The 46,320-nt window shown below is 71.0% G+C and carries 36 protein-coding genes and 2 pseudogenes; 17 read left to right on the top strand and 21 right to left on the bottom strand.

Annotated elements, in window-relative coordinates; genetic code table 11:
- Positions 1-11 precede the first annotated feature (11 nt).
- Positions 12-1,403, bottom strand: a complete 1,392-nt coding sequence (locus ABZY57_RS16580) for an MFS transporter (protein WP_356512439.1) — start codon at positions 1,401-1,403, stop codon at positions 12-14.
- A 167-nt stretch (positions 1,404-1,570) separates the two neighbouring features.
- Positions 1,571-2,008: a hypothetical protein gene (locus ABZY57_RS16575; RefSeq protein ID WP_356512437.1), complete on the bottom strand. Its 438-nt coding sequence runs from the start codon at positions 2,006-2,008 to the stop codon at positions 1,571-1,573.
- A gap of 488 nt (positions 2,009-2,496) precedes the next feature.
- Between ABZY57_RS16575 and ABZY57_RS16570 the strand changes: the two genes are divergently transcribed.
- The 5 genes from ABZY57_RS16570 (at position 2,497) to ABZY57_RS16550 (ending at position 13,321) form a co-directional block, all read left to right on the top strand.
- Positions 2,497-3,534, top strand: coding sequence for a lyase (locus ABZY57_RS16570; protein ID WP_356512435.1), 1,038 nt, complete (start codon positions 2,497-2,499; stop codon positions 3,532-3,534).
- A 14-nt stretch (positions 3,535-3,548) separates the two neighbouring features.
- Positions 3,549-4,952, top strand: a complete 1,404-nt coding sequence (locus ABZY57_RS16565) for a cytochrome P450 (protein WP_356512434.1) — start codon at positions 3,549-3,551, stop codon at positions 4,950-4,952.
- Positions 4,953-5,021: 69 nt separating this feature from the next.
- Positions 5,022-7,922 carry an AAA family ATPase gene (locus ABZY57_RS16560; RefSeq protein WP_356512432.1) on the top strand — a complete coding sequence of 967 codons (2,901 nt, stop codon included), beginning with the start codon at positions 5,022-5,024 and terminating at the stop codon, positions 7,920-7,922.
- Between the two features lie 583 nt (positions 7,923-8,505).
- On the top strand, positions 8,506-10,689 hold the full coding sequence (locus ABZY57_RS16555; protein WP_356512443.1) for an RICIN domain-containing protein: 2,184 nt from the start codon (positions 8,506-8,508) through the stop codon (positions 10,687-10,689).
- Positions 10,690-11,248: 559 nt separating this feature from the next.
- Positions 11,249-13,321: a SpoIIE family protein phosphatase gene (locus ABZY57_RS16550; protein WP_356512431.1), complete on the top strand. Its 2,073-nt coding sequence runs from the start codon at positions 11,249-11,251 to the stop codon at positions 13,319-13,321.
- A 50-nt stretch (positions 13,322-13,371) separates the two neighbouring features.
- Here ABZY57_RS16550 and ABZY57_RS16545 read toward each other — a convergent pair whose 3' ends face one another.
- Complete coding sequence (locus ABZY57_RS16545; RefSeq protein ID WP_356512429.1) at positions 13,372-13,908, bottom strand: histidine phosphatase family protein; 537 nt, start codon at positions 13,906-13,908, stop codon at positions 13,372-13,374.
- A 270-nt stretch (positions 13,909-14,178) separates the two neighbouring features.
- On the opposite strand from ABZY57_RS16545, the gene ABZY57_RS16540 reads away from it, so the two are divergent.
- Positions 14,179-14,382 (top strand): cold-shock protein, encoded by a 204-nt coding sequence (locus ABZY57_RS16540; protein WP_114041062.1) that lies wholly within the window; start codon positions 14,179-14,181, stop codon positions 14,380-14,382.
- A gap of 301 nt (positions 14,383-14,683) precedes the next feature.
- Positions 14,684-16,768 (top strand): SpoIIE family protein phosphatase, encoded by a 2,085-nt coding sequence (locus tag ABZY57_RS16535; protein ID WP_356512428.1) that lies wholly within the window; start codon positions 14,684-14,686, stop codon positions 16,766-16,768.
- A gap of 48 nt (positions 16,769-16,816) precedes the next feature.
- Here ABZY57_RS16535 and ABZY57_RS16530 read toward each other — a convergent pair whose 3' ends face one another.
- A complete protein-coding gene (locus tag ABZY57_RS16530; protein WP_356512426.1) occupies positions 16,817-18,319 on the bottom strand; it encodes a carboxylesterase family protein in 1,503 nt (500 codons plus the stop codon).
- Positions 18,320-18,349: 30 nt separating this feature from the next.
- Between ABZY57_RS16530 and ABZY57_RS16525 the strand changes: the two genes are divergently transcribed.
- A complete protein-coding gene (locus ABZY57_RS16525; RefSeq protein ID WP_356512424.1) occupies positions 18,350-18,682 on the top strand; it encodes a hypothetical protein in 333 nt (110 codons plus the stop codon).
- A 115-nt stretch (positions 18,683-18,797) separates the two neighbouring features.
- On the opposite strand, the gene ABZY57_RS16520 is transcribed toward ABZY57_RS16525, so the two are convergent.
- The 3 genes from ABZY57_RS16520 to ABZY57_RS16510 are packed head-to-tail and all read right to left on the bottom strand — an operon-like array spanning position 18,798 to position 21,862.
- Positions 18,798-20,078 carry a HAMP domain-containing sensor histidine kinase gene (locus tag ABZY57_RS16520; protein ID WP_356512422.1) on the bottom strand — a complete coding sequence of 427 codons (1,281 nt, stop codon included), beginning with the start codon at positions 20,076-20,078 and terminating at the stop codon, positions 18,798-18,800.
- Between the two features lie 17 nt (positions 20,079-20,095).
- The gene (gene cseB, locus ABZY57_RS16515; RefSeq protein WP_356512420.1) at positions 20,096-20,884 is read right to left on the bottom strand and encodes a two-component system response regulator CseB; all 789 of its coding nucleotides are present in this window, start codon (positions 20,882-20,884) and stop codon (positions 20,096-20,098) included.
- A 39-nt stretch (positions 20,885-20,923) separates the two neighbouring features.
- A complete protein-coding gene (locus tag ABZY57_RS16510) occupies positions 20,924-21,862 on the bottom strand; it encodes an endonuclease/exonuclease/phosphatase family protein (protein ID WP_356512441.1) in 939 nt (312 codons plus the stop codon).
- A gap of 364 nt (positions 21,863-22,226) precedes the next feature.
- Here ABZY57_RS16510 and ABZY57_RS16505 point away from each other — a divergent pair, with 364 nt between their 5' ends.
- From ABZY57_RS16505 to ABZY57_RS16495, 3 genes are all read left to right on the top strand, one after another.
- Positions 22,227-23,570 (top strand): hypothetical protein, encoded by a 1,344-nt coding sequence (locus ABZY57_RS16505; protein ID WP_356512418.1) that lies wholly within the window; start codon positions 22,227-22,229, stop codon positions 23,568-23,570.
- Between the two features lie 242 nt (positions 23,571-23,812).
- Positions 23,813-27,517, top strand: coding sequence for a S8 family serine peptidase (locus ABZY57_RS16500; RefSeq protein WP_356512417.1), 3,705 nt, complete (start codon positions 23,813-23,815; stop codon positions 27,515-27,517).
- Between the two features lie 137 nt (positions 27,518-27,654).
- The gene (locus tag ABZY57_RS16495) at positions 27,655-28,647 is read left to right on the top strand and encodes a helix-turn-helix domain-containing protein (RefSeq protein WP_356512415.1); all 993 of its coding nucleotides are present in this window, start codon (positions 27,655-27,657) and stop codon (positions 28,645-28,647) included.
- 58 nt (positions 28,648-28,705) lie between these two features.
- On the opposite strand, the gene ABZY57_RS16490 is transcribed toward ABZY57_RS16495, so the two are convergent.
- On the bottom strand, positions 28,706-29,092 hold the full coding sequence (locus ABZY57_RS16490) for a VOC family protein (protein ID WP_356512413.1): 387 nt from the start codon (positions 29,090-29,092) through the stop codon (positions 28,706-28,708).
- 344 nt (positions 29,093-29,436) lie between these two features.
- Here ABZY57_RS16490 and ABZY57_RS16485 point away from each other — a divergent pair, with 344 nt between their 5' ends.
- Positions 29,437-29,940: a flavodoxin domain-containing protein gene (locus ABZY57_RS16485; protein ID WP_356512411.1), complete on the top strand. Its 504-nt coding sequence runs from the start codon at positions 29,437-29,439 to the stop codon at positions 29,938-29,940.
- Positions 29,941-30,022: 82 nt separating this feature from the next.
- On the opposite strand, the gene ABZY57_RS16480 is transcribed toward ABZY57_RS16485, so the two are convergent.
- Entirely contained in the window at positions 30,023-31,015 is a 993-nt protein-coding gene (locus tag ABZY57_RS16480) for a nitroreductase family protein (RefSeq protein WP_356512409.1), read from the bottom strand.
- A gap of 176 nt (positions 31,016-31,191) precedes the next feature.
- Positions 31,192-31,572 carry a CBS domain-containing protein gene (locus tag ABZY57_RS16475; protein WP_356512407.1) on the bottom strand — a complete coding sequence of 127 codons (381 nt, stop codon included), beginning with the start codon at positions 31,570-31,572 and terminating at the stop codon, positions 31,192-31,194.
- A 474-nt stretch (positions 31,573-32,046) separates the two neighbouring features.
- On the opposite strand from ABZY57_RS16475, the gene ABZY57_RS16470 reads away from it, so the two are divergent.
- The 3 genes and pseudogenes from ABZY57_RS16470 to ABZY57_RS16460 form a co-directional block, all read left to right on the top strand.
- Positions 32,047-32,952 carry a universal stress protein gene (locus ABZY57_RS16470; protein WP_356512405.1) on the top strand — a complete coding sequence of 302 codons (906 nt, stop codon included), beginning with the start codon at positions 32,047-32,049 and terminating at the stop codon, positions 32,950-32,952.
- Entirely contained in the window at positions 32,949-33,608 is a 660-nt protein-coding gene (locus tag ABZY57_RS16465) for a universal stress protein (RefSeq protein WP_356512403.1), read from the top strand. The genes ABZY57_RS16470 and ABZY57_RS16465 overlap by 4 nt, the downstream gene beginning before the upstream one ends.
- Positions 33,609-33,648: 40 nt before the next feature.
- Positions 33,649-33,870: pseudogene (locus tag ABZY57_RS16460) on the top strand (GNAT family N-acetyltransferase); the annotation flags it as partial.
- Between the two features lie 220 nt (positions 33,871-34,090).
- Here ABZY57_RS16460 and ABZY57_RS16455 read toward each other — a convergent pair.
- From ABZY57_RS16455 to ABZY57_RS16415, 9 genes and pseudogenes are all read right to left on the bottom strand, one after another.
- Positions 34,091-35,014: a universal stress protein gene (locus ABZY57_RS16455; RefSeq protein ID WP_356512401.1), complete on the bottom strand. Its 924-nt coding sequence runs from the start codon at positions 35,012-35,014 to the stop codon at positions 34,091-34,093.
- Positions 35,015-35,221: 207 nt separating this feature from the next.
- The gene (locus ABZY57_RS16450; protein ID WP_356512399.1) at positions 35,222-36,781 is read right to left on the bottom strand and encodes a YfcC family protein; all 1,560 of its coding nucleotides are present in this window, start codon (positions 36,779-36,781) and stop codon (positions 35,222-35,224) included.
- Positions 36,778-37,731 (bottom strand): carbamate kinase, encoded by a 954-nt coding sequence (locus ABZY57_RS16445; RefSeq protein ID WP_356512397.1) that lies wholly within the window; start codon positions 37,729-37,731, stop codon positions 36,778-36,780. Before ABZY57_RS16445 ends, ABZY57_RS16450 begins: the two co-directional genes overlap by 4 nt.
- 31 nt (positions 37,732-37,762) lie before the next feature.
- Positions 37,763-38,764, bottom strand: coding sequence for an ornithine carbamoyltransferase (gene argF, locus ABZY57_RS16440; protein ID WP_356512395.1), 1,002 nt, complete (start codon positions 38,762-38,764; stop codon positions 37,763-37,765).
- Between the two features lie 54 nt (positions 38,765-38,818).
- On the bottom strand, positions 38,819-40,042 hold the full coding sequence (locus tag ABZY57_RS16435) for an arginine deiminase (protein WP_356512393.1): 1,224 nt from the start codon (positions 40,040-40,042) through the stop codon (positions 38,819-38,821).
- Positions 40,043-40,301: 259 nt separating this feature from the next.
- A complete protein-coding gene (locus tag ABZY57_RS16430) occupies positions 40,302-41,180 on the bottom strand; it encodes a universal stress protein (protein WP_356512391.1) in 879 nt (292 codons plus the stop codon).
- A 148-nt stretch (positions 41,181-41,328) separates the two neighbouring features.
- On the bottom strand, positions 41,329-41,583 hold the full coding sequence (locus ABZY57_RS16425; RefSeq protein WP_356512389.1) for an oleate hydratase: 255 nt from the start codon (positions 41,581-41,583) through the stop codon (positions 41,329-41,331).
- Between the two features lie 82 nt (positions 41,584-41,665).
- Positions 41,666-41,779: pseudogene (locus tag ABZY57_RS16420) on the bottom strand (oleate hydratase); the annotation flags it as partial.
- 138 nt (positions 41,780-41,917) lie between these two features.
- The gene (locus ABZY57_RS16415) at positions 41,918-42,118 is read right to left on the bottom strand and encodes a hypothetical protein (RefSeq protein ID WP_356512387.1); all 201 of its coding nucleotides are present in this window, start codon (positions 42,116-42,118) and stop codon (positions 41,918-41,920) included.
- Between the two features lie 318 nt (positions 42,119-42,436).
- On the opposite strand from ABZY57_RS16415, the gene ABZY57_RS16410 reads away from it, so the two are divergent.
- Positions 42,437-43,057, top strand: a complete 621-nt coding sequence (locus tag ABZY57_RS16410) for a hypothetical protein (protein WP_356512385.1) — start codon at positions 42,437-42,439, stop codon at positions 43,055-43,057.
- A 119-nt stretch (positions 43,058-43,176) separates the two neighbouring features.
- On the opposite strand, the gene ABZY57_RS16405 is transcribed toward ABZY57_RS16410, so the two are convergent.
- Both ABZY57_RS16405 and ABZY57_RS16400 read right to left on the bottom strand, forming a co-directional pair.
- A complete protein-coding gene (locus ABZY57_RS16405) occupies positions 43,177-43,932 on the bottom strand; it encodes a universal stress protein (protein WP_356512383.1) in 756 nt (251 codons plus the stop codon).
- 186 nt (positions 43,933-44,118) lie between these two features.
- On the bottom strand, positions 44,119-44,985 hold the full coding sequence (locus ABZY57_RS16400) for a universal stress protein (protein ID WP_356512381.1): 867 nt from the start codon (positions 44,983-44,985) through the stop codon (positions 44,119-44,121).
- Between the two features lie 428 nt (positions 44,986-45,413).
- Here ABZY57_RS16400 and ABZY57_RS16395 point away from each other — a divergent pair, with 428 nt between their 5' ends.
- On the top strand, positions 45,414-46,289 hold the full coding sequence (locus ABZY57_RS16395; protein WP_356512379.1) for a universal stress protein: 876 nt from the start codon (positions 45,414-45,416) through the stop codon (positions 46,287-46,289).
- Positions 46,290-46,320: the final 31 nt, after the last annotated feature.

Raw genomic sequence — 46,320 nt, 5'->3', positions numbered from 1 at the left:
GGCGGGCCGGCTCAGCCGTGGTCGGAGACCGCGGTGGCGTACCCGCTCCCCGCGGACACCCCTGCCGGCGCCGCCGTGCCCGCCTTCGGGACGGACAGGTCGCGGCCCCGGGTCTCGCGGGCGAAGAAGACGGTGAGGGTGGTGACGAGGGCGGCCCCGCACAGGTAGACGGAGACCGGTACGGAGGAGTCGTAGTCCTTCAGGAGTTCGACGGCGATGATCGGGGCCAGGGCCCCCGCGATGATCGAGGCGAGCTGGGAGCCCATCGAGGCGCCCGAGTAGCGGACCCGGGTGTCGAACATCTCCGAGATGAAAGCGGCCTGCGGCCCGTACATGGCCCCGTGCAGCAGCAGTCCGGCGGTGACGGCGAGGGTGATGACGGTGAACGACTCGGAGTCCACCAGCGCGAAGAACGCGAACGCCCACACCGCCATGCCGACCGAACCGATCAGCGTCACCGGCCGGCGCCCGATCCGGTCCGAGAGCGCGCCCCAGGCGGGGATGGTGAGGAAGTGCACGGCCGAGCCGATCAGGAGGGCGTTGAGCGCGGTGGTCTTGGGGAGCCCGAGGTGGGTGGTGACGTAGACGAGGAGGAAGGAGGTGAGGACGTAGTACGAGATGTTCTCGCCGAAGCGGGTTCCGATGGCGACCAGCACCTGCCGCCAGTCCTTGCGGAACACCTGGACGACGGGTGCCTTCTCCTCCTCGCCCCGGCCCGAGGCGGCCGCCTCGGCCTGCGCCGCGAGGAAGACGGGCGACTCGGACACCGAGAGGCGGATCCACAGCCCGACCATCACGAGGACACCGGAGAGCAGGAAGGGGATGCGCCAGCCCCAGGCGAGGAACGTCGCGTCCGACTGCACGCCGGCGAGCAGCGCCAGCACGCCGGTGGCCAGCAGGTTCCCTCCGGGCGCCCCGGACTGCGGCCACGAGGCCCAGAACCCGCGGTGCTCCGCCCCGCCGTGCTCGGACACGATCAGCACGGCCCCGCCCCACTCACCGCCCAGCGCGAACCCCTGCACGAGGCGCAGCGCGGTCAGCAGGATCGGTGCCCAGACCCCGATGTTCGCGTGGGTGGGCAGCAGCCCCATCGCGAAGGTCGCCCCGCCCATCATCAGCAGACTCAGCACGAGCAGCTTCTTGCGCCCGACCTTGTCGCCGAAGTGCCCGAAGACCACTCCGCCCAGCGGCCGGGCGAGGAAACCGATGGCGTAGGTGAGGAAGGCGATCAGGGTGCCCGTGAGCGGATCCGCCGTGGGGAAGAACAGCTTGTTGAAGACCAGGGCGGCGGCGGTCCCGTAGAGGAAGAAGTCGTACCACTCGATGGTGGTCCCGATGAGGCTCGCGGCGACGATCCGTCTGATGCCGGAGGGAGCCTTCGGGGCGGTTGCGGGGGAGACCATGTGCACCACTTCCAGGGGTCTGCGGGGACGTCGGGTGTGGCCACAACGTAGAAGTCCGCAGGTCAACGGCATATGTGGCCGGTCATCACAATCAGCCCCCGCAGGGTGTGTCCAGCCACCACACGGCCACTCCCGCCTGCCGCAGGCCCTCTCCTCCGGCGGTCCCGTCAGGGAGCCGGGGAGTCGGTCGCGCGGGCGATGCCGTCCAGGCGGTCGTCGATCCACGCGTGTCGCGCCGCGTCGCGAGCGGCCGGGGGTGCGCCGGGGTGGCGGTGACGGGTGCGGACGTTCTCCACGACCGCCCAGCCCTTGCCGCCGTCGAGGGTCCTGAACTCGACCAGGTGGTGGTCGAGGTGTCCAGTGATCATCACTGCCATGAGGGACAGGTACTCTCCCCGGAGGTCGGGGGTGAGGTCGGGGGTGAGGTCGCCCTCCTGCGGCCCTCCCAGGAGGACCTGCTGTTCCTCGGCCAGGAGCCTGCAAGTGGTCTGGACGGCTCGGACGAGTGCCTCGAACTGCTCCCCACCCAACCGCGTCCGTAAGAACTCCAGATGGGAGCCGAGGACGTCGGCCTCCTGGCCGCCTCCCGACCCACTCGGATCCACCTGCGCTCCAGGCCCTCCGGGGTCCGGCGGATGGTTCTCGGTCATGCTTCCGCCCTTCCCCCAACGCCCGGCGCCCTGCGCCCTGCGCAGTGTAGGCAGAGGCCCGCGCTCCGACGGCGCTCTTCGGCCACCCGGCCGGCCCCGGCTGGCTTGTCTGCGGTGCCCCTGACCTCAGGCGCCCCGAACGCAATCGACTATGCCAATTGCACATTCAAAAGGAATGCGATTTCGGCAATTCCGGGATGGATTACCTGCGTTCACTCTCCCAACGTTGACAGCGTGCTGCGTCTTGGGGGTAAATGAGTTCACAGGTGGCCTGATGTGGTCGTAGGTAGGCTGGATCAAGCCACTCCGTGACCGGTTCATTCCGCCCGTCACCTGGTGTGGCCGTGGCGATGTCGCAGGAGAGGGGCGTGTGGGTCGCGGGTGTACAGCGTGGTCGTGTAGTGAGCGGGTGTTGACGAATCCGATTCTTCCGTGGGGGATCAATGGCCCAGCTCAGTTCTTTTACCGTCCCCGATTTCCACCTGCCGTTCGGAAACTCCAAGCATCCCGGGGCCGCCCGGGCGAACACCGAGGCGACCTCGTGGGTGTTGCAACACGAGCTCGTGACCGCCGCGGCCGAGCAGTTCTCGGGCATCGGCGTGGGCCACCTGGCCGGCCGGGTGAGTGGTGACGTCCCCTACGAGCGGGTCCTCCTGCTCGCCGAGTGGATGGCCTGGTCGTTCGTCCTGGACGACCAGCACGACCACCTCATCAGAGCGGGAGAAGTCGCGGCTTGGCGGCCCGTCACCGATGCGATCACCGGCTATCTGCGAACGGGGCGGATCGAGAGCTCGGCAGCGGGCCGAAATCCGTTGGTGACGGGATTCGTCGACCTGTGCGACCGGATCCTGGCCGGCATGTCCGAGAGGACTGCGGCCCGCTACCGCACCCATGTCCCCCTCATGCTGCACTCCTTGGACCAGGAAGCGGGCAACCGCGCCGCCGCGAATGGCCCGGGGGTCCAGGAGTACGTCCTCATGCGCCGCCACAGCTCCCAGATCCTTCCGATGATGGACATGGTGGAGGCCGGGCTCGGGATCGACCTCCCGCAGAACGTCCACGACCTCCCGGAGTTCCAGGCTCTCGTCGCGAGCGTGCTCGACGTCATCTCATGGGGCAACGACGTGTTCTCCCTGCCGAAGGAGCACGCCTGTGGGGACACCAACAACCTCGTCTCCCTCATCTCCTTCTGGGAGAGGTGCTCCCTCCCCGACGCCGTCCAGGCGGTCGAGGCGCGCATCCAGGAGCGCATAGAGCAGTATCTGACCGAAGAAAAACGTCTGATTCAGGCCGTCCACGCGCTCCCCGGGAGGGAACCGTCGCTGGTCGACGCGGTCACCCGCTGCGTGCGCAGTTACGAGGACTGGATGATCGGCGCCGACCTGTGGCAGCGTTACGAGTGCACGCGGTACAGCGACGAACGGTTCGCGGCCGGACTGGAGTCTGCGTACACCCGCCCGGATCTTGTCTCCGCGGCGTGACGGAAAGTCAGCTCATGGCATCTGAAGCGCATTCCGGTCCCGAGGTCCATGCTCCGGTCGCCCCAGGACGGTTACCGCTCCTGGGCCACGCGCTGCAACTGTGGCGCCGGCCGATCGCGTTCCTGGAGTCGCTCCGGGAACACGGCGACATCGTACGGCTCGACATCGGCACCTGGCCCGTCCACGTGCTGACGAGCCCGGAGCACGTCCACTCCGTACTGGTCCAGCAGGCGCAGCAGTTCGGCCGGGGAAGGATCTTCGACAGGCTCCGCCCGGTGTTCGGCAACGGGATCGTGACCACCGACGGCGACTTCCATCGCAAGCAGCGCCGGATGATGCAACCCGCCTTCCACCGCAACCACATCGCCGAGTACGCCGAGGTGATGTGCCGGCAGGCGGAGGTGATGACCGCGTCGTGGACGGCCGGCCGTGAGATCTCCATGGTCACGGAGGCGCGCGGGTACGCGATGTCTTCGGTCGCAGAGATGATCTTCTCGGGGGACCTGAGCCGGCCCGCCGTCGACGAGGTGCACCGCTCGCTGCCCATCGTCCTGGAGGGCATGCTCGTGCGGGCGGTCATGCCCAAGTCGCTGGACCGGCTGCCCATTCCGTACAACCGGCGGTTCGACGGCGCAGCCGCCCGGCTGCGCCGGGTCATCGACGAGGTGATCGAGCAGTACCGCGCCGAGGGGCAGGCCGAGCGCGGCGACCGCCACGACCTGCTCTCCTTGCTGCTGGCGGGCGTGGACTCCGAGACGGGCTCGACGATGGATGCCGAGCAGGTGCGGGACGAGGTCATCGCCATCATGCTCGCCGGCACCGAGACCTCTGCGACCACCCTGTCCTGGATCTTCCACGAGATCGGCCGGCACCCCGAGGTGGAGGCGCGCGTCCACGCCGAAGTCGACTCAGTGGTGGGGTCGCGGCCCGTACGTCCCGAAGACATACCCGCGCTGACCTACACGCACGACGTCTTCCAGGAAGCCCTGCGCCTGCATTCCCCCTTGCTCTTCACCCGCAGGGCCCTGGCCCCCCTCACCCTCGGCGGAATCTCGATCCCGGCCGGCGCGGAACTGGCCTACAGTCCGTACGCGTTGCACCGGGACCCCGTGCTCTTCCCCGACCCCGGCGTCTTCGACCCGGACCGCTGGCAGAAGGGGGCGAAGGAGCGCTCCCGTACTCACAGTTACGTCCCGTTCGGGGCCGGTCAGCACAAGTGCATCGGCGATTCCTTCGCCGTGGCGGAGATCCTGACCGCAGTGGCGACCGTCGCCTCGCGATGGCACCTGAAGCCCGCCCCGGGCATCACCGTGCGCGAACTTCCCGCAGGGATCCCGCAGCCCAGCGAACTGCCGATGATTCCCGTGGCGCGAAAGGTACAGCACTCTTCTCATACGAGTGATGAGATACCGCAATAGTGTGCTGAAAGAGCATCAACTCATCCTCGGGCCCGTACACTCTGGCGCACGTGCTGGAGGGGGCAAGGGATGTCGCAGGTCACGGAACCGAGAAACTGGAACACTCAGCCCCTGCTGGAGCGGGAGGCGGAAGTCCTCGCGATCCAACGCGCGGTGGACGTACTCTGCGGCCTCTCGGGCACTGGCTCGGCCCATCGCAGCGGGGGCGTCCTGACCTTCGCCGGATCGGCCGGCATAGGCAAGACCACCCTGCTGAACGAGGCCCGCCGCCACGCCGCTTCCCGCTCCTGCACCGTGCTCTTCGCGCGCGGCGGCGAGCAGGAGCGGCAGGTCCCGTTCCACGTGATGCGCCAGCTCATCCAGCCGGCCCTCGCCGCCATGAGCGAGGACGAACGGCGCGACGCGCTCGGCAACTGGTACGGCATCATCGCCCCCGCGCTCGGGCTGACCGCCGCCCCGAAGGGTCCGACGGGGCCCGACCCGCAAGGCGTGCGCGACGGACTCGACTGGGTGGTCACGCATCTAGCGGTACGCAACGCCCCCGTCGTGCTGATCGTCGACGACACGCACTGGGCGGACGCGGAATCCCTGAGCTGGCTCACCTCCTTCGCGGCGCGTGCCGAGGAACTGGCCATGCTGATCATGGTGGCCTGCCGGCCCGACGAGATCCCCGCCGACGCCGGCGCGCTGCGCGCTCTCATGGGACGCCAGGGGGCGCGCCCGCACGAGCTGGCTCCCCTGACCACGAGCGCCGTCGCGCGCATCGTGCGCGACGCCCTCGGTGAGAACGCGGACAACGTGTTCTGCCGCGAATGCTGGGCCATCACCGGCGGAAACCCCTTCGAGGTGGTCGAGCTGGTCATGAAGGGCCGCGACCGGGGGTTGAAGCCGTACCAGGGCAACATCCCCCAACTGCGCGACCTTGCTTCCGCGGTCAAGGGCAGCGGCCTGATCGACCGGCTCGAACAGCTCGGCCCGTCCACCGTCCGGCTCGCGTGGGCCGCCGCCGTGCTCGGCACCGCGGTCCCCCTCGGCATCGTCGGTGGCGTCGCCGCCCTCGGTGAGGCGCAGGCAGCCGAGGCCATCGATCAGCTGCGGGCCGCACGCATCCTGACCGTCCTCACGGGCGTACGGCGCAAGGAAGTCGTGGAGTTCTTCCACCCGCTCATCGCCACCGCCGTGTACCGCTCGATTCCGCCCGGTGTGCGCGTAGCCATGCACGGGATGGCCGCCCAGGCCGTGATCGACGACGGGCAGGGTTCCGCGGCCGCCGCCCGCCACCTGCTGGAGATGCACCCCGAGGGCGACCCGTGGGTCGTACAGCAGCTGCGCCAGGCCGCGCGCGAGAGTTTCTCCGCGGGCGCTCCCGATGCCGCGCGCCGCTACCTGGCGCGTGCCCTGCGCGAGCCCCCGGAGGTGGAGGACCGCGCCGAGGTCCTGTTCGAACTCGGATCCGCCAACCTCCTGCACGAGCCCGCGACGACGATCAACCAGCTCAGGGCCGCGCTGGAGGAGCCCAAGACCGACCAGGCCCTGCGCGAGGCGATCACGTACCGGCTCGCCCAGGCGCTCGGCCACACGGGTCAGCTGGGTCTGGCGGCAGGGCTCCTCGCGGACGAGGCCCGGCGTGCCACGAGCTCCCGTACGCGGCTGCGCATGCAGGCTGAACAGTTCAAATGGAACGCTGGCCGGTTCGACGAGGAGAACTCGCCCGCCCGCTCCCGGCTCCTCGCCCAGTTCGCCAAGCGGCTCACCGGCCGGGGTCTGCCCGAGCGGCACATCCTCGGTCTGCGGGCCTGGGACGCCGCGATGCGCGGCGAGCCCGCCTCCACCGCCCTGGAGTACGCGGAACAGGCGCTTGACGGGGGCATGAGCTGGACCGACCAGGACTTCGGCTTCGAGGTGCCCGCCGTCCTCGCGGTCACGCTCATGTACTGCGACCAGCCCGGCCGGGCCGAGGACCTCTTCAACACCGCGATCATCGAGTTCGAGGGGAAGGGCTGGCGCGGCGCGCACCTGTCGTTCGTCTACACCCTGCTCGGCTACGTCCGCTACCGGCGCGGGCAGCTCGCCGAGGCCGAGGACTTCGTACGCAACGGCCTGCAGATCGCCGACCGCGTCGGCACCGGGATCCCGGCGCAGTGGTACGCGATCGGTACCCTCATCGAGACCCTGCTCGCCCGGGGGAACACCGCCGAGGCCCAGCGCATCGCCAAGGCCTACAAGCTGGCGGACGGCTTCCCCCAGGCCGTGGTCTATCCCGATCCGCAGGCCGTCTGGGGCAAACTGCTCCTGGCCCAGGGCAGGATCGAGGAGGCGGAGCACCACCTCACCGCAGCCGGCCGGCGCCTGGATCTGCGCGGAACGCGCAATCCCTCGTGGAGCCCCTGGCAGCTGGACCTGGCGCTCGCGCAGGCAACGCACGCGCCCGAGCAGGCACGGGCCACGGCGGCCGAAGCGGTCGCACGGGCCCGCGCGTTCGGGACGTCGAGCGTGATCGGACACGCCCTGCGCGTCGCGGCCGCGGCCACGGACCCGTCCCAGGCGGCGGGCCTGCTGCAGGAGGCGGTGGAGCACCTCGAACAGTCTCCGGCCGCCTGCGAACTCGCGCACGCGCTCATCGATCACGGGATGGTCCTGCACGCCATCGGCGATCCGCACCATGCGGCACAACAGACCTACCGAGGAATGGAGTTGGCCGCCGACTGCGGCGCCGACGGGCTCGTGAGCCGGGCCAGGACCCAGCTGGCCTCGGCAGGTCTGCGGCCTCGCCGTCTGCACACCTCGGAGCAGGACACCTTGACCGTCGCCGAGCTCACGGCTGCCCGCCACGCCTCGGCGGGGATGGACAACAGGGCGATCGCCGCGGCGATGCACACCAACGCCCAAGCGGTGTCCGAGCTGTTGTCCGCGGTCTTCACGAAACTGGGCACCGACCGGCTCGGACTGCACCGGGCGCTCGGAGCCTGATCGCACGGCCGGCCCGGAGGTGAGCCCGGGCCGGCGTCGGTGTCCCCGGTGCGGACCGACGGCCGTCCGCACGTGAACCCCGTGCTCACCGCCTGGCGCGACGGGGTGCACGACGGGGTCAACACTCGTGCACGGTGGGGGATCACGGCGACCACCGCCGGGGGATCCGAAGCGAAGGGCGGTGTGGTCCAGACCAAACCCTTGACAGGGTTTTCGTTCACTACTTAAATCACGTTGTGATGAAAGGGCCTACGGGGTTCGACCCCTCACTCCCGATCCCTGTCGGCGCAGCAGCCGTCCAGGTTCTCATGCGTCCGAGTTGTCATATGCATGCCATAGGGCGGCAGGGCGACCTTGCCTACCGCCACACCGGCATCTCCTCGATGAACGGCATCAGCGACAGGACTTCACCCGGGTCCTCGCCCGGTACGACGGCTCACCCCTCGCCCCTCGCCCCTCCCGTCCCTGCCCATCCCCCCACTCATGCCGTACAGCCGGCACAGGAGACATCGTGCTCATCTCCCCGCGCACACCCGGAGCGGTTCGCCACGGCGCACGCCGGGCCCGCGTCGCACGGCCCTGGTTGGCGGCCTTCGTGGTCGTCGCCTCGGCCGCCTCGGTCCTCACAGTCCTTCATCCCAGCCAGGCCGCCACCCCGAACGCTTCCGCGAAGGCGGTCGCCGACCTGCCGACAGGCTGGTCCACCGTCGTCAATGCCGGCAGCGGCAAGTGCGTGGACGCGCGGTCGGCCGCGACCGCGAACGGCACGGCGGTGCAGCAGTACTCCTGCAACAACAGCGCCGCGCAGCAGTGGAGCTTCACGCCGACCAGCGACGGCTTCGTGCGGATCGGCAACCGCAATGCGAGCACCCAGGTCGTCGACGTGAGCGAGACCTCCTCGGCCGACAACGCCGCCGTGCACCTCTGGGCGTACGGCGGCGGCAACAACCAGCAGTGGCAGGCCGTGGACGAGGGCGGCGGCGCGTATCACTTCGTCAACCGCCACAGCGGCAAATGCCTGGACGTCCCGGCCGCCTCGACGGCCGACAGCGTGCAGCTCGTGCAGTACACCTGCAACGGCACGGCGGCCCAGCGCTTCCAGGTGGCGCCCGTGAACACCGCGCCCGGCGATGTCGACCTCGGCCCGAACGTGGTCGTCTTCGACCCGTCCATGCCGTCGTCCACCATCCAGAGCCGGCTGAACTCCATCTTCCAGCAGCAGGAGACCAACCAGTTCGGCTCCCAGCGCTACGCCGTGATGTTCAAGCCGGGTACGTACAGCAACGACGTCAACGTCGGCTTCTACACCCAGGTCCTCGGCCTCGGCCAGTCGCCCAACTCGGTGACGATCAACGGCGCCGTGCACGTGGAGGCGGACTGGTTCCCGCCGCAGAACGCCACCCAGAACTTCTGGCGCGGCGCAGAGAACCTGTCGGTGAACCCGACCGGCGGCACCGACCGGTGGGCGGTCTCGCAGGCGTCCGGGTACCGGCGCATGCACGTCCGCGGCAACCTCGAGCTGAGCGACGGCGGCTGGGCCAGCGGCGGATTCATGGCCGACAGCAAGATCGACGGCCAGGTCCGGTCCGGCACCCAGCAGCAGTGGCTGACCCGCAACTCCCAGCTCGGCAGCTGGACCGGTTCCAACTGGAACATGGTGTTCGTCGGCAGCCAGGGCGTGCCGGGCAACACCTTCCCCAATCCGCCGTACACCACGGTGAACCAGACGCCGACGGTCCGCGAGAAGCCCTTCCTTTACGTGGACGGCGCGGGCGCGTACAAGGTGTTCGTACCGTCCCTGCGCACCAGCTCCACGGGCACCAGCTGGGCGAACGGGAACGCCGCGGGCAGCTCGCTCGGCATGGACCAGTTCTACGTCGTCAAGGCCGGAGCAACGGCCGCACAGATCAACGCCGCACTGGCCGAGGGAAAGAACCTGTTGGTCACCCCCGGTGTCCACCACCTCAGCCAGACCTTGAAGGTGACCCGCCCCGACACCGTCGTCCTCGGTCTCGGCCTCGCCACTTTCATTCCTGATAACGGTGTCACGGCCATGACGGTCGCCGATGTCGACGGCGTGAAGGTCGCAGGTGTCCTCTTCGACGCCGGAACCACCAACTCGCAGACCCTGATGGAGGTCGGCCCGGCCGGCGCCGCCGCGAGCCACGCGGCGAACCCCACCTCTCTGCACGACGTCTACTTCCGGGTCGGTGGCGCCGCGGTCGGCAAGGCGACGACCAGCCTGGTGGTCAACAGTGATCACGTCATCGGTGACCACATGTGGATCTGGCGCGGCGATCACGGCAACGGCATCGGCTGGAACAGCAACACGGCGGAGACGGGGCTCGTCGTCAACGGCGACAACGTCACCATGTACGGCCTGTTCGTCGAGCACTACCAGAAGCACCAGACCATCTGGAACGGCAACGGCGGGCGGACGTACTTCTATCAGAACGAGATGCCGTACGACCCGCCGAACCAGGCAGCCTGGATGAACGGCTCCACCCAGGGCTACTCGGCGTACAAGGTCGCGAACTCGGTCACCAGCCACCAGGCCTACGGGCTCGGCAGCTACTGCTACTTCAACGTCAACCCGAGCGTGACCGCAGAGCGTGCCTTCGAGGCCCCCGACAACCCGAACGTGCGCTTCCAGAACATGGTGACCGTCTCGCTCGGTGGCACCGGGACGATCCGGCACGTCATCAACGATCGGGGCGGACCCTCCAACGCGGCCTCCAACGTGGCCAACCTGGTGAGCTACCCGTAAGGCGGCCCGCAGCACGCCTGCTGATCCTGTTGGCCTTGGCGCTGGGGCTGGCCGTCCCGCCCCACGCCGGGCTCAAGGCCTCCGCCGCACCCCCAGGCCACGGCCTTCAAGGTGATCGCCTTCCGTCCCACCGACTGCGGGTACACCCGGATCGCGATCCGGGGCGACGCGGGCCGACGACGGGGGCGGATTCCGGCGTCCCCCCAGGATCGGGGGTGTACGAGGGGTGGTCGCGCAGGGTGCGGTCCGTCGCGGGGGCCAGGCCCATGCCGGCAAGCCTCTCGGAGTGACTGCGGCGGGTGCAGTGTGCGTCCGTCAAGGCAGGAACCCTGCCCCCGCACGGCACGCGGGCCAAGGAGGTCCTGATCATCGGTGCCCGTGGAAGAGGTGCCGCGTGCTCCGGAGTGTGCCCGTCCCCATCCCCGGGAGGCGGTGTCATGGCGATCGGGCGGACGATGGATACGAAGGACCCGGTTCCCGGAGGGCCCGCCTGAGCGGCTCGGGGCCTGACGGCGACCGCGGACGCAAGGGAGACTGCGGCGTTGGGTACAGGTGTCAGATGAACGAGCGCGTCCCGGTCGACGAGCTGATCAGCAGCGCCGCGCAGGCTGCCGGCGGATGGCTGGGTGCACTGCCGGTCGCGCTGGTGGCCACCAGCGCGGACGGAACGATCGTGCGCTGGAACCAGGTCGCGCAGGAATTGCTCGGCTACGCCCCTCCGCAGATGCTGGGGCGCAACATCGCGGACCTTCTGCATCCAGGATCCGATCGCAGTCTGGGCCGCTCGCTCTGGGAAGCCGCGGCCGCCGGTCGGGGCGTGATGGGCACGGTGACCGCCTGGCACCGCGACGGGCACCCGCTGGAGCTGGAGATCTGGGCCTCTCCGGTGTCCGACCGCCGGCACGAAGTGGCCACGGTGCTGGTCTTCGCCGCCGATGCCCACGCGGCACGGCGCATCCGGGGGGCGTCGGCGGTATGGGACGGCTTGTTCGCCCGCTCCCCGGTCGGCATCGCGATTCTCGACTCGCAGCTGCGGTTCCTCCAGGTCAACGCCGCGCTCGAAGCCATGAACGGTCTGCCCGAATCGGCACACGTGGGCCGTCGCCTGGCGCAGATCCTCCCGGAGGTGAACGCCCGCGAGATGGAGGAGGCCATGCTGCAGGTGCTGGAGACCGGGCGGCCCGTCCTCGACCGTCGCCGTGTCGGACGGACGCCGGCGGAACCGGACCATGACCGCGTGTGGTCGTGCTCCTACGTACGGGTGGAGGATCCCGCCGGCATGCCGATCGGCGTCATCGCCTCGCTCGTCGACATCACCGAGCAGCAGCGCGACCACGTCGAAGCCGAAGCCGGACGGCGCCGGCTCGCCCTGCTCAGCGAGGCCAGCATCCGGGTCGGCTCCAGCCTCGACCTGGAGCGCACCGCGCAGGAACTCGCCGATCTCGCCGTCCCGCGCCTCGCCGACGCCGTCACCGTGGACGTCCTGGACGCGCTGGCGCGCGGGGACGAGCCCGGCATGGGGCTGACCGGCGGGGCCGCCCTGCGGCGCCTCGGCAAGGCCCCGCTGGCCGGATCCAAGGTGACCGACATCCTCGCCCCCCTCGGCAGGACGCTCGTCTTCCCCGTCACCGCCCCTTACACGCAGGCTCTCACGTCCCGGCAGCCCTTCCTGATCGCCCGTCTCGACGAACAGGCCGTCGCCCCCGCCGCCCGGCACTCGGCCAAGCCCGCCCAACTCGTCGCGGTGGGCGTGCACTCATTGGTCATGGCACCCCTGGTGGCCCGGGAGACGGTGCTCGGCGTCGCCACCTTCTACCGCACCCGCCCGGTAGGACCCTTCGGCTCCGAAGACGTCACCCTCGCCGGTGAACTCGCTGCCCGCGCCGCGCTCAGCATCGACAACGCCCTGCTCTACCACCGGGAGCACGATACGGCGGTCGTCCTCCAGCGCAGCATGCTTCCCCAGCACATCAGCCCGCCGCCACGCATCGCGGTCAGTCACCGCTACCTCCCCGCGAGCGACGTCAACGAGATCGGCGGGGACTGGTACGACGTCCTGACCTTGGCCGGCGGCAAGGCGGCCCTGCTCATCGGCGACGTCATGGGGCACGGCATCGCCGCCGCCGCGGTCATGGGCCGACTGTCCGCCTCCGTGCGGGCCCTCGCACGCCTGGACCTTTCGCCCGTACGGCTGCTGCACCAGCTCGAAGCCGTCCTCGGCGATCTCGCCGAGCCGATGCTCGCCACCTTCCTGTACGTCGTCTGCGACCCGGCCACCGGACACTGCACTGTCACCCGGGCCGGACACCCGCCGCCCGCACTCGTGCTCCCCGACGGCACGGTCCGGCTCCTGGACACCCCGCCCGGTGTCCCTCTGGGGGTCGGGGGCATCGACTTCACCCCGATCGAGATCAGCGTGCCTCCCGGCAGCCTTCTCGTGCTCTACACCGACGGACTGATCGAAGCCCGGGGCCGCGACCTCGACGAACGGCTCGCCGAGCTGACGCAGCTGCTCGCGGATCCGCAGCGACAGCTGGACCACCTGTGCGACTCGCTGATCACCCACCTCGTCCCGGCGGCGGCCGACGACGACGTCGCACTCCTGATCGCCCGCATCGGCGGGCTGCCGTGAGCAGCTGTCGGGCTTCCGTGGCCCCCGGGCGCGAGCGCCCGTGGCGTACGTCAGCGGGCGGCGCCCCGGGGGACGGCGAAGTCGGTCAGCCGGGCCGAGCCCGGGGCGAGCTCCTGCCAGGAACCTGGGCAGGTGAGCACCGCGATCGCGGACGTCGGGAACTTCCGGGACAGGCGTTCGCGCGCCTCGGCCTCCGCGGCGGCCACGGCCTTTCGGGCGAGGCTGAGGGCCAGATCCTCCAGGCCCGGGTTGTGGCCGACGAGCAGCAGCGTCCTCACCTCCTCCGGTACTTCGGACACCACCTCCAGCAGGTCCTCCGGCTCGGCGGCGTACACCCGCTCGTCGAAACGCACCGGGATCTCGGCGCCCAGTTGCCCGGCCGCCAACGCCCACGTCTCGCGGGTCCGCCGGGCGGTGGAGCAGATCACCAGTGAGGGCGAGCAGCCGGCGTCGCGCAGCCAGCGGCCCGCCGCGGGTGCGTCCCGCAGACCGCGCGGGCCCAGCGGCCGCTCGTGGTCCGCGACGTCCGGCCACGCGGATTTGGCGTGGCGCAGCAGCACCAGGCGGCCTGCGGATCCCGTGCTCATGACCTCAGCCTCGCACGGTCCACGGTCCACGGTCCACGGTCCATGGGGTCTGCCTCGGACCCGCACCCCCTCTCCTCCTCCTCGCTTTCCTGTAGTGCAATCAGCACTGTGCGTGTAGCGTCAGCGCCAGCTGTCATGGTTCCGAAGTACCGGTCGTCCGTGAGTGCAGGATTCACGGACGATTTTGCTGTTCACAGTCTCTGAGGACCAGGGCGATCACCTCCGGCTCCCGCATGGTGCGGGACCGGTTTCTAGTCCCTTGGAGGACACATGGCTACCGGAACTGTGAAGTGGTTCAACTCGGAAAAGGGCTTCGGCTTCATCGAGCAGGAGGGTGGCGGCCCGGACGTCTTCGCCCACTACTCGAACATCGCCGCCCAGGGCTTCCGTGAGCTCCAGGAGGGCCAGAAGGTGAACTTCGACGTCACCCAGGGCCAGAAGGGCCCCCAGGCGGAGAACATCACCCCCGCCTAAGTCTTTCCTCCTCAGGGCGGGCGCCTCGGTATCGGCGGCGCTGCTGCAGGAAGGCCCGGCCGGCCTCGTTCGCTGGCCGGGCTCTTGCATGCAGAGGCGTGCGAGCTGCTTCGGCAGCCCGATCGAGGTCAGCCGCCACGACGGCCGATGGGCGGCCCGGTCCGGTCACGGGCAACGGCCACCGAGTGCGGGGGCGGGATGACCGGCCTGTAGCCGCAGGCGCCGCCGGGCGAGGGTGCGCTGCGGGTCGCCGGGCCTCTCCTCGGGGACGATACTGAAGGTCACGGTGCGTGGAGGCGACATGCGTGAACCGGAGCGACGTGGCCCGAGGCCGGCCTCGGTGCCCGTCAGCGAAACGGCAGCGGTCGTACTGGACGGCGCAGGCGTGGTCGTAGCCCGTTCTCAGTCGGCTGCGACCCTGCTGGAATGTTCGCCGGGTCAGGTCTGTGCTCCGTTGCTCGGGCTGCTCGCGCGCGCCGGAGCGCAGGTGGGACCGGCAGGGCGTCTCGTCGCCCTTCCGGGTGGCGGTGTTCCGGATGGCGGTCATGCGGGCCAAAAGGTCCCACTGGTCTGCACGGTCGTCCGGCTGGCAACTCGCGCACCGGCCGATTCCGACGCCGAGGCGCAGTGGCTGGTCCTGGTCACGCCAACGGAATCCGCGGTGGAGGCCGCCGAGCGAGATGCACGGCGACGCCGGACGGGGCTGTCCCGCGCTGTCGCCGCGGGCATCGGCGCCTCCCTGGACGTGGTCGAGTTGGCCGAGACCCTCGTGAATCTGCTCGTCCCTGATTTCGCCGACCTGGCGACCGTGGACATCGCCGAGCCGGTGCTGGTCGGCGACGAGCCACCGCACCTGGACACCAGCCGTGACGTCAGCCTGCGCCGGACCGCTGCCGCGCAGAGTCCGGAGATATCCGCCGAGGACCTCCTGGCGGTGGGAGAGGCTCTTCCTCCCGTAACGGACAGCACGTTGATGCGTCCCCTCATGAAGGGGCTGCCCGTGGTGGTGCCGGACGTCGCCGTCCTGCACGCGAAGCTCGGCGTGGATCCGGAGAGCCTGCCGTTGTTCGTCCCGCAGGGGGCACACTCCTCGGTGGCGGTGCCGCTCTACGCACGAGGTCTGATCCTCGGCTGCGTGACGGTCTGGCGCAGTCAGCTGGCTTCCGCGTTCGGTGAGGAGGACGCGGCCCTGCTGCAGGACGTCGTCTCCAGGGCCGCCCTGGGTGTGGACAACGCGCGCCGCTACACGAAGGAGCACCGGTCGGCGGTGGCCCTGCAGCGAAGCCTGCTGCCACGCTCGGCCGTGGACTGCGCCGCCGTGGAGACGGTGGGCGTCTACCGGCCGGCGGGCGGCGGTATGGGAGTCGGTGGGGACTGGTTCGATGTGATCCCCCTGCCGTCGTTGCGCGTGGCGTTCGTCGTCGGGGACGTCGTCGGCCATGGGCTGGAGGCCACCGCGGCCATGGCGCGGCTGCGGACGGCGGTGCAGACCCTGGCCGACCTCGATCTGGACCCGGGTGAACTGCTCACGCACCTGGACGATCTGGTGCTCGGGTTCTCCAGTGAGCAGATGACCGGCGAGTCACGCGCGGAGCCTGCGGTGCTCGGAGCGACGTGTCTGTACGCCGTCTACGACCCGGTGACGGGGCAGTGCGCCGCCGCCACCGCAGGTCATCCGCCGCCCGCCCTTCTGTCACCGGGTGACGAGCCGGCCTTCGTCGGCCTGGTGCCGGGACCGCCGCTGGGAGTCGGCGGAATGCCGTTCGAGGTCACGGAGTTCGAAGTGCGGCCCGGCAGCATGCTGGCGTTCTTCACGGACGGACTCGTCGAAAGCCGCGGCGGCGACATTGACGAAGGAATGGACAGACTGAGGAGCGCGCTCGCCGGAGCGAACCCGGGCCTGGCGCTGGGTGCGATCAGCCAGGACATCTTCGACGGCGTGCTGCCCCAGGAGCCCTCGGACGACGTAGCCCTCCTGCTCGCCCGCACCCGCGTCCTGTCGTCCGATCAGGTCGCCGAGTGGGAAATCGATCCCGATCTGTCCCTCGTTGCGCATGCCCGTGAGCTGGTGACGGGCCGGCTGTCCGACTGGGACCTGGACGAACTGGGCTTCGTGACGGAGCTCGTCGTCAGCGAGCTCGTCACGAACGCGATCCGCTACGCGGGCGGACCGGTCGGGCTCCGGCTGATCCGTGATCGGGTGCTCGTCTGCGAGGTTTCCGACCCCAGCAGTACCCAGCCGCGCCTGCGCCGCGCGCGGGAGACGGACGAAGGCGGCCGTGGCCTCTTCCTCGTGGCCCAGCTGAGCGACCGTTGGGGCTGCCGGTTCACCAGTACCGGTAAGACCATCTGGACGGAGCAGCCCATCGGCGGGCCCCTCGTCTGAGTTCCTACGACCTCGGCCCGGTCCGGACCCGGGTGCTGCTGTCCTCCGTCAGTGCGGCGCGGGACGCGAAACGACCGTGGTGACCGTGTCGAAGCGCAGGGTGGTGCGGGACTTCCGGTCGTACCGGTGCCAGCGCGGCATGGCCGGGTGGTTGGGGTCGCCGGTGCGGATGAACGAGATCCACGCCCGGTGCACGGTCTTGGCAAGGCCGTCCCTGATCCTGGTGTCCATTCCTGCGAGGAACGGCGCGTGCGACCACTTGTCGAAGTTGTCGAAGACGAACGGCAGGTCCAGGCAGTGCGGTGCGCCCAGGCGGCCGTCGTGCGCGGGGGTGGGGAACCCGAACTCGTACGTCCAGACAGGGCGTCCCCGTAGCGCCCGGGCTTCCGCGAACGCCAGGGTGGGCTTCCTGAACAGTTCGTCGGTGCTCAGGTCGATGAGTACGTCGATCGGCCGAGCGCCCGGGCGCGCGGCCTCGTACGCCGCGTACGCTTCGGCCGCGCCGTCACCGAAGCTGTCCCTTGCCCGGCGGAGTACCAGTTCCTTCGTCGCCGACGCGTACGTCGGGCCGAGCGCGAAGGTGAAAGCGGACTCTTCCCGGGTCCAGCCGATGAGGACGTCGATGCCGGCTCCCGGACCGTCGAGCAGGTTGTCGACGGGTTGCCGCGGCGCCGTCCTGTTGTCGAGCACCGGCAGGAACGGTGCGGTCCAGTGTCCCCATTCCGTGGTGGCCGCGAGGAGTCCGGCGGTGGCCTCGACCAGCCGAGGCCACGGCAGCGTGCGCAGCTCGTCCTCGTCCTTGGCGCCGACGATCTCCAGATAGGCGGCGGTGCGGGCCAGGGATTCGGCGGGCGTGACGAGGGGCATGGCGAGCGGGACGCTCTGCAGGATGGCCCGGTGGAAGAGACGGCCGCCATCTGCGTGGGCTGCGAGCGCCGCGGTGGAAAGGGCGCCTGCGGACTGGCCGGCGACGGTGACGTTGCCGGGATCCCCGCCGAAGGCCGCGACGTTGTCCTGGATCCAACGCAGCGCGGCGAGCTGGTCGGTGAGCCAGACGTTGCTGCCGGCCTCGGCGCCGTCGTCGGGTGCGAGGGACAGCAGGCCGAGCGGTCCGAGCCGGTAGTTGAGGGTCACCACCACCAGGTCCCCGTTTCGCGCGAACGTCTCGCCGGAGTAGTTCGGCATCGCGCCGGATCCGGAGATGAAAGCGCCGCCGTGGATCCAGACGAGGACGGGACGGCGGGCGTCGTCGGTGCCGGGCGTCCACACGTTGAGCGTCAGACAGTCCTCGTCGAAGGGCGGGACGCCGTGCCCGCCGAGTATCGGGTCGCCCTCGCGGACGGCCTGCGGGGAACCGGGGCCGTACGCCGTCGCGTCGAGGGTGCCGGTCCATCCCGGATGCGGCTGCGCGGGGCACCACCGCAGGGACCCGACGGGCGGCTCCGCGTAAGGGACGCCCTTGAACACTGCCAGGCCGCCTTCGGCGACGCCGCGGATCGCGCCCGAGCGCGTCTGCACGACGGGAGCAGTGCGGTCCTGAGTGGAGGCCATGGCAGTCCTTCCAGACCGGGATCGAGGATCTTGGACAACCTCACGCTATTGCGTTTTTATGGCGAGCGTCAATATTCTTCGATTTTTCATCACGGGGAGGCTCGAACGACAACGTGGCGTATCGGCGCGACGACGGTCCACAAAGGCCAGGTCGCGGTCGTGGTCGAGTCCGGCGGGGAACGCGCCGCGATCGCCGGTGACCTCGTGCACCACCACCAGGTGCAGTTCATCGAGCCATGTCGAGCCGCGACGTCGTCGCGCACCATGTCGGAGACGACCGCCTCGTCCTGGTCACTCCGGCGGACGGCCCCTTCCCGGCCGGACGGGCCGTTCAACGCGAACAGCTCGAAGGGCACCGGCTGATCGTCGGGACGGGTGTGGATCCCGTACCTTCATCACCTTCGAGGAGCCGTCCTTCCGTGTTCCGTACCGGTGCGACCCTGTTTCCGCCGCCGGGAGATCATGCTGCGGTTCCGTTTCAGTCCGTGATCCGGACCGGGCCACCGGAAGGACCACCTCCGCCGTCGAGGTCGAGGGTGGCGACCGCGCCCCCGTCCGGGGCGTTCCGGAAGGTCAGCCGGGCCCCGAGGACCTCCGCCTGCCCGAGCGCGATGGTCAGCCCGAGTCCGTGCCCCCGCCCCCGCTCGGCGGTTCCCGTGCGGAAGCGCTGCGGGCCCTCGTCGAGCAGTTCGGCGGGGAAGCCGGGCCCGTGGTCCCGTACGACGATCCGCGCGCCCGCGACGGTGACCTCGACGGGGCCCGCCCCGTGCCGGTGGGCGTTCGTCACGAGGTTGACCACGATCCGCTCCACCCTGCGCGGGTCGGTCTCCACCACCCCGGCCTCCCCGGCCCCGACGCGCGTCCGCGTCCCGGTCCGGCGCACGACGTCGGTGACCAGCTCGCCCAGCGGCACGGCGTCGGTCCGGGCCCGTTCGGCACCGGCGTCGAGCCGGGAGATCTCCAGGAGGTCCTCGACCAGACCGTTCAACGCCCGGACCCGGTCCCGTACGAGTGCGGCCACTTCGTCGTCCTCGGGGAGGAGCCCGGCGGCGGTGGACAGGCCCATCAGTGGGGTGCGCAGTTCGTGCGCAACGTCCGCCGTGAAGCGCCGTTCGCCCTCGAGTTTGCGCTGCAGGGCCGAAGCCATCTCGTCCACGGCCGCCGACATCTCGGTGATCTCGTCACGGGCCCGGCCGGCCGGGCCGATCCGGGCGCCGAGGTCGCCGTCGGCGATCGCCCGGGCGGTACGGGAGCCGCGGCGCAGCCTGCGGTTCATCGGCTCGGTCGCCAGGGCGGCGAGCGGGACGACGACCAGGAGGGCGGCGAGCACGGCCTTGACGATGCTGCGGTCCAGGAGCTGGAGGCCGCGCACCTCGGAGCTCATGTCCGTCCGGGCGACGAGTACCCGGCCGCCCTCGACGGGCATGGCCGCCCACAGCCAGTACCAGTTGGGGGGTTTGCGGTCGTACCAGGTCGCATGCAGACTGGCCGCGTCCTTGGCGGCCAGTGCCCGCGCGAGCGGTGGGTCCAGCTGCTCGGGTGTGAGGACCTCGACGTCGAGCGGCGCGCTGCCCGTACGGGCGTACTCGCGCTCCGCGGCGTTCAGCCGCGCGGAGAGGCGTTCGTACCCGGTCCGGTCGCCGCGTTCGGCCGTCGCCCGATGAACCAGCACGCCGATCACGGCCGCCACCGCGCAGCACGCGGCCGCGGTCAGGGCGGCGACCTTCCAGCGCAGGGCGCGCGGGTTGAGCAGTGCCATGGTTGCGGCCGGGCCCCTCAGTCGCGGACGAGTTTGTAGCCGAAGCCCCGGACGGTCTCGATGCGGCCGGCGCCGATCTTCTTGCGCAGCCGCAGCACGCACAGGTCCACGACCCGGGTGTCGCCCTCCCAGCCGTAGTCCCAGACGTCGCGCAGGAGCCGGCGCCGGTCGAGCACGGCGCCGGGAGCCGCCGCGAACTCCAGCAGCAGCCGCAGCTCGGTGGGGGTCAGCGGGACGGGGCGTCCGCCCCGGTGGACCTCCAGGCCGAGGGTGTTCACGGTCAGGTCCCCGAAGGCCAGCTCCCCGGGGGCCGTCCCGGCGTCCGGGGAGGCGACCGCGGACTCCGCCGTCCCGGCAGACCCCGCCGGACCCGTCCCCGGACCGGCCGGCCGGAACGTCGCGCGGCGCAGCAGCGTACGGATGCGGGCGACGAGGACGGCGGTGTCGACGGGTTTGACGACGTAGTCGTCGGCGCCCGCCTCCAGTCCGGCGACCACGTCGAGGGCGTCCCCGCGCGCGGACATCATCAGGACCGGGACCAGGCTCTCCTCGCGGATCCGGCGGCACAGCCCGATGCCGTCGAGCTCGGGCAGCATCACGTCCAGGATCAGCAGGTCGTGCGCGCCCGCCCGGAACGCCTCCAGGCCGCCGAGTCCGTCCGCGGCCACGGCGACCCGGTAGCCGTACCGCTCCAGGGACAGCTGCACGGCGCGGCGGATGGTGGCGTCGTCCTCGACGACGAGGATGCTGACGGGGTCCGGGACCCGGGGTGCCGACACGCCACCTACCTGCTCATCACCAGACATATGTAGAGCCCATCGTAGTCAGTCGGGCCTGCGGTGCGGTCACAGCCGGAGGGAGGCGGCGACGGGGAGGTGGTCGCTGCCGGTGGCCGGCAGGGTCCACGAGGAGGTCGGGCTCATCCCCTTCACCAGGATCTGGTCGATGCGCACCACGGGGAACGAGGCGGGCCAGGTGAGGCCGAAGCCGGCGCCCGCCTCGTGCTGCGCGGAGCGCAACCCGGAGGTCACGGGTTCCAGCGCCGCGTCCTCGACCGTTCCGTTGAAGTCGCCCATCACGACGACCCGGGCCAGCGGTTCCGCCCGTACGGCCTGGGCCAGCTTCCCGGCGGCCTCGTTGCGGCGCGCGGTGGTGAAACCGGCGGCCGGGGTCACCCGTACCGACGCGAGGTGGGCGGCGTAGACCGCGACGGGCCCACCCGGGGTGTCGACGGTGGCCCGCACGGCACGCGTCCAGGGCATGATCGGCACCGCTTCCACGCCGTTCAGCGGGTACCTGCTCCACAGCCTGACACCGAGGCTCTCGGAGTGGTACGGATAGCCGGCGGCCAGCTCGCGCTCGTAGACGGGCGTGGCCTTCGTGGACATCTCCTCCAGGGCCAGCACGTCCGCCCCCGACGCGGCCAGCGCCCGCGCGGTCCGCACCGGATCGGGGTTCTCCTCGTCCACGTTGTGGCTGACCACGGTGAAGTCCCCGCCGCCTGAACGCCTGTCGGTGAGCATCCCGCCGAAGAGGGAGACCCATGCGACCGCGGGGGCCAGGACGGCGACGGCTGCGAGCCGAGAGCGTCGCACCGCCGCCAGCGCCAGCAGCACGGGGACGCTCAGCCCGGCCCAGGGCAGGAACGTCTGGAACAGGCTGCCGAGGTTGCCGGCCCCGTTCGGTATCCACGCGTGCAGCGCCATCAGCAGGGCGGAGCAGACCGCGGCGGCGGCGATCAACCGACCGCGGCCGCCGCCGGTACGCCTGCGCCCGGTGCGGATGCCGGAGCGAGACGGGCACGCCGAAGGGGGCGGGCCTGCCGGCTCCACTTCCTCGTCGGCCTCGGAACGGTACGGGGTGCTCAGCACGGCAGCTGCCTTCCGATGTCGCGTACACCGGGGATCGGGTACCGCCACAGCCTCGGAGAGGCGCACTTCCGGTTCATCAGGGGACCGCTTCGAGCGCCCCACAGCCGTGTTTCAACTGGGTATCGGCCGATGTGCACTCGCGCCGACACCGCATCGTGTGCGGTGCAGAACGAGCTCACCGTTGCCGAAAAGGCGCAATGTTCGGTCGATGTCACCTATGACGCGGTTTAGGCTGTTCCCCCATGAACAGGCCTTCGAGTGGGAACGGCGGTTGTCGATGAGCGAGAAGGTCCCGGCGGTCATCGCGGTTCGGATGCTGGCGCCGACCGAGACCGCGCATGTGGAGCCCGCGGAGACCGTTTCGTATGCGGTCACTGTGACGGGACCATTGGACGTGTCCGCGCTGTCGAAGGCCTTCGCGGCCTCGTGCCGAGCCCATCCCGTCTTCACCGGACACCTCCGCTCCGGGCAGGAGGGAATCGAGCTCGTCGTCGACGCCAACCGCACCGGTCCCGCAATCCGGGTCCGTACGGGCGAGGGGAATCCGGAGCCCGCGACGCGCAAGCTGGACCACGCGGACGAACTCATCGGTCTGGAGGTTTCCCACGTCGGTGACCGCTCTACGGTCACCTTGCTGACGGACCACAGCATCGCCGACGCGAGGGCATCGGTGGCGCTCCTGGCCGAGCTGTGGGGCCACTACACCGACATCGTCGAAACCGGGCTTCCCACACCACTCGATGTCTTCCCGGTTCCGGAGTCCCTGGAAGCGCTCCTGGCTCACCGAGGGGTCACCCGACTCGGCCGCCATGGCCTGGAAGAGCTCTTCGAACCGGTCGCGGTGCCGGAACGGGCGGGGGAGCGGTCGCCGGCCGGGCCGGCGGCCCCCGCCGAGCGGGCTCCGTCGTCCCGTGGCCGGATCCGCTTCACGGTCGGTACGACGTCGGCGCTGGCCCGGCTCGGGCGCGCCAACGGGGTCTCGGTCCACGGCCTGGTCTCGGCGGCCGTGATGATCGCCCACGCCGAGGTCAAGGCCGTCGCCGACCACGTGCAGGAGGTGGCCGTTCCCTTCATCTACCCGGTGGACGTACGCACCCGCATCAGCCCGCCGGTGGATGCCTTCGCCGGGACGAACATCTTCGGCACGGTCGGATTCAGACGATCCGTCAGCGAGAACACCGACCCGGTGGTCCTGGCCAAGGACCTGCTCGGCGAACTGAACGCGAGCATCGAGGGCGGCGTCGTACAGCAGTCGCAACTCCACCTGACGGGGCAGGACCTGGACGCTTCGCAACCCGTGGAGAGGGCCGGCGAGGAGGATGCCGGGACGGCGTACGTGCTGGCGGACGACACGGTCATGCTGACGAACTGGGGAAGCATCCCGGACCTGCGCACACCGGCCGGTTGTGCGATCGAGGACTTCCACGGGGCCATCATCGATCAGAGGTTCCGTCCGGCCGGGCGGGCGAATCCCGAAGAGATGCCCGCCCCCACCTCCACGTACATCGTCACGAGCTTCGCCGGACGGCTCAGCGTCGAACTGGCCACGGCACACTCCGTCGCGCGCGCCGGCGACGTCATCTCGGCCCTCGAAAGGACCGTGCAGCGGCTGACCGCCTGAACCCGGTGAAACGTCGTGCTGCCACCGCGACGCGTCCCGTCCCCATTCCTCCGGTGTTCGTGCGGATGCTTCGCGGGCACATCGGAGTGGATCCAGGCGACACGTACGACTTCGACCCGATGTGTTCGGTTCATCGGTGTCGAATCCGTGCCATGGCAAAGACTTGCCCCCGTCAGGCATTCACGTCGGTGCCACCCGGCCGATAGACCCATGGCATGTCCTTCCCTTCGCTCTCTTCAGCCGTGCGCCGCAGACGCCGGCAGCTGGTCTCGGTCGCCACCGCGATACCGCTGCTGGCTTCCGGACTCGCCGCTCTGCAATCACCCGCACAAGCCGCTCCGAACAAGCCCCCCGTGCCCGCCCGGTCCTCGACGACCCACAAGGTCACCCTGGTCACCGGCGACGTCGTCACGGTCACCACGATGGCCGACGGCAAGCAGACCGCCGACATCGACCGGCCGGACAATGCCGTCGGCGGAGTGAAGATCCAGGAGATCGCGGGCGACCTGTTCGTCATCCCGGACGAGGCGGCGCCGCTGCTGAGCACGGACAAGCTGGACCGGCGGCTGTTCAACGTCACCGACCTGATCGCCATGGGCTACGACGACGCGAAGGCGTCCGCGGTGCCGCTGATCGCGACGTACGCCGCGCCGAAGTCCCGCTCGGTGGCACCGCCGACGGCCCCCCGGGGCAGCAAGCTGAGCCGCGAGCTCAAGGGCATCCGCGGTACCGCGCTCAGCACCGAGAAGCGGCAGGCCCGCACTTTCTGGACCGACGTCGCGCCGCGCGGCGGCACGACGTTGGGCGCGGGCGTGGCGAAGCTGTGGCTCGACGGACGGGTGAAGGCAACCCTGAAGGAGAGCGTGCCGCTGATCGGCGCGCCCGAGGCATGGGCGGCCGGGTACACGGGCAAGGGTGTCAAGGTCGCGGTGCTCGACACCGGCATCGACGTCAACCACCCCGACTTCGCGGGCCTGATCGACGGCACGACCAGCTTCGTGCCGGGTGAGGGCGTGACGGACGTCAACGGGCACGGCACGCACGTGGCCGGCACGATCGTCGGTTCGGGCGCCGCCTCCGGGGGCGCCGACAAGGGCGTCGCCCCCGGCGCCGACCTGTTCGTCGGCAAGGTGCTCGGCGGCCCGGAGGGGTCCGGCCAGGACTCCTGGGTGATGGCCGGCATGCAGTGGGCCGCCGAATCCGGTGCTGACGTCGTCAACATGAGCCTCGGCAACTCCTACCCGACGGACGGCAGCGACCCGATGTCGCAGATGGTCGACGCGCTGTCCGCGCAGTACGGCACGCTGTTCGTCATCGCCGCCGGCAATGCGGGCCCGGAGAGCATCTCCGCACCGGGAGCGGCCGCGTCGGCGCTGACCGTGGCCGCCACGGACAAGCAGGACCAGCTCGCGTCCTTCTCCAGCACCGGCCCGCTCGCCTACTCCGGCGGTATGAAGCCGGACATCGCCGCGCCCGGCGTGGACATCACCGCGGCCCGCTCGCAGGAGATGACCGACGGCGGCCAGGGCCTCTACCGCACCATCAGCGGCACCTCGATGGCCACCCCGCACGTCGTCGGAGCGGCGGCGATCCTGGCACAGCAGCACCCGGGCTGGACCGGCGCGCAGCTCAAGGAACACCTGATGAGCACGGCGAAGGGTCTGGACGGCGGGTACTCGCCGTACGAGGTCGGCGCCGGCCGTCTCGACGTGGCCGCCGCCGTGCGCACCACGGTCCGCGGCACCGGATCGCTCTTCTTCGGCGACTACACCTGGCCGCACGAGCCGAGCGACGGCGCCGTCACCCAGGACCTGACCTACACCAACTCCGGTTCCGCCGACATCACCCTGAACCTGACCCTGACCGGCGGCGGCTCGTTCACACTGGGAGCCCCCACCCTGACCGTCCCGGCGGGCGGCGTCGCCACCGTCCCGGTGACCGGTGACCCGCGCAATGCCCCGGCCGGCCGGCACGTCGGCTACGTCGTTGCCGCCGACGCCGCCACGGGGAAGCCGGTGGCCCGCACCTCCGTGGCGTTCATCAAGGAAGAAGAGCGCTACGACCTGAACATCAAGCTGGTCGGCCGGGACGGCAAGCCCGCCGCCGGCATGGTCGGGATCAACCTGGCCGGCGACAACTGGCCCTGGTCGGTCCACGTCGACGGTTCGACCACCCTGCGCATGGCGCCGGGCCAGTACACCGTCACGGCCTACCTCGACGTGGCCGGTGAGCAGGGGGACCGCTCCGGTCTGGCCGTGCTGGTCGACCCTGAGACCATCCTGAAGGACGGCTCCGCCGACGTGGTGCTCGACGCGAGCAAGGCCCGCCTGCTGCAGACGGGGGCGCCGCAGCGCACCGAGGACCGCCAGCGCAAGGTCGACTTCAACGTTCACTACAAGGGCTTCGACGCCTTCATGGACTACCGCAGCGCGTACGTGCTGCCGCCGTCGTACGACGACGTGTACGTCGCGCCGACCGAGGTGATGAAGCAGGGCGACTTCATGCTGGTCACCCGCTGGCGCAAGGGCGAGCCGCTGCTCGCTCTGAGCACGCCGGGCGACCGGCTCCGCTTCGAGACCCTGGTGCAGGCGGGCAGCGCCCTGGGCACCGCCACGGACACCCTGAGCGCCGTCTACGCGGGCAGCGGCACGGTCGCCGAGTACGGGAAGGCCAAGGCCAAGGGCAAGGTCGTCGTCATCGAGCGCAATGACGAGCTCTCGCCGCAGGAGCGCGCCGCGGCCGCGGCCGCGGCCGGCGCGAAGGTGCTGATCGTGGTCAACGACGGGGTCGGCGCGCTGATGGAGTACGTCGGAGAGTCGGCCATCCCGGTCGCCAGCGTGCACCGCGACGCGGGCAGGACCCTCATCGCGATGGCCAAGGCCGGCAACCTCGTGCTGACCGCACGGCAGACCGAGTACACGCCCTTCGTCTACGACCTGACCCGGGACTACCCCGGCCGGGTGCCGGACCGGGCCCTGGTCTACAAGCCGGCCAAGGCCGACCTCGCCCGGATCGACGCGCGCTACTACGCCGCCGCGGGCGACCGGCTGGCGGAGGGCTACCGCTCCGACTTCACCCTCGACCCGTCGTTCAACTTCCCGGACACCGAGTGGCACCCGGGCACCCGCACCGAGTGGGTGACCCCGGGCCAGGTCTGGCGCGAGTTCCACGCGCAGGGCGTCGACGGTGCCCTGCCGTGGACGATGGTGTCCGGCGACAACACGTACGCCAAGGGCAGCGCCACCCGTCTGGACTGGTTCGCTCCGGTCACCCGGCCAGCCCAGAGCGAGTCCTTCGGTGTGTACAACTCCCGCTGGGGCAACTACATGACCTGGAACGTACAGGCGTGGGCCTCCGCCAGCGACAACATGCGGCTGGGAGGCTACCTGCCGTGGGGTGAGACGCCATCCCACCTGCAGGTGTTCCAGGGCGACACGCTGATCCACGACAACCCGCTCAGCGGAGACATGCAGTGGGTGGAGGTACCGGCGGGCAACCTGCCCTACCGCACGGTCCTCGATGTGGAGCGGCCCGGTGACGTCTTCCGGCTGTCGACGCGCACGCACACCGAGTGGACGTTCATGTCGGACACCGTCGAGTCGGACTACTTCGAACCGTTCTCGGCGCTGAACCTGGACTACAAGCTGGAGTCGGACCTGCACGGCGACGTCAGGGCCAATGCGACCCAGCAGATCGCGCTCAAGCCGGTGTCGCTGAACCTCTCGGCGGTCCCCGGCACCGTCACCACGGTGAAACTCGACGTCTCCTACGACGACGGCGCCACGTGGCAGAAGGTGAGCCTGACCCAGGGCGGCGACGGCTACTGGAAGGGTTCGTTCAGGACGGCCAAGAAGCCCGGCGGCTTCGTCTCGGTCCGCGCGAGCGCCGGGACGGACAGCGGGTTCAGCGTCAAGAACGAGATCATCCGGGCGTACGGCCTGCGATGAACCGCAACTTCGGGCCCCGGGGAGGCGACTTCCCGGGGCCCTTCCCGTCGCACCTGCTCCCACCAGGGACTATTCAGGGTCTGCCGCCATGGCGCATACTCTCCCCGCTGCGACAAGCGGAAGAGAGTCGGTCGCCGATGCTGGATGTTCTGGGCCTGGAATCCGATGACGAGCGCGTCTACCGAGCGCTGCTCGGACGTCCGGACTCCACCGCGATGCCGCTGTCGGACCTGCTCGCCCTCCCGCGAGCCCACGTCGACCAGGCATTGGCCCGTCTGGTCGGGTGGGGACTGGTGACCCGGTCGTCGGACGAGCGGTTCACCGCCGCGCCGCCGGCCATGGCACTCGGCGCGCTCATCACCCAGCGCCGGGACGGGCTGCGCATGGCCGAGCGGGCACTGGTGACGTTCGCCGAGGAACACCGGGCGGCGATGACCGGGAGCAGCATCAGCGATCTGATCGAGGTGGTCACGGGTGTCGACGCCATCCGCCATCGCTTCCTCCAGGTGCAGCAGGCCGCCCGCACGCAAGTCCGCAGTTTCATCACCGCACCGTTCGTCGCCCTGCCGCCCGACGAGAACACGGCCGAACCCATGGCCCTCGGACGGGGCGTGCACTTCCGGGCGGTACTGGACCGGGCCGTGCTGGCGGAGCCCGGCATCATCGACGATGCGATCACCTCACTGAGCAGCGGTGTGGAACTGCGGGTCGCCGACCAGCTGCCGATGAAACTCGTGCTGGCCGACGCCGAGCTCGGCCTCGTTCCGCTCGCCGTCACGCCGGCCGGAGAACCCGGCGCCGTGCTGCTGCACGGCAGCGGCCTGTTGGACGCGATGGACGCGCTGTTCGAGACGGTGTGGCGCACCGCCCAACCCCTCGAACTGTCCGGCACCGGCGGCGAAGCCGCACCCACCGTCGAGCTCCGTGACGGAGGCCCGACCGACCTGGACAGAAAGATCCTCGCGCTCCTGCTGGCCGGCCTGACGGACCCGATCGCCGCGACGCAGCTCGGCCTGTCGCCGCGCACGCTTCACCGACGCCTGCGCCACCTCATGGACATGGCCGGAGTCCGGACCCGGATGCAGCTCGGTGGTCACGCCGTCCGGCACGGCTGGGTGAAGCCGCACTGAACGCGTGCCGCCCTCGGACGCGGTACCCGGAGAGTTCACCGAAGGGAGTCGCGTCCGCTCAGGGGCGGTACCGCAACGGGTGGTCCTCCGGTACCTCCACGACCGCGATCCGCACCCCGTCCGGGTCGGCGATCCACATCTCGATCAGCCCCCACGGCTCCTTCACGGGCGCCCTCAGTACCCGGACCCCCGCCGCCACCAGCTCCTCGTGCGCGGCGCGGACATCGGCGACCTGCAGCCACAGCCGCAGGCCCGGCGCCGGCGGCTCCTCGGAGCGGCCCGAGACCTCCAGGAATCCGCCGCCGATGAAGTAGACCGTGCCGCGGTCCGGTCCGGTCCCGAACTCGCGGTAGACGGAGAGGCCCAGCGCCCCGCCGTAGAAGACGCGGGAACGTTCCGGATCCGTGGGGCGCAGCAGGATTCTGCTGGCGAGTACGTGAACCATGATGCGAATCTACGGGGTGCGGCAACCTCCGCGTACGTGCGGCAGGGCGGTCGGGGGCTTCCGGCTCTTCCCCCTCGGGCCGCCGCCGGGTCCCGAGCGCCGGGAGGGCCTTCCGGCGCACACCTCGGGGCCCGTCCGGACCGGGGCGGCGGCCCAGGAGGGACCTACCCCCTGGGCTCTCCTCGGGTAGGCGGGCACGTGTGAGAGTCACTTTCCCAGGGCCCGGACTTCGCAGTGCGGGCCGAACGGCCCCAGCCTGGGGCCGATGGCCCCCAGCGCACGTGCCACCCTCCCCGAGACAGTGAGGTCGGACAACAGCGGACCGATACCAGGGGAGAGTCGCCATGACTGCCAAGCGGGTCCTGGTCGCCTACGGAACCAAGCACGGTGCGACCGCCGGTATCGCGACGGAGATCGGCAAAACCCTCCGCGAGGACGGCCTGGAGGCCGTCGTCGTCCGCGCGGGCGAGGTGGACGACGTACGCGGCTACGACGCCGTCGTGCTCGGCGGCGCCCTGTACGCGGGCCGCTGGAGCGGTGAGGCCGAGAGTTGCGCGGATCGCAACGAGATCAACCTCAAGCACCGCGCCGTCTACCTGTTCAGCAGCGGTCCTGTCGACAGTTCGGCCGAGCAGCAGGCCATCCCGCCGGTGCCGGGGGTGGCCAGGGCGATGCAGAGGCTCGGCGCGCGGGAGCACATCACCTTCGGCGGCAGCATCGGGGCGGGCACACCGGGGTTCATCGCCCGGGCGATGGTCCGTGCGGGCAAGGGAGGCGATTTCCGCAACCCCGAGCGGATTCGGACCTGGGCTCACCACATCAGCGCCGAGCTCGGCCCCGCCTGCTGAGAGCCTCGTTCGCCGTGGCTGTCGGATGCGCTTCCCTCACCCTGCCCAGGCAGCGTGGGACGGGCGGTGACGGGGCGGGCCGTCACCGGATCTCCAGGACTTCGGCGGCGGGGCGGCGAGGGGTCGCCGGACCCTGGGGGCCGTAGCCGAGTCGGATGACCATCTGGACGTGGCCCATGCCGGCGAGGGGATCGCGTGCTGTCCAGCGCAGCTCAGGCCATTCGAGGGGCTGCGAGGTCATGGAGGTGGCCAGGCCGTCCGCGGTGGCCTGGAGCAGGATCCGCTCCAGGGCCTGTCCGGCCCGCAGCCAGTCCCGCGGGGTGTCGCCCGACGTGCCCAGCAGCGCGATCTGCGGCCGCTGCTCGAAGGCTGCCCAGGCCCGGCCGGGTACCGGCTTGTCGCGGCCGAAGTCACGGACGGTGGCTCCTGGGCCGGAGGAGAGGGGGCCGAACGCCTCGGTCGGGATGCCGTCGGACCGGGTCGCCTCGGCCGGCGTGCCGGTGTGGGTCCAGGCCGTGGCCTCCGCCTGCGCGGCGGGGTCCATGTCTTCCCGGTGCTCCGAGTCGTGGACCAGGCCGAGGAGCGTTTCCGCGTGCCAGGAGTCCGGGACGACGAGGCGGCAGCCTTCGAGGAGGGCGGCGGACCGGAGGCCGTCGAGCAGCGCGGGCGGAATCTCCTCGTCCGTGAACGGGAAGCGGCTCGTGTGACGACGGCGCAGGGCCGGGTGCAGGGCGGCGAGTTCCTGGTCGGTGGCCGGGGCCTGCCGGAGCTGGATGGTGGCGAGGAACCACGGGTCGCCGTCGTCGGGCAGTATCCGTACGAGGGATTCCCAGTCTGCCCGGGCGGCGGACACGCGCAGGTTGAACAGCGCGGCGGCGCAGCCCAGGTGGAGGGCCCGGTGGTCCGGATCGGTGTGCGGCATGGCCCGGCCGGGGTCCCCGTGGAGTTCGATCGTCCCGGAGTGGGAACGGTAGACGAACCGCCAGGGCTGGGCGTTGTGCATGGAGGGTGCGGTGACGGCGTCTTCGACGAGGCGGGTGACGGTTGCGCTGTCCGGGTGCGGGGTGGTGGCCATGGGACTTCCTGACTGCGAGGCCGGTCTCGGCCGTGGGCGACGACCGCGGCCGGTGCGGCCGCGTGGTGCATGAGGGCGTGGCCGGCGGGGCCGGTGCGGGTGCCGAGCGCGGACCGACGGGTGCGCCGGCCCTCGACGACGGGGGTGGGGCCGGACGACAGTTGACGGGACTTCCCTCACGCCTGTGCCGAGCCGTCGATGGCATGGCCGAGGTGCTGCGCCACGGAGACCACGCCGTCCACGGTCCGGCAGAGCCGCTCGATCACCGGGACGAGGCTCTTGCACTGCACCGTTCCGTGCACCTCGACCGTCCCGCCGGTCGCGTCCACGGCCACGGCGGCGGCTCCGCCAGCGCCCGGAAGCAGTCGCCCCGGCCCGGATTTCGGCAGTAGATCACCTTCCGAGACCACGCCGAGCGGCCGGCCGGCCGGGTCGATGACCGGAACCGCCGGTACCCGGTGCTCGACGAGGGTCCGGACGATCACCTTGAACGGGGTGTTCGCGGCGACGGTGACGACTTCGCGGGTCGTCGGCTCGCGCAGCTCTCGATGTCTCACGGTCCTCTCCTACCGCTCGATGGCCTTCGACTCGTCCACCGACATGTAGTCGTCCTCGTAGTTGAGCCGATCGATCACGTCGACGGCTCATTCGTCGCAGCAATGCCGCCCCGTCAATCACCCGACCGGTGTCGAGAAGCGGTGCAGGTTCCGGCACCGGGTCGTCGACGGCGCAGCCGACTGTCCGGTCGACGCCGACGACCCCCGCGCAGGCAAACGATTCCCTCGCGCCACCGAACACCGCGGCATAGGCCGTGCTTCCCGCCGGCCCGCCTGATCCCTCGCCCCGGGCGGACCAGAGGCCGAACGGGCCCGGTGCGGCACCAGTCGGCCTCCGGTCGAGGGCCGGCAGGCTGCCCGTGGACCTCGGCAGGGACCTTCGGCCCGGACGGGGTCCACAGGGCCCCTCTCCCCACCAGGAGCCGCACTGTCAGCGTAGAGCTGTTCCCAAGTGGTGCTCGGCAAGGAGGAATTGTGGAAAGCAACAGGAGTGGTCCGGAACTGGGATCGGTCGTCGTCGGCGTCGACGGGTCCGAGCCGGCCCGGAGGGCGGCGCTCTGGGCCTCGGACGAGGCCGCACGGCGTCGGCGCCCCCTGCACATCGTGTACGGGTCCGACATCGACGGCCGCGTCCTGGACCTCTCGGACGAGGACGCCGAGCGGGTCCGTGCCGAGGCCAGGGAGCTCCTGGACGGCACTGCGACAGCCGTTCAGGACCGTCATCCCGCGCTCTCCGTCTCGACGGAGTTCAGCCGTAGCGGGCCCGCGATGAGCCTGCGCAGGGCCGCGGGCACCCGCGGCACCCTCGTCGTCGGCAACCGGGGTCCGGGAGGCTTCAGCTCCCTGACGCTGGGGCCGGTCGGCCTGAAGGTCGCCGCGGAGGCCCGTACGCCCGTGATCGTCGTGCGGGGGAGCGAGGACGAGCCCACCCACGGGGTCGTACTGGCCGCCGTCCGAGACGAGCACGACCTCGACTGCGTCCGCCACGCCGCCCGCGCGGCGGAGCTGCGCAAGGCCACACTGCGGCTGCTGCACGTGCGGAACCTGCTCGAGGCCGTCGGCTCGGTGGCGAGAACCCTCACCAAGTCCGACGAGGCGGCCGACGCCCATGAGCAGAGCCTGGCGGCCGTCGCCGAGCAGATCAGGGACGAGTACCCCTCGCTGACCGTCCAGACGGACGCCCTGGAGGGCGTGTCGGTCGCCGGCGTCCTGGTGGAGGCATCGCGCCACGCGGACCTGCTGGTCATGGGCGGGCGCCGGTCGCCCGGTTCCATCGGCCGCACCCTGGGGCGTGCGACCCACGGTCTCGTGCACCACGCGTACTGCCCCGTCGAGCTCATCCCGCGCCACAGCGACGAACACCGGAACGAGGCGTCATGACGACCACCGAAGGCCGCGAAATCCTCGTCGGCATCGCCCCCGGAAGGAACTGGTACCCGTCCCTCGCCCAGGCAGCCGACGAGGCGGGGCGGCGCGGTCTGGGGCTCCGGATCGTCGTGTCCGTGCCCTCGCGGCACGAGGCACCCCCCACGGACGAGGGTGCGGACGGGACCGTCGTGCGCCACGTGGAGGGGAGAACCCGTCCGGAGACGGCCCACGCGCGTCGCGACGACGAGCACACCCCCGGGCAGGCGCCCTACCTGGTCGTCGGCATCGACGGCAGCGAGTCCTCGAAGGCGGCCCTGGCGTTCGCGCTGGAGGAGGCCGACGCGCGAGGGGCCGGAGTGCGGGCGCTCTCGGTCCGGCAGCCGTCGGCCGTCATGACCCAGGGCGAGGAGACCGCCCTCCAGGAGCAGCGACGGATGCTGTTCGAGACGACGGCCGACTGGGCGCAGAAGCATCCGGGCGTCGTGCTGACCCACGAACTCCCGGTCGGGCAACCGGTGGAGGAACTTGCCAAGGCCTCCGAACACGCCCTCGCACTTGTCGTCGGCCGCGGTGCCACCGGAGCACACGCGGACACGCGGCTCCGCTCCGTGGCCGATGGTCTGCTGCACCGGGCGCCCTGCCCGGTGATCGTTGTTCCGGCCGTGTGAGCCTGTGGGACGGCGCTCGGCCTCGTTCACCGTGTTACGCGAGCACGCCCGCACGATGGGCCCACGCCACGCTCTGCTGTTCTGCCGGCCGTTTCTGTAAGCGCTGTACCGCCGTCTTGGCTGGCACGGCCTCGATGGCGACGTCCTCGGTGAACAGTCCGAGTCACGGCTGGTCGTGATGCCGCTGCGCACGATGGTCATCCCGCTGCACCATGACGCGACGTGGCCATCGGGTCCCGTCCGCCTGCTGTCCCTGCCCATGGGACAGTTTTGCCGATGTGTCCAGGGACAGCGTCAAGGTGTCACTCCGGGACGGGCAGGAGGGCCCGACCGCCCTCCGTTCGGGCCCGGCCCTGGTGTGCCGGCCGCGGCCATGGCGAAGGGCGCCCGTTGACTCGTCTGCGATGACGAGTGCGGACGCCCTTCGGGGGACTGACACCGGCCGTCAGGTCCGGTGGCACCGGTCCGGTGCGGCACCCGCCTCAGGGGTGCGGAACGACCGCGACCGGGGCGGCGGAGTGATGGAGCAGGGCGTGGGCGACCGGGCCGAGGTGCGTGCCGATCGCCGAGCGGCGGATCCGTCGGCCGACGACCACGAGCGAGGCACCGGCCGAGGCCTCCACGAGGTGGCCGGCGGCCGGGCCGACCGAGGATTCCTCCTCGACCCGGACCTCGGGGTATTTGCTCCGCCAGGGCCGCAGCGCGTCCCCAAGTGCGGTGGCCGTTCCGGCCGCCATGCCGTCGCGGATCTCGGGGGCGATCAGCGCCGGGTCGAAGGTGTAGGCGGGCGGCATGCTCCAGCCGTGGACCACGCGCAGCGGGGCCCGGCGCGCTGCCGCCGCGTGGAAGGCATAGTCGAGGAGCTCGTCACAGGGACGGGAGAGGTCCAGCCCGAGCACGACCGGCCGGTAGGCACCCTCCTGCGGCCCGCTGCCGTCGGGCGCCGACAGGTAGGCGCTCTCCATCCATGAGCCCGTCCGCACGACGACCACCGGGCGCTCGGCGTGGGCGAGCACGGCCTGGGACACCGAGCCGACGAGGAACGCCGTCATCGCCCCCAGCCCGCGCGAACCGAGGACCAGCACCTCCGCCTCCTGCGCGGCGTCGGCCAGGACCGTCAGGGGCTGGCCATCCATCTGCTCCGTGCTGATCTCCAGGCCGGGGTGACGCTCGGTCAGCTGCTCGAAGGCCTCCCGGGGGATGCGCTCGCCCCAGTATTCGGTCGAGGCCGGGGCCGGGGCCGGAGCCCCGGCGAGGGACGCGTACCCGTAGGGCGGCGCCCAGTACTCCACCGCGTGCAGCAGCTTGAGCGGGAGCCGGCGGAGCCGGGCCTCGCGCGCCGCCCACTCGGCGGCGGCCAGCGATGCGGGTGATCCGTCCAGGCCTACGACGACCGTTCGTGACATGGTGTTCCTCCAGGAAAGTGTGTGAGAGCGCGACCACCGTCGGCGGCGCGTGTCCCACCCTCCCGTGCCGTGCCGTGGAGGGAGGATGGTCCGGGAGGCCCTGGGCCGGGGCCGAACGTCCCTCTGGTACGCGTCCGGCTTCCCGAATCAACGGCACAGCCCGACAGACCTCCAGCCCGGCGCAGGCCGGGGCAGGTCCGACCGGGCTCAGCCGAGCGCAGCGCCCAGGACCAGGAATCCGCCGATCACCAGGAGCAGAGCTCCCATCAGGGGGGCAACGAAGCGCAGGTACTGGTCGTAGCGGATCTTGGCCAGGGCCAGGCCGCCCATGACGACGGCCGAGGTCGGCGTGATCAGGTTCACCCAGCCCGATGCCGACTGGTACGCCGTGACCACCAGGGACCGGCTGACGCCGGCGAAGTCGGCGAGCGGGGCCAGGATCGGCATGGCGAGGGCGGCGTGGCCCGACGAGGACGGTACGAGGAACGCCAGGGGAACGTTGACCAGGAACATCAGTACCGAGAAGGCTCCGTGGGACGTGCCCGACACGGCGCTGTGCAGGCCGTTCAGGATGGTGTCGGTGACGGCGGCGTTGTTCATGATCACGGTGACCCCGCGGGCCAGCATGACGATCATGGCCGCGCCGACGAAGTCCCCGGCCCCACGGGTGATCGCCTCGGACGTGCCGTGCTCGCCGAGGCCGCCGATCAGGCCGACCGCGACGGCAGCCACGATGAACAGGGCCGCCAGCTCCGGGAAGTACCAGCCGAGCGTCGGCAGGAACGTGACGCCGAGGTCCGCCCACGGGACGACCGCGAAGATCATGAAGAGGAACGTCCCGGCGAAGACGCCGAGGACGGTGCGGTGCCGACCGGTGAGAGAGGCTTCCTCCTCGCCCTGCGCCGCGAGGGCGAGGTCCTCGTCGGTGGCCGGGGTGAGCGAGCGCGACGGGTCGGCCAGGACGCGCCTGGCGTACCGGACCACGTACCAGGCGGCGATGGCCGTCAGGCACACCCACATGACAAGCCGCAGCAGGATTCCCTCGCCCGTACCGATGCCCGCGCTGTCGGACGCGACACCGGTGGCGAAGGGGTTGACGGTGGAGGCCAGCGTCCCCACCCCGGCACCCACCATGATCACGGTGGCCGCCACCATCCGGTCGTAGCCCAGGGCGAGCATCAGCGGGATCACCAGACCGTAGAAGCCGAGTGTCTCCTCCGCCATCCCGTAGGTGGTTCCGCCCAGCGAGAAGACCGACAGGAGGACCACGAGGAGGAGGGTCCGGTGTCCGCGCAGGCGGTGTGCGAGGCGGGCCACGCCGAGGTTGAGCGCACCTGTGCGCATGGTCACGGTGATGAACGCGCCCACTGCCAGGATGAACAGGAAGACTCCGGCGGCGCCCGCGAACGACCCGGCGGCGCCCGGCGCGGTCAGCCCGGTCCCGGAGTCGGTGACCCCGTACAGGCCGTTGACGGGCGAGAGGAACAGGTCCTTGAGCCGGTCGAGGAAGTCCGTGGTCCGCTCCACAGCGTGGTACGTGCCGGGGATCGGAGCGCCGTCCGGCGCGATGTCGTAGCGGCCTGCCGATATGACGAAGGTCAGGGCCCACACGACGACGGTCACGGCCACCAGCACCGTGAAGGCTGAGGGGAAGTGCAGACGGCGTCTGCCGCCCCCGGCAGGTGCGCAGGGCGAGCCGGGGCCCGGTCCGGTGTCGTCGGGGCTGTCGATCTCGCGGCCCGCCGGGGGAGTGGTGCTGGTGCTCATGTCTGTTCCCGGAGTGTGAGGGTGCCGTCCTGGTACGGGCGGCCGTGTGGGGTCACGACGGTGCCCGCGGCCCCGTCGAGGATGGCCCGGGCGTCTTCGAGGGCGCCGATCGCGGCTGTGCCGCCGGTCAGCTCCACGAAGCGGCAGACGGCTTCGACCTTCGGTCCCATGGACCCGGCCGGAAAGCGCCCCGCCCGCAGGCGGGCGGGGGTGGTGTGCCGGATGGGCTCGGCCTGCGGGGTGCCGTGGCCGAGTTCGACGTACGGGACGTCGGTCAGCAGCAACAAGAAGTCGGCGTCCAGGGCCTCGGCCAGCAGGGCGGCGGTGAGGTCCTTGTCCACGACGGCCTCGACACCCGCCAACCGCCCCTGCTCGTCGCGGACCACCGGGACTCCGCCGCCGCCCGCGCAGACGGCGATGGCGCCGGATTCGAGCAGCAGCCGGATGACACGGGTTTCGACGACGCGCTGGGGGCGGGGCGAGGGGACGACCCGCCGCCAGTGTTCGCCGTCCGGCTTGACGGTCCAGCCGCGCTCGGCGGCGAGCCCGTGGGCCTCGGCCCGTCCGTAGACGGGGCCGACGAACTTCTCGGGGTCGGCGAAGGCGGGGTCGGCGGCGGAGACGAGAGTCTGGTTGAGCAGGGCGCAGACCTGCCGGCCGGGCAGCGCGTTCTGCAGGCTCTGCAGCAGCCAGTAGCCGATCATCCCCTGGGTCTGCGCACCCAGGACGTCGAAGGGGTACGGGCTGCTCAGGGAGCGGTCCGCGGCGCTCTGCAGGGCGAGTACGCCGACCTGTGGGCCGTTGCCGTGCGTGATGACCAGCTCGTGCCGGTCGGCCAACGGGGCGAGCGCGGCGACGGCCTTGTGGACGTTCGCCAGCTGAGGGGCGGCGTCCGGCCGTTCGGCGCGGTGCAGGAGGGCGTTGCCTCCCAGGGCGATGACTACACGCATGGGGAGTTCTCCGTCGATCGGGCCGAAGGGGTCAGTCGGTGAGGGTGGCGACGAGGACGGCCTTGATGGTGTGGAGCCGGTTTTCCGCCTGGTCGAACACGATCGAGTGGGCCGACTCGAAGACCTCGTCCGTGACCTCCATGGCGGTCATGCCGGTCCGCGCCGCGATCTCGGCCCCGACGGTGGTGTCGCTGTCGTGGAACGCCGGCAGGCAGTGCATGAACTTCACCCGCGGATTGCCCGTCGCCTTCAGCACGTCCATCGAGACCTGGTACGGCCGCAACAGCGCGATCCGCTCGTCCCACAACTCCGCCGGCTCACCCATGGACAGCCATACGTCGGTGTAGACGAAGTCGACACCGGCCACACCCTCGGCCACGTCCTCGGTGAGGGTGATCCGCGCCCCGGTGGACGCCGCCACCGCACGTGCCTCGGCCACCACCTCGGGGGTGTTGGCCAGAGTGGCGGGGCCGACCATGCGGACGTCCATGCCGAGCATCGCGGCGGTGATCAGCAGGGAGTTGCCGACGTTGTTGCGCGCGTCGCCGAGGTAGGCGAACGACACCTGCTCCAGCGGCTTGTCGGTGTGCTCCCACATGGTGAGCACGTCCGCGAGGGACTGAGTGGGGTGCCACTGGTCGGTCAGCCCGTTCCACACCGGGACTCCGGCGTACCGGGCCAACTCCTCCACCAGCCGCTGGTCGCTGCCCCGGTATTCGATGCCGTCGTAGTAGCGGCCGAGCACCCGGGCGGTGTCCTTGACGGACTCCTTGTGGCCGAGCTGGGAACTCGCGGGTCCGAGGTAGGTGACGTGGGCGCCTTCCTGGTGCGCGGCCACTTCGAAGGCGCATCGGGTGCGGGTGGAGGTCTTCTCGAAGATGACGGCGATGTTCTTGCCGTTCAGCTGCTTGCGCTCATGGCCGGCCGAGCGGGCGGCCTTGAGCTGTTCGGACAGGTCCAGGAGGTGGCGGAACTCGGCCGGGGTGAGGTCGAGTTCCTTGAGGAAGGTGCGGTGGCGCAGGTCGACGGGCATGGTGGCTCCTCCGGGCGTACGGAAACTTCGGGGACGGCTCTGCGGTGCGTGCGGTCAGACCGCTTCGCGTTCGACCGGGCAGCTCATGCAGCGCGGACCTCCGCGGCCCCGCCCGAGCTCGCTGCCGCGGATGGTGATGACCTCGATCCCGTTCCTGCGCAGGTGGGTGTTGGTGGTGACGTTGCGCTCGTAGGCGACGACCACCCCGGGCTCCACGGCCAGCACGTTGCAGCCGTCGTCCCACTGCTCGCGCTCGGCGGAGCGGATGTCCTGGCTGGGCGTGAGGACGTTGATCTTCTCCAGGCCCAGTGCGTCGGCCACGGCCTGGTCGAAGTCCTCCGGGAGGTGGTCGGTGATCTTCACCCCCCGGCCGTCGTCGTCGGGCTCGATGGTGCAGGAGCGCAACGGGCCGAGGCCCGCGTACCGGGTGAAGGTGTCGCCGCTGACCATGGTCATCACGGTGTCCAGGTGCATGAAGCTGCGGGCCTTGGGCAGGTCGACCGCGACCACGCGGCGTGCGGACCCCGCGGCGAACATGCGCAGCGCGAGCTGTTCGACGGCTTGCGGCGTGGTGCGCTCGCTCATGCCGATCAGCACGGCGCCGTTGCCGATGACCAGCACGTCGCCGCCCTCGATGGTGGCGGGAAAGCCGGCCCGGCCGTCCGACCACCGCTGGTGGTCGCCCTTTGCGAACAGCGGGTGGTGGCCGTAGATCGCCTCGAAGTGGACGGTCTCGCGGCGCCGCGCCCGCTTGCGCATCGGGTTGATGCTCACGCCGTCGTACACCCAGCACGAAGTGTCGCGGGTGAAGAGGTGGTTGGGCAGCGGGGCCAGCACGAAGTCGTCCGGCGCCATCGCGTGCAGTCGTATGCTCGCCGTCGCTCCGGTACGGGCCAGCAGCTCGGTCTTCGTGATGCCGCCCACCAGGCAGGCCGCCAGCTCGCCCGGATCCATGACGTCCAGGGCGGCGTGCACCCGATCGGTGGCCAGCGGCCCGAACTCGCGCTCGTCGACGACTCGGTCGAGGATCAACGTGCGGGCCGCGGGAAGGGCCAGAGTCTCGGTCAGCAGTTCCGCGAGGAGGTGCACCTGAACGCCGCGGTCGCGCAGGGTGTCCGCGAAGGCGTCGTGTTCCTCCCTGGCTCGTTTGACCCACAGGACGTCGTCGAAGAGCAGCGCGTCCTTGTTCGTCGGGGTGAGTCGTTTGAGCTCCAGGTCGGGCCGGTGCAGGATGACCTGCTTCAGTCGGCCGGTCTCGGAATCCACATGGAAGGGCATGGCGCACGACCTCGGTGTGTGGGGATGCTTTTGGCTGGCCCGGTCCCTGCCGCAGTGACATGACGTGTCTGTTGCATACCGTCAGCTCGATTCCTCTGAAGTCGAGTTACCGGTGGGGGCGGGGCGATGTATGAACCCTGTCACCGCGTGCGCGGCGCGGCGGGCGCCGATGGTCCCTGCCGTCGGGCTCAGTGGCCCCTCGGAGCAGGGCCGTTCGGTCCACGATCAGGCGGGCTCCGAAACGTTCGAGAGCACAGGGTCAGTCGTGCGGGACGACCGCCAGCGGAGTGCGGCAGCGGTGCAGCATGGTGCGGGTCACCCCGCCCGTGCGAGGTCCGAGTCGGGAGTTCCGGGTGCGGCGGCCGATGACGACCAAGCCGGCCGTGTCGGACGCCACCAGCAGCTGGCGCGCGGGTCGGCCCGGGCGGATCTCCCCCGTAACGCGTACACCTGGGAACGAGTGCTGCCACGGGGCGATCACCCGGGCCAGGCGATGGGAAGCGGCCGGGTCCGAGGGCATGCCCGTGTCCACCGCCTCGGATCTGCGGCCATCCGAGGGGCCCGGGCTGTGGACGACGCGCAGCGGCGCTCCCCGCAGGTCGGCCTGGGAGAAGGCGAACTCCAGTACCTCGTCGCACGGGTGAGAGAGGTCCAGGCCGAGAACGACGTCGCCACCCGTCGCCGGCTCGGGATCCCGGACCAGGACGATCGGATGCCGGGTACGGGCGACCACGGCCAGGGCCACCGAGCCGACGGCGAACCCGGCGACCCCGCCCAGCCCGCGTGAGCCGAGCACCAACATGTCGGACGCCGCCGCGGCCTGGCACAGCACCGAGGCGGGCTCGCCGCACCGCTCCAGCGTGAAGACGTCCAGGCCCGGGTGGTCGTGGCGCACCCGCTCTGCCGTCGCGCGGGGATGCGCCTCCGGCGCTCCGTGTCCGATGAGCGGTGAGTGGACGTCCGGCCCCAGATCCCATACGTGCAGGAGCCGCAGCGCCACACCGCGGCGGCGTGCCTCGGCCGCGGCCCACGAGACGGCAGCCAGGCTCGCACGAGAACCGTCGAGACCGACGGTGACCGTTCGGGCCGGGGGCCGGGGGCTGCACCTGGGCGGAGGAATGAGCGAAGCGTCGAGCATGACGAGGACCTCCGGGAGCGGGAGCGGGAGCGGGGGCGGGGGCGGGAGCCGCGTGCGGGAGCGGGGGCGGGAGCCGCGTGCGGGAGCGGCGTGCGGGCGTGTTCGGGCCGGGCTCAGGCGAAGACGGCCTTGAGTGCCCGAAGCGCCGTCATCGGGTCGGACAGCGCGTGGTAGACGGCAGCCGGGCCGTCTCCACCCGGTCGGCGAGGGTGAAGTCCAGCGGGGAAGCGTCCAGGATGTGGCCGTCGCCGTCGATCAGCCGGGCGTTGGCGTGTGTGAGCCAGCGGTCGTTGAACTCCTCGGACTCCTCGGTCTCCTGCAGGACGGAAACCGCGTCGTCGCCGAGCGTGGGAATGGTCTCCAGCAGGTTCCACAGGCAGACGTAGGCTTCGTCCTCCGGCATCCGGCCGCCGCGAGTGACTGACCGACTCCGGGGCGCCGTCACCGTCGAGCGCGCCGCCCGCCGTCGGCAGTTCCTCCAGGATGCGGATGTTCTCGCCGGGCATCGCGGCGTCCCGTACGAGGAAGACCGCCGCGGCAAGCGAGGCGATTCCGCCACTGACCAGACAGGCCCGGGATATCTGCGCGTCGTCCGTCATGGCCGTCCCTTCGAAGGGCGGGGTGTCCTCGCCGTTACGGCCAGTCAACTCCCTTCTCAGCGGGCTCCGCAGGGGCCGACGGGCCTGATGGCGAGGTCCGTTGGTCCCTGCGGAGCCGGCGGCCGGGTGCGCGGCGACTCACATGCCGTGCATGGAGTTCGTACCGCTGCCCGGACGGTCCAGCCTCGTAGCGGCGGCGAGCGCGATGAAGCCGACGGCCATCAGGATCAGTCCGACGAGCGGCCGGTCGGCGTTGTGCCACTGCCAGTCCACCGCGAAGGTGAGGATGGCGCCGATACCGATCGATGTGATGGCGCCGATGGCAAGGAGACCGGCCATGGCACTCACCTCCCTTGCGTCGTCCACGGAGCGCCGTGCGCCGTGCCGGCCCCACTGTCGGTGAAGGCTGAGCCGGCCCTCCAGGGGCCTGTCGGCCCGTCTGCCGGCCACACGGCCCTCAGGAGCGGAATGAGCGCGTGGTCGCTGCGGACCGCTGCCCTGTCTGGCGGTGCCGGGAGAGCCGCGAAACCGTTGCGTCGAGGGACCGTTGGCCGCATGGTGCGGGCCGTTCGCCCCCGTGGCCCACGCTCGGCACCGAGGGACATTGGCTCCGGGCAGGCAACACTGCCTGCCCGTGAGAGAAGAGGTTCCTACGCCATGGCTCTGCATCAGCACCGACAGTCGGGGATGTCCTTCGCCGGCCGACGCAAGACCACCTCGACCGCGGCATCCGGCACCGCGGCCGACGAACTCACCCTGCCTCTGGCCGTCTCGCGCATTGCGGCCGGCACCCGCCTGCTCATCGCCTTCACGTTCCTCTGGGCCTTCGGTGACAAGACGTTCGGCTGGGGATACGCGACCCAGGCGGGCAAGGGTTGGATCGACGGAGGGTCTCCCACCAAGGGCTTCCTGAGCCGTGTCGCCGCCGGGCCCCTGCAGGAGACCTTCCACGCCTGGGCGGGCACGGCCTGGGCCGACTGGACCTTCATGCTGGGACTGCTCGGCATCGGTGTCGCCCTGGCGAGCGGGGTCGCCCTGCGGGTCGCGGCTGCCGCGGGCACCGTGATGATGGCCCTCATGTGGGCCGCCGAATGGCCTCCCGCCAGACACCTGTCGGACGGCCAGCTCAGCATGTCGACGAATCCGCTGGTGGACTATCACGTCCTGTACGCGGCCGTGTTGGTGATGCTCGCAGTAGTCGCCACACAGCGTTCGGGGGGCCTGGGCGCTCGCTGGCAGACCCTGCCGTTCGTCCGCCGCAACCGCTGGCTGCTGTGACGGCCGTCGGGGAATCCGGGTCCGCCCTGCCCGGGCGGACCCGGATCGGCGGCGACGGGGGTCACTCGGGGTGGTGGGCCCGTACGAGTACCACGACGCGTACCGCGATGCGGTGGGGCTCAGTCATGGGCGACCACGGCGATCGGGGACGCCGAGTGGTGCATGACGGCGTGCGCGATCGCGCCGACGTGGGTGCCGTACTCGGCGCGGCGGATGCGCCGGCCGACGACGACGAGGGTGGCGCCGACGGCGGCGTCGAGGATCCGGACCGCTGCCGAACCGATGGTGGCGCGCGGGTCGACTGTCACCGAGGGGAACCTCGCACGCCATGGATGCAGCATTTCGTCCAATGCCGTGGCGACGCCGCGAGCCATCTCCGCGTGCACGCCGGCGTCGAAGGCCGGTGCGTAGCCGAGGACCGGCGGCGGGGACCAGCCGTGGACGACGACGAGGGGACAGCCGTGGAGGGCCGCTTCCTCGAAGGCGAAGGAGAGGAGCCGGTCACACGGCCGGCCGATGTCCACCCCGGCCACGACAGGACCCCGACGTGCCGGGGCTTCGGCAGCAGGCAGCGCGTGGCCGGGAGCCCGAACGAGCACGACCGGGCACTCCGTTGCGGAGACGGTCGTCGAGCCGGTGGATCCCACGAGGAAGCCGGCGACGCTTCCGAGCCCGCGGGAGCCGATGGCGAGCAGGGCGGAGTCCTTGGCGGCGGCAGCCAGGGCCAAGGAGGGGAGACCGCCCACCCGACGCGAGGCGATCTCGAGCGATGGATGCCCGCGCCGCTGTTCGTCGGCCGTGTCGCGCAGGACGCCCTCGGCCCAGTGCCGCCGCTCCTCGGTGGTCGAGACCGGCAGCGGAGGGTTCTCCAGCACCACGGCTGACCACACCGGTCAGGTGGCCGTCGGCGTCGACCACCGGAAGCCGTTTGGGGTGGCCGCGGGCCATCAGCCGGGCGGCTCCGGAGATGGTCGCGTCCCCCCCACCGTCACGGCGGGTACGGTCCTCAGCCGGCCGGCAGTGACGGCGTGGGACTCCTCAGGGACTCTGCCGCTGACCGCTCAGTGGGCGATGACGACCACGGGTGCCGCCGCGTGATGGAGCACCGCGTGGGCCACCGGCCCCACGTGCGCGCCCAGCGGGGAACGGCGCAGGTGCCGGCCGACCACGACGAGGTCCGCACCGGCGGCGGCCATGACGAGCTGACCGCCGGCAGACCCCATGAAGGCCTGATGGGTGACCTCGACCGCCGGGAACTTGTGCCGCCAGGGCCGCAGAGTGTCTTCCAGCATCTGGGTGACGCTCCGGCCGATGTCGCGCTCGTTGGCGGGATCGGCGAAGGGGACGTATGCGTAGGCGGCGGGAAGCTTCCAGCCGTGGACGGCGCGCAACGTGCAACCACGGCGGTCTGCTTCCTCGAAGGCGAACGACAGGACGCGGTCGGTGGCCTCGTGGATGTCGAGGCCGACGACGATCTCGCCGAAGGAGGTGGTGGCGTCCCCTCGCGGTTCGTCCGTCACGCGGACCAGGGCGACCGGTGTCTCGGTCGCCGCGAGCGTGGACAGGCTCACCGAGCCGAGGAGGAACCCGACCAGTCCCCCGGTTCCGCGGGAGCCGAGTACGAGCAGGGCTGCGTCGGCCGCCTCGGCGGCCAGAGCGGCGGCGGGTCGGCCGGAGAGGCATCGGGTGGTGACCTCTACCCGCGGATATCGCAGGCGTAGCTCCTCCAGGGCTTCGGTGAGTGCTTCGTCGGCCCACCGGTCGGCGTTCTCACGGCCCGGCCGCGGAACGAGAGGGGCTTCGGGCCAGTCGACGGCGTGAACGAGTCGCAGCGGCACCTGCCGCACTGCTGCCTCCCGGGCGCCCCAGAGGGCTGCTGCCCGGCTCTCGGGGGAGCCGTCGACACCTACGGTCACATGGCGGTTCATCGCGTATCTCCTCGGCGGTGAGCCCAACCGGGCTCTCATGGGGCGTGGCGTGCCAACTGCCCGAAGGCGTTCCTCGCCGTGGTCATCAGGGCATGCCGTGCGCGGCGCGCCCGGGTGGTGCGGGCAGCGTGTCGTCGGAGCGGGCGGTCAGACGCGCGGCGACCGCTACGACTCCGTGGGGTAGGCGGGCATGTCCGCTCCTCCCTGCGGCGGTCCGGAACCTTCGGCGGCTGAGCCGATGCCGATACCTTGCGCTCGCCCAGAACCCGGCGCGAGGGGAGGACGGTCCCTCGGGAGGGACCGTCGGCCCCTGTGGGGCGAGCCCCCTCACGGCGAAGGTGGGTTCAGCGGCGCCGGCACCCCCGGCCGGTGCCGCTTCCCCCGCCGGCCGACCCCGATGCCCTGGCATCAGTACGGAGGACAGACCCGTGAAGCGCACCCTCGTCGTCGGAGTGGACGGATCCCCGCAGAGCCGGGCCGCGGCCGACTGGGCCGCTCGCGAAGCCGTACGGCGCGACCTGCCCTTGCACATGGTCCACGCCTGGCTCTGGCAGCCGCTGGCACAGCCGATCACCCAGAATCGCGACACCGAAGCCCGGCGCGCCGGCGACATCTTGGGGGAGGCGGAGGCAGAACTCACCGACCGCTACCCGGGAATTGCCCTCACCGCCGAGTTGCTCTCCGACGTGCCGGTTCCGGCGTTGCTGCACGCGGCCAAGGGCGCCGACATGCTGGTTGTCGGCACCCGCGGGCACAGCGCACTGATGGGATTCCTGCTGGGCTCCTACGGCCAGCAGGTGATCGCCGCGGCAGAGTGCCCCGTGGTCTCGGTGCGCTCGGCATACGACAGGCCGGTGGCCCTGCCCGAGCTGGGCGAGGTCGTCGTCGGCCAGCAGGGCGGCGTGCAGGAGTCCGCCGAGGTGCTGCGCGTCGCCTTCGAGGCGGCCGCCGCACGCAAGGCCCCGCTCCGCGCCGTACGCGCCTGGAGCCCGCCACCCGTCTACGGCTACAGCCCCGGATCGATGTGGATCGCCGATCAGTTCGGCGGCCTGGAGCCCTACGAGAAGGCCGCGCTGGGACAGGCCCTGGAGCCCTGGCGGCAGAAGTACCCCGACGTGGACGTCAGGGAGCACGTGGAGCAGGGCAGCGCGGGCCACGTGTTGCTGACGGCATCCTCGGACGCGCAGCTCATCGTCGTCGGTCGCAGGGTCCGCGAATCCTCCGTGGGGGCACGCATCGGATCCGTGGCACATGCCGTCCTGCACCACTCGGCCCGCCCCGTCGCCGTGGTGCCGCACCACTGAGCCGATGGCGAAAGAGGGGGTCGGGCACGCC

The organism is Streptomyces sp. NPDC006450, from assembly GCF_040612195.1.
Lineage (GTDB): Bacteria > Actinomycetota > Actinomycetes > Streptomycetales > Streptomycetaceae > Streptomyces.
The sequence above is the reverse complement of the archived record's forward strand: the minus strand, read 5'-3'. Positions and strand labels throughout refer to the sequence as shown.

Bases quoted from the DNA above. Each gene is read 5' to 3' on its own strand.
- ABZY57_RS16410 (WP_356512385.1), top strand. From the start codon at position 42,437: ATGGCTCTGCATCAGCACCGACAGTCGGGGATGTCCTTCGCCGGCCGA.
- ABZY57_RS16520 (WP_356512422.1), bottom strand. From the start codon at position 20,078: ATGGCACTGCTCAACCCGCGCGCCCTGCGCTGGAAGGTCGCCGCCCTG.
- ABZY57_RS16560 (WP_356512432.1), top strand. From the start codon at position 5,022: ATGTCGCAGGTCACGGAACCGAGAAACTGGAACACTCAGCCCCTGCTG.
- ABZY57_RS16455 (WP_356512401.1), bottom strand. From the start codon at position 35,014: ATGTCACGAACGGTCGTCGTAGGCCTGGACGGATCACCCGCATCGCTG.
- cseB (WP_356512420.1), bottom strand. From the start codon at position 20,884: ATGTCTGGTGATGAGCAGGTAGGTGGCGTGTCGGCACCCCGGGTCCCG.
- argF (WP_356512395.1), bottom strand. From the start codon at position 38,764: ATGCCCGTCGACCTGCGCCACCGCACCTTCCTCAAGGAACTCGACCTC.
- ABZY57_RS16415 (WP_356512387.1), bottom strand. From the start codon at position 42,118: ATGGCCGGTCTCCTTGCCATCGGCGCCATCACATCGATCGGTATCGGC.
- ABZY57_RS16445 (WP_356512397.1), bottom strand. From the start codon at position 37,731: ATGCGTGTAGTCATCGCCCTGGGAGGCAACGCCCTCCTGCACCGCGCC.
- ABZY57_RS16545 (WP_356512429.1), bottom strand. From the start codon at position 13,908: ATGAGCACGGGATCCGCAGGCCGCCTGGTGCTGCTGCGCCACGCCAAA.
- ABZY57_RS16530 (WP_356512426.1), bottom strand. From the start codon at position 18,319: ATGGCCTCCACTCAGGACCGCACTGCTCCCGTCGTGCAGACGCGCTCG.
- ABZY57_RS16495 (WP_356512415.1), top strand. From the start codon at position 27,655: ATGCTGGATGTTCTGGGCCTGGAATCCGATGACGAGCGCGTCTACCGA.
- ABZY57_RS16570 (WP_356512435.1), top strand. From the start codon at position 2,497: ATGGCCCAGCTCAGTTCTTTTACCGTCCCCGATTTCCACCTGCCGTTC.
- ABZY57_RS16490 (WP_356512413.1), bottom strand. From the start codon at position 29,092: ATGGTTCACGTACTCGCCAGCAGAATCCTGCTGCGCCCCACGGATCCG.
- ABZY57_RS16550 (WP_356512431.1), top strand. From the start codon at position 11,249: ATGAACGAGCGCGTCCCGGTCGACGAGCTGATCAGCAGCGCCGCGCAG.
- ABZY57_RS16485 (WP_356512411.1), top strand. From the start codon at position 29,437: ATGACTGCCAAGCGGGTCCTGGTCGCCTACGGAACCAAGCACGGTGCG.
- ABZY57_RS16580 (WP_356512439.1), bottom strand. From the start codon at position 1,403: ATGGTCTCCCCCGCAACCGCCCCGAAGGCTCCCTCCGGCATCAGACGG.
- ABZY57_RS16480 (WP_356512409.1), bottom strand. From the start codon at position 31,015: ATGGCCACCACCCCGCACCCGGACAGCGCAACCGTCACCCGCCTCGTC.
- ABZY57_RS16465 (WP_356512403.1), top strand. From the start codon at position 32,949: ATGACGACCACCGAAGGCCGCGAAATCCTCGTCGGCATCGCCCCCGGA.
- ABZY57_RS16430 (WP_356512391.1), bottom strand. From the start codon at position 41,180: ATGCTCGACGCTTCGCTCATTCCTCCGCCCAGGTGCAGCCCCCGGCCC.
- ABZY57_RS16565 (WP_356512434.1), top strand. From the start codon at position 3,549: ATGGCATCTGAAGCGCATTCCGGTCCCGAGGTCCATGCTCCGGTCGCC.
- ABZY57_RS16435 (WP_356512393.1), bottom strand. From the start codon at position 40,042: ATGCCCTTCCATGTGGATTCCGAGACCGGCCGACTGAAGCAGGTCATC.
- ABZY57_RS16535 (WP_356512428.1), top strand. From the start codon at position 14,684: ATGCGTGAACCGGAGCGACGTGGCCCGAGGCCGGCCTCGGTGCCCGTC.
- ABZY57_RS16425 (WP_356512389.1), bottom strand. From the start codon at position 41,583: ATGCCGGAGGACGAAGCCTACGTCTGCCTGTGGAACCTGCTGGAGACC.
- ABZY57_RS16450 (WP_356512399.1), bottom strand. From the start codon at position 36,781: ATGAGCACCAGCACCACTCCCCCGGCGGGCCGCGAGATCGACAGCCCC.
- ABZY57_RS16540 (WP_114041062.1), top strand. From the start codon at position 14,179: ATGGCTACCGGAACTGTGAAGTGGTTCAACTCGGAAAAGGGCTTCGGC.
- ABZY57_RS16505 (WP_356512418.1), top strand. From the start codon at position 22,227: ATGAGCGAGAAGGTCCCGGCGGTCATCGCGGTTCGGATGCTGGCGCCG.
- ABZY57_RS16400 (WP_356512381.1), bottom strand. From the start codon at position 44,985: ATGAACCGCCATGTGACCGTAGGTGTCGACGGCTCCCCCGAGAGCCGG.